This window comes from Streptococcus suis (assembly GCF_019794615.1).
Lineage (GTDB): Bacteria > Bacillota > Bacilli > Lactobacillales > Streptococcaceae > Streptococcus > Streptococcus suis_AI.
This window is the reverse complement of the sequence record NZ_JAIMDU010000016.1, coordinates 1-52,446: the sequence shown is the minus strand read 5'-3', so window position 1 is coordinate 52,446 and position 52,446 is coordinate 1. Positions and strand designations below refer to the sequence as shown.

The 52,446-nt window shown below is 39.7% G+C and carries 49 protein-coding genes and 1 other RNA gene; 6 read left to right on the top strand and 44 right to left on the bottom strand.

The annotated features are described in order from the left end of the window. Nucleotides 1–181: 181 nt before the first annotated feature. The 8 genes from pknB to K6V43_RS05875 all read right to left on the bottom strand — a co-directional run bounded on the left by pknB (nt 182) and on the right by K6V43_RS05875 (nt 10,727). On the bottom strand, nt 182–2,179 hold the full coding sequence (gene pknB, locus K6V43_RS05910; protein ID WP_222382185.1) for a Stk1 family PASTA domain-containing Ser/Thr kinase: 1,998 nt from the start codon (nt 2,177–2,179) through the stop codon (nt 182–184). Next, nucleotides 2,179–2,916: a Stp1/IreP family PP2C-type Ser/Thr phosphatase gene (locus K6V43_RS05905; protein ID WP_024403904.1), complete on the bottom strand. Its 738-nt coding sequence runs from the start codon at nt 2,914–2,916 to the stop codon at nt 2,179–2,181. The genes pknB and K6V43_RS05905 overlap by 1 nt, the downstream gene beginning before the upstream one ends. A 39-nt stretch (nt 2,917–2,955) precedes the next feature. After that, nucleotides 2,956–4,269: a 16S rRNA (cytosine(967)-C(5))-methyltransferase RsmB gene (rsmB, locus tag K6V43_RS05900; protein WP_222382183.1), complete on the bottom strand. Its 1,314-nt coding sequence runs from the start codon at nt 4,267–4,269 to the stop codon at nt 2,956–2,958. Next, entirely contained in the window at nt 4,256–5,194 is a 939-nt protein-coding gene (gene fmt / locus K6V43_RS05895; protein WP_222382181.1) for a methionyl-tRNA formyltransferase, read from the bottom strand. The genes rsmB and fmt overlap by 14 nt, the downstream gene beginning before the upstream one ends. Nucleotides 5,195–5,356: 162 nt before the next feature. After that, nucleotides 5,357–7,747 (bottom strand): primosomal protein N', encoded by a 2,391-nt coding sequence (locus tag K6V43_RS05890; RefSeq protein ID WP_222382178.1) that lies wholly within the window; start codon nt 7,745–7,747, stop codon nt 5,357–5,359. A gap of 192 nt (nt 7,748–7,939) precedes the next feature. After that, entirely contained in the window at nt 7,940–8,254 is a 315-nt protein-coding gene (gene rpoZ / locus K6V43_RS05885; protein WP_024403908.1) for a DNA-directed RNA polymerase subunit omega, read from the bottom strand. 23 nt (nt 8,255–8,277) lie between these two features. Further along, nucleotides 8,278–8,904, bottom strand: coding sequence for a guanylate kinase (gmk, locus tag K6V43_RS05880; protein WP_024403909.1), 627 nt, complete (start codon nt 8,902–8,904; stop codon nt 8,278–8,280). Between the two features lie 209 nt (nt 8,905–9,113). Beyond that, nucleotides 9,114–10,727, bottom strand: coding sequence for a ribonuclease Y (locus K6V43_RS05875; protein WP_024403910.1), 1,614 nt, complete (start codon nt 10,725–10,727; stop codon nt 9,114–9,116). Nucleotides 10,728–10,934: 207 nt separating this feature from the next. On the opposite strand from K6V43_RS05875, the gene K6V43_RS05870 reads away from it, so the two are divergent. Beyond that, the gene (locus K6V43_RS05870) at nt 10,935–11,417 is read left to right on the top strand and encodes an S-ribosylhomocysteine lyase (RefSeq protein ID WP_024391826.1); all 483 of its coding nucleotides are present in this window, start codon (nt 10,935–10,937) and stop codon (nt 11,415–11,417) included. Nucleotides 11,418–11,704: 287 nt separating this feature from the next. Here the strand turns inward: K6V43_RS05870 and K6V43_RS11640 are convergent, their stop codons facing one another. The 5 genes from K6V43_RS11640 to K6V43_RS05845 form a co-directional block, all read right to left on the bottom strand. Further along, a complete protein-coding gene (locus K6V43_RS11640) occupies nt 11,705–13,171 on the bottom strand; it encodes a cell division site-positioning protein MapZ family protein (RefSeq protein ID WP_337250531.1) in 1,467 nt (488 codons plus the stop codon). A 17-nt stretch (nt 13,172–13,188) separates the two neighbouring features. Next, nucleotides 13,189–14,343 carry a THUMP domain-containing class I SAM-dependent RNA methyltransferase gene (locus tag K6V43_RS05860; RefSeq protein ID WP_172103693.1) on the bottom strand — a complete coding sequence of 385 codons (1,155 nt, stop codon included), beginning with the start codon at nt 14,341–14,343 and terminating at the stop codon, nt 13,189–13,191. A gap of 51 nt (nt 14,344–14,394) precedes the next feature. Beyond that, nucleotides 14,395–14,759, bottom strand: an RNA gene (gene rnpB / locus K6V43_RS05855) — RNase P RNA component class B. A gap of 15 nt (nt 14,760–14,774) precedes the next feature. Further along, nucleotides 14,775–15,107, bottom strand: a complete 333-nt coding sequence (gpsB, locus tag K6V43_RS05850; protein WP_024403913.1) for a cell division regulator GpsB — start codon at nt 15,105–15,107, stop codon at nt 14,775–14,777. Nucleotides 15,108–15,178: 71 nt separating this feature from the next. Then, nucleotides 15,179–15,718, bottom strand: a complete 540-nt coding sequence (locus K6V43_RS05845) for an SLOG family protein (RefSeq protein ID WP_024403914.1) — start codon at nt 15,716–15,718, stop codon at nt 15,179–15,181. Between the two features lie 66 nt (nt 15,719–15,784). On the opposite strand from K6V43_RS05845, the gene recU reads away from it, so the two are divergent. From recU to rsmG, 3 genes are read left to right on the top strand one after another with little or no spacing between them, the layout of a single operon-like run. Next, nucleotides 15,785–16,402 carry a Holliday junction resolvase RecU gene (recU, locus tag K6V43_RS05840; protein WP_172018957.1) on the top strand — a complete coding sequence of 206 codons (618 nt, stop codon included), beginning with the start codon at nt 15,785–15,787 and terminating at the stop codon, nt 16,400–16,402. Then, nucleotides 16,383–18,614: a penicillin-binding protein PBP1A gene (gene pbp1a, locus K6V43_RS05835; protein ID WP_024403916.1), complete on the top strand. Its 2,232-nt coding sequence runs from the start codon at nt 16,383–16,385 to the stop codon at nt 18,612–18,614. Before recU ends, pbp1a begins: the two co-directional genes overlap by 20 nt. 57 nt (nt 18,615–18,671) lie before the next feature. Further along, a complete protein-coding gene (gene rsmG, locus K6V43_RS05830; RefSeq protein WP_024403917.1) occupies nt 18,672–19,385 on the top strand; it encodes a 16S rRNA (guanine(527)-N(7))-methyltransferase RsmG in 714 nt (237 codons plus the stop codon). A gap of 41 nt (nt 19,386–19,426) precedes the next feature. On the opposite strand, the gene K6V43_RS05825 is transcribed toward rsmG, so the two are convergent. The 11 genes from K6V43_RS05825 to K6V43_RS05775 form a co-directional block, all read right to left on the bottom strand. After that, nucleotides 19,427–19,630 carry a cold-shock protein gene (locus tag K6V43_RS05825; protein ID WP_024391817.1) on the bottom strand — a complete coding sequence of 68 codons (204 nt, stop codon included), beginning with the start codon at nt 19,628–19,630 and terminating at the stop codon, nt 19,427–19,429. A gap of 159 nt (nt 19,631–19,789) precedes the next feature. Beyond that, the gene (locus tag K6V43_RS05820; protein ID WP_222382174.1) at nt 19,790–20,623 is read right to left on the bottom strand and encodes an energy-coupling factor transporter transmembrane component T; all 834 of its coding nucleotides are present in this window, start codon (nt 20,621–20,623) and stop codon (nt 19,790–19,792) included. Continuing rightward, the gene (locus tag K6V43_RS05815; RefSeq protein WP_222382172.1) at nt 20,623–22,293 is read right to left on the bottom strand and encodes an ABC transporter ATP-binding protein; all 1,671 of its coding nucleotides are present in this window, start codon (nt 22,291–22,293) and stop codon (nt 20,623–20,625) included. Before K6V43_RS05815 ends, K6V43_RS05820 begins: the two co-directional genes overlap by 1 nt. A gap of 143 nt (nt 22,294–22,436) precedes the next feature. Further along, nucleotides 22,437–23,420 (bottom strand): oxygen-dependent tRNA uridine(34) hydroxylase TrhO, encoded by a 984-nt coding sequence (gene trhO / locus K6V43_RS05810; protein ID WP_172039525.1) that lies wholly within the window; start codon nt 23,418–23,420, stop codon nt 22,437–22,439. A gap of 193 nt (nt 23,421–23,613) precedes the next feature. Then, nucleotides 23,614–24,159, bottom strand: coding sequence for an ECF-type riboflavin transporter substrate-binding protein (locus tag K6V43_RS05805; protein WP_024397599.1), 546 nt, complete (start codon nt 24,157–24,159; stop codon nt 23,614–23,616). A gap of 27 nt (nt 24,160–24,186) precedes the next feature. Then, entirely contained in the window at nt 24,187–25,035 is an 849-nt protein-coding gene (locus K6V43_RS05800) for an SAM-dependent chlorinase/fluorinase (RefSeq protein WP_024391812.1), read from the bottom strand. Between the two features lie 339 nt (nt 25,036–25,374). After that, nucleotides 25,375–26,091 carry a YebC/PmpR family DNA-binding transcriptional regulator gene (locus K6V43_RS05795; RefSeq protein WP_004194195.1) on the bottom strand — a complete coding sequence of 239 codons (717 nt, stop codon included), beginning with the start codon at nt 26,089–26,091 and terminating at the stop codon, nt 25,375–25,377. A 193-nt stretch (nt 26,092–26,284) separates the two neighbouring features. Further along, on the bottom strand, nt 26,285–26,815 hold the full coding sequence (locus K6V43_RS05790; RefSeq protein WP_222382171.1) for a hypothetical protein: 531 nt from the start codon (nt 26,813–26,815) through the stop codon (nt 26,285–26,287). Further along, a complete protein-coding gene (locus K6V43_RS05785; protein ID WP_172053633.1) occupies nt 26,805–27,530 on the bottom strand; it encodes a hypothetical protein in 726 nt (241 codons plus the stop codon). The genes K6V43_RS05790 and K6V43_RS05785 overlap by 11 nt, the downstream gene beginning before the upstream one ends. An 8-nt stretch (nt 27,531–27,538) precedes the next feature. Then, a complete protein-coding gene (locus K6V43_RS05780; RefSeq protein WP_222382169.1) occupies nt 27,539–28,054 on the bottom strand; it encodes a hypothetical protein in 516 nt (171 codons plus the stop codon). A 101-nt stretch (nt 28,055–28,155) separates the two neighbouring features. Next, nucleotides 28,156–28,545 (bottom strand): hypothetical protein, encoded by a 390-nt coding sequence (locus K6V43_RS05775; RefSeq protein ID WP_172053635.1) that lies wholly within the window; start codon nt 28,543–28,545, stop codon nt 28,156–28,158. Nucleotides 28,546–28,685: 140 nt separating this feature from the next. Here K6V43_RS05775 and K6V43_RS05770 point away from each other — a divergent pair, with 140 nt between their 5' ends. Further along, a complete protein-coding gene (locus tag K6V43_RS05770) occupies nt 28,686–29,018 on the top strand; it encodes a helix-turn-helix domain-containing protein (RefSeq protein WP_172053636.1) in 333 nt (110 codons plus the stop codon). Between the two features lie 65 nt (nt 29,019–29,083). Here K6V43_RS05770 and K6V43_RS05765 read toward each other — a convergent pair whose 3' ends face one another. Together K6V43_RS05765 and K6V43_RS05760 are read right to left on the bottom strand one after the other, a co-directional pair. Next, the gene (locus tag K6V43_RS05765; protein ID WP_222382167.1) at nt 29,084–31,252 is read right to left on the bottom strand and encodes a PTS transporter subunit IIBC; all 2,169 of its coding nucleotides are present in this window, start codon (nt 31,250–31,252) and stop codon (nt 29,084–29,086) included. Nucleotides 31,253–31,284: 32 nt separating this feature from the next. Then, nucleotides 31,285–32,076, bottom strand: a complete 792-nt coding sequence (locus K6V43_RS05760) for an endonuclease/exonuclease/phosphatase family protein (RefSeq protein ID WP_024391810.1) — start codon at nt 32,074–32,076, stop codon at nt 31,285–31,287. Between the two features lie 196 nt (nt 32,077–32,272). Here K6V43_RS05760 and K6V43_RS05755 point away from each other — a divergent pair, with 196 nt between their 5' ends. Beyond that, a complete protein-coding gene (locus K6V43_RS05755) occupies nt 32,273–32,980 on the top strand; it encodes a UTRA domain-containing protein (RefSeq protein ID WP_024391809.1) in 708 nt (235 codons plus the stop codon). 249 nt (nt 32,981–33,229) lie between these two features. Here the strand turns inward: K6V43_RS05755 and glgP are convergent, their stop codons facing one another. The 18 genes from glgP to K6V43_RS05665 form a co-directional block, all read right to left on the bottom strand. Continuing rightward, nucleotides 33,230–35,494 carry a glycogen/starch/alpha-glucan family phosphorylase gene (glgP, locus tag K6V43_RS05750; protein ID WP_222382189.1) on the bottom strand — a complete coding sequence of 755 codons (2,265 nt, stop codon included), beginning with the start codon at nt 35,492–35,494 and terminating at the stop codon, nt 33,230–33,232. Next, nucleotides 35,487–36,995 carry a 4-alpha-glucanotransferase gene (gene malQ, locus K6V43_RS05745; RefSeq protein WP_024404218.1) on the bottom strand — a complete coding sequence of 503 codons (1,509 nt, stop codon included), beginning with the start codon at nt 36,993–36,995 and terminating at the stop codon, nt 35,487–35,489. Before malQ ends, glgP begins: the two co-directional genes overlap by 8 nt. Before the next feature lie 184 nt (nt 36,996–37,179). Further along, nucleotides 37,180–39,279, bottom strand: coding sequence for an ATP-dependent Clp protease ATP-binding subunit (locus K6V43_RS05740; RefSeq protein ID WP_222382165.1), 2,100 nt, complete (start codon nt 39,277–39,279; stop codon nt 37,180–37,182). A gap of 520 nt (nt 39,280–39,799) precedes the next feature. Then, nucleotides 39,800–40,210: a peptide deformylase gene (locus tag K6V43_RS05735; protein ID WP_105126813.1), complete on the bottom strand. Its 411-nt coding sequence runs from the start codon at nt 40,208–40,210 to the stop codon at nt 39,800–39,802. Between the two features lie 29 nt (nt 40,211–40,239). Further along, entirely contained in the window at nt 40,240–41,412 is a 1,173-nt protein-coding gene (locus tag K6V43_RS05730; protein WP_222382163.1) for a peptidoglycan bridge formation glycyltransferase FemA/FemB family protein, read from the bottom strand. Continuing rightward, nucleotides 41,412–42,638 carry a peptidoglycan bridge formation glycyltransferase FemA/FemB family protein gene (locus tag K6V43_RS05725; protein WP_222382162.1) on the bottom strand — a complete coding sequence of 409 codons (1,227 nt, stop codon included), beginning with the start codon at nt 42,636–42,638 and terminating at the stop codon, nt 41,412–41,414. Before K6V43_RS05725 ends, K6V43_RS05730 begins: the two co-directional genes overlap by 1 nt. A 293-nt stretch (nt 42,639–42,931) precedes the next feature. Next, nucleotides 42,932–43,660 (bottom strand): MerR family transcriptional regulator, encoded by a 729-nt coding sequence (locus K6V43_RS05720; RefSeq protein ID WP_222382161.1) that lies wholly within the window; start codon nt 43,658–43,660, stop codon nt 42,932–42,934. Between the two features lie 60 nt (nt 43,661–43,720). Then, on the bottom strand, nt 43,721–44,152 hold the full coding sequence (locus tag K6V43_RS05715) for a UPF0158 family protein (protein ID WP_261311787.1): 432 nt from the start codon (nt 44,150–44,152) through the stop codon (nt 43,721–43,723). 12 nt (nt 44,153–44,164) lie between these two features. Further along, nucleotides 44,165–45,820 carry an SWIM zinc finger family protein gene (locus K6V43_RS05710; protein WP_222382160.1) on the bottom strand — a complete coding sequence of 552 codons (1,656 nt, stop codon included), beginning with the start codon at nt 45,818–45,820 and terminating at the stop codon, nt 44,165–44,167. A gap of 98 nt (nt 45,821–45,918) precedes the next feature. Further along, nucleotides 45,919–47,007, bottom strand: coding sequence for a nucleotidyltransferase (locus tag K6V43_RS05705; protein WP_222382159.1), 1,089 nt, complete (start codon nt 47,005–47,007; stop codon nt 45,919–45,921). Then, entirely contained in the window at nt 47,004–47,750 is a 747-nt protein-coding gene (locus K6V43_RS05700; RefSeq protein WP_222382158.1) for a class I SAM-dependent methyltransferase, read from the bottom strand. The genes K6V43_RS05705 and K6V43_RS05700 overlap by 4 nt, the downstream gene beginning before the upstream one ends. Before the next feature lie 352 nt (nt 47,751–48,102). Next, complete coding sequence (gene rsfS / locus K6V43_RS05695) at nt 48,103–48,462, bottom strand: ribosome silencing factor (RefSeq protein ID WP_024391797.1); 360 nt, start codon at nt 48,460–48,462, stop codon at nt 48,103–48,105. Between the two features lies 1 nt (nt 48,463). Then, complete coding sequence (locus K6V43_RS05690) at nt 48,464–48,973, bottom strand: cysteine hydrolase family protein (RefSeq protein ID WP_222382157.1); 510 nt, start codon at nt 48,971–48,973, stop codon at nt 48,464–48,466. 1 nt (nt 48,974) lies between these two features. Then, on the bottom strand, nt 48,975–49,562 hold the full coding sequence (yqeK, locus tag K6V43_RS05685; protein WP_222382156.1) for a bis(5'-nucleosyl)-tetraphosphatase (symmetrical) YqeK: 588 nt from the start codon (nt 49,560–49,562) through the stop codon (nt 48,975–48,977). Beyond that, the gene (locus K6V43_RS05680) at nt 49,559–50,191 is read right to left on the bottom strand and encodes a nicotinate-nucleotide adenylyltransferase (protein WP_024391794.1); all 633 of its coding nucleotides are present in this window, start codon (nt 50,189–50,191) and stop codon (nt 49,559–49,561) included. The genes yqeK and K6V43_RS05680 overlap by 4 nt, the downstream gene beginning before the upstream one ends. Before the next feature lie 12 nt (nt 50,192–50,203). Beyond that, entirely contained in the window at nt 50,204–50,515 is a 312-nt protein-coding gene (gene yhbY / locus K6V43_RS05675) for a ribosome assembly RNA-binding protein YhbY (protein ID WP_105126805.1), read from the bottom strand. A gap of 56 nt (nt 50,516–50,571) precedes the next feature. Then, nucleotides 50,572–51,678, bottom strand: coding sequence for a ribosome biogenesis GTPase YqeH (yqeH, locus tag K6V43_RS05670; RefSeq protein WP_222382155.1), 1,107 nt, complete (start codon nt 51,676–51,678; stop codon nt 50,572–50,574). After that, nucleotides 51,679–52,206: a YqeG family HAD IIIA-type phosphatase gene (locus tag K6V43_RS05665; RefSeq protein WP_337250530.1), complete on the bottom strand. Its 528-nt coding sequence runs from the start codon at nt 52,204–52,206 to the stop codon at nt 51,679–51,681. Between the last annotated feature and the right edge of the window lie 240 nt (nt 52,207–52,446).

The window sequence follows — 52,446 nt, the reverse complement described above, 5'->3', positions numbered from 1 at the left end:
ATTTGCCATGGAAGGAAAAAATTAAAAGAGCATGTAAATAGAAAAAGGTTCCAGAGTCGACAGGACTTTGGAGCCTTTTTCAATATACTTTGTTATTGGGCGCTTACGAATTTCGTAAGCGCCAACTATTATTTTGTTGAATAAAAAAAGGCAAGTCAAATTGACTCGACTTACCTTGCATTTATTCATTAGTACTAGTCGTTGTACTACTTGAGCTTTCTGTTGTATCGGAAGAAGTAGAAGAGGAACTTGCACTGGTACTGGAACCAGTACTTGACGTTGCAACTGAAACGTATAAAGTAACAGCTCCATCAATAACAGTTCCAGCCTCAGGATATTGTCCAATCACAATATCGCTCGTAGAAGTTGTATAACTACGATCTTCTTGTTTCTCAATTGTAGTTACACCTAAAGATTGTAGCTGATTTCGAGCTTCAGAGTATGTATATCCTGCGGAAACAAGATCTGGCATAACAATTTCCTTACCCTTTGAGACCGTCATATTTATAACTGATCCTTTTTCCAATTCTACTTTCGGTAGAGGATCTGTTCTAATAACATTCCCTTGACTAACACTCATGCTGTATTCTTCTGAAATTGTTCCAACAATAAATCCTGCAGCTTCAAGAAGTTGTTTAGCTGTATCTTGTGATTTCCCAGTTACATCTGGTACAGATTGTGGTTGAGTCCCTTTCGAAACAATGATTGTTACAGTGCTTCCTTTTTCTTTTGAACTATTTGCCACAGGATCTGTCTTAATAACGTAGCCATCATCAACTGAATCGCTATACTCTTCTTTTTGAGTCACTTTAAAACCAAGTACTTCTAATTCTGCTTGTGCTGTATCTGCATCATTGCCACTAACATCTGGCACAGTAACCATTGCTACGCTTGCAACAACAATATCTACCTTACTACCCACTCTTCGTGAGGCAGTTGCTTCAGGAGTAGTTCTTATCACAGAACCTTCTTTTACTTCAGTCGATGCCTCTTCAGTGATATTTCCAACAACTAATCCAGAAACTTCTATTTTCTCTTTTGCAACATCCAACGTTTCTCCAACCACATTAGGAACTTGGACAGTAGCAGGTGTGTTATAGATTAGGAAAGCTAATGCAGCAATCGTTAATACTATTACCCCAATCAAAACTTTATAGCGTGTCCGAACCCCTCTTCTCGGTTTAAATGCTTGTTTAGAGGTAGATTTAGAAATAGGTTTCAAGTCTGTTTTAGTTTCAGATTTTATATGCTCTTCTTGGACTTTCGTATCAACGTTTGCTTGAGAAAGTTTTGGCAATGTCTTTGTATCGACTCGATTACCTTCTAAAATTACTCGTTGTTCATTCCTTCTATCCACGGAAAGTGAAGATGCTAGATCTGCATACATTTCTGCAACAGATTTATACCGTTCAGTAAGCTTCTTTGCAGTTGCTTTTAAGACAATATTTTCTAAAGCTTGTGGTACATTTGCATTTTCTTCCCTTACAGAGGGTAGAGGTTTTTGGAAATGTTGCAAAGCAATTGTTACTGCGCTATCACCATCATATGGAATTCTCCCAGTTAACATTTCAAAGAGAATAATCCCCATTGCATAGATATCACTTTGAATCGTTGCTTTTCCCCCACGAGCTTGTTCAGGGGAAAGATAGTGAACAGATCCAAGCATTGAATTGGTTTGCGTAAGACTAGTTTCCGCAAACGCAACAGCAATACCGAAGTCTGTAACCTTTGCTACACCGTCTTTTGTTAACAGTACGTTTTGAGGTTTTAAATCTCTATGTACAATACCGCGAGTATGCGCCATTCGCATCGCCAAGAGTATCTGCCCCATTATACGCACAGCAACATCATTAGCCAGCGGTGCATTTTCTTTTATGTAGCGCTTTAAATCAAGACCATCAACATATTCCATCGCCAAATATTGCTGTCCGTCTTCTTCACCAATATCTGAAATACGAACAATATTTGGATGATCCAAATCTGCCATAGCTCGCGCTTCTCTTTGAAAACGCTGAACAGCAATTTGATCCGTTTGATAGTTGGTTCGAAGTACCTTCACAGCAACTTCTTCCCCATCCAAAATCAAATCTCTAGCAAGGTAGACATCCGCCATCCCTCCACGACCAATTTGCCGTATAATTCGATACCGACCGGCAAATATTTTACCGATTTGAATCATTAGTGCGCCTCCTCCGTTATATGCAGAAGTGCAACTGTAATATTATCTAAACCACCAGCGTTATTTGCAAAACGAATCAATGTTTCAGCCTTACTTTCGAGGGAGACATCACTCAGTACGATATCGCGAATATCATCAACCGATACCATGTTTGTCAACCCATCACTATTTATGATAACAAAATCTCCCACCTCAAGAGTCTTCAAGGCAATATCTGGCTCAATCGGATCTGCTTGCCCAATAGATTGAGTAACAATATTCTTTTGTGGATGGCGCTGTGCCTCTTCTTCAGTTAGTTGACCTGCTCTTACCAAAGCACCAACCAAGGAATGATCATTTGTGAGACGAGAATACTCCCCATCATGAATCAATCCAACGCGAGAATCACCAACATGGGCATAAATCATTTGATTCTCAATAATGACAACTGCCTCTAAAGTTGTCCCCATCCCTTTATATTCTTCCGTCTGTCCCAATTCATGGATTTTTTTATTTTCTTGATCAATGACCTCAACCATCCATTCCCGAACATCATTCAACGTTGATAATTGAGTGTCAACCCAAGCAATTCCAAGATCAGTTGCTGTCATTTCACTAGCCACATGTCCCGCACGGTGACCCCCCATCCCATCTGCTAATACGATTAAATCAATACCAGCTCTATTGGTATAGCGGTTCACATAATCTTGGTTATTTGAACGTTTGAGTCCAACATCTGTTAATAATGCAATTTCCATATTTATTCTACCGTTGCGAAGCAACTTCCTCCTCTTATTCTAGGATTTTCGTCTAAATTGACTAATGAAAAATCCATCAGTTTCAAATAGTTCTGGTGTAATTAACAAACAGCCATCCACCATAATATCAGTTAGATAATGTTCTAACCTTACCTGCTCAAAATTCGGATGATCGGCTAAAAACTCTCGAACAACCTCTAGGTTTTCTTTAGCAATAATCGTACAAGTACTATAGGTTATTATACCACCTATTTTCAGGGTTTGGCAAACACTGTCTAATATTTGCAATTGAATACTTTTCAATGAATCAAAATCCATTACTGCTTTATTGTAACGAATATCTGGCTTACGACGGATAAGCCCTATTCCGGAACAAGGGGCATCCACCAATATTTTATCAAAGCTATCGGGACCAAATGTTTCATGAACTTGACTTGCATCTAATCGCATAGTCTCTATTTTCTCAGCCAATCCCAATCGATGAGCATTTTCTTCAATTAACGCCAACTTATGATCATAAAGGTCCAAGGCAGTAACTTTACCAGTTGTAAGATAACTCGCTATATGACAGGTTTTTCCACCCGGAGCCGCACAGGCATCCAAGATGATTTCATCTCCTTGAATATCCAAAGTCGGAGCTACCAATTGACTGGTTTCATCTTGAATCGTTAAAAGCCCGTCTTTAAAATAATCTGTCCCTGCAAAGTGTCCATGAGATTTTACCAGACCAACAGGCGATAATTTTGAAACATCCGCACCTAATTCTCTTGCTAAACGATTTACTTGTTTACTATCTGTCACGCGCACACTAGCTTTGTTTCGAGTGTGCAGACTTTGAAAAATCTTCTCTGCGCGGTCCTCACCGTATTCCGTAATGAAGGTTTGGACCAGCCAAACAGGTACAGAATATTGAATAGATAACCGTTTATTTTTTCGCTTGATATCAGATGGACTTGGCAACGAAGTTTGACTGATTTTACGAAGAACTGCATTAACAAACTTGTCTGCACCTCGGCCTCTTTTTGCGATTTGTACAGCCTCATTGACAACTGCGTGAATAGGCAGTTTATCCAAATAGAGTAGCTGATACAGACTCAACATGAGTAGATAGTAAACCCATGTATCTAATTTTTCTCTATCCTCAATAAAATGTGCCAAATACCACTCTAGGGTCATTTTACGAGAAACCGTCCCATAAACCAACTCGGTCGCCAATCCCTTGTCCTGTACTGATAAACGAGAAGATTCTAGAGCCTTATTGAGAGCGATGTTCGAGTAGGCCCCTTGATCAAAGACTTGTTCCAATACGGACAAGGCTAGACTTCTTGCTGTTTCATGTTTATTGATCACCAAATTGATCTCCTACTGCAATATCTCGACCTGCACCATTTAAAAAGTCTGCAATGGTCATTTTTGGCTTACCAGCTGGCTGGACGGTTTTCAGAGAAAGGGCGCCCTGACCTGTCGCAATAATCAACTCTTTCCTACTTCGAGCAATAACCCGACCGACTGGTCCTTCACCTTCTGCTTCTACAGCTTCTTGAATTTTAAACCGTTCCCCTTGCCAATAGGTGTGGGCAATAGGCCATGGGTACATACCTCTAATCTGATTAAATAGTTGACGAGCTGTCTTATTCCAATCCAGAACCTCTTCCTCTGGCTGAATATTTGGTGAGAAGGTTGCCTGATCTGGATTTTGAGCGACTGGTTTCAAGTCACCAGCAATATAGCCTGGTAAGGTTTGTAATAATAAATCCCGACCAACAACAGCCAACTTTTCAAACAAGGTGCCGACATTGTCGCTTTCTTCAATAGCAATACTATCGCTGGAAATCATGTCACCGGCATCCATTTCCTTGACCATTTCCATGATGGTTACGCCGACATGTTCATCACCGTTAATCAAGGCGTAATGGATAGGGGCACCACCACGGTATTTAGGAAGAAGAGAAGCGTGAACGTTGACTGCAAAGCTAACAGAATTCAACAATTTGGTCGGTAGGAATTGCCCAAAAGCTGCCGTCACAATCCCATCTGCTCCTAAATTCATCAGCTCATCCATTTCTTGGCTTCCAGATAGCTTCTCTGGTTGATAGACTGGTAAATTGTATTCCAAGGCTACTTCTTTCACAGGTGTCATTTGAATGACTTTTTTTCGTCCAACAGCTCGGTCTGGCTGGGTTACAACAGCAAGTATTTCATAATTATTATCCGCTAATAATCCCTTTAAGACAGTAGCCGAAAACACTGGTGTTCCCATAAAAATCAACTTTGTCATGCTTCCTTTCTCATCTCCCTTTCATTCGTACTAATTTTTGATTATACTATCTCCTAATTATACCATTTATACTTATTTTTTCCTTAATTCAAGGTTTATTTAAATTAATAACGCACTATGAAAATAAATTTGGAATAAAAAAATGCAAGGTCAATCGTGACCTCACATCATATTCTGCGGTTCATTGTCAATAATCAACCGCAAATCTTGATTTTCTCTCTCCTGTGTCCAATCCAAAATCTGGTTCAAGACTTCTTCCAAACGGTCTTCATGCCGGTATTTCAAGATAATCTGGTAGTGGTAAAGATTATGGGTTCTGGCAATAGGCTTGGGCGTTGGTCCCAAGATTTGAATTGTATCCGTTAAGTGTTGACGGAGAAAGGCTACAGTTTCATAGGCTTTTTTCACGACAAATTCTTCTGACTTGTGAGACAAGGTTAAGCCAACCGTAAAATAGTAAGGTGGATAGCCAAGATTTTTCCGAATGCCCATCTCATAACGATAGAAACCTTCATAATCCTGCTCTTTGGCAAAAGAAATGGCATAATGATTGGGGTTGTATGTCTGAATCAGGACCTCCCCTTCCTTGTCAGCCCGACCGGCCCGACCAGCTACCTGAGTTAGCAACTGGAAGGTCCGCTCAGAAGACCGAAAATCAGGCAAATTGAGGGCCGTATCAGCATTGAGCACCCCAACCAGCGTCACATTTGGAAAATCCAAGCCTTTGGCAATCATCTGGGTTCCCAGAAGAATATCCGCTTCTCCTCGACCAAACCGTTCGAGCAATTCCTCATGAGCACCTTTTTTCTTGGTAGTATCCACATCCATACGCAAAATTCTAGCTTCTGGCAAGAGCTCCTGCAATTCATCGTAGGCCTTTTGCGTACCGGTCCCATAATAACGAATGGAACGACTTTGGCAGTTTGGACAGGTCTGAGGAATCCCCTTTTGAAAACCGCAGTAGTGGCAATTCATCGTCTTTGTGTCCATGTGGAGCGTTAGAGAAATATCACAGTTGGGACACTGGTCAACGCTACCGCAATCACGGCACATAACAAAAGAAGAATAACCTCGACGGTTCAACATAAGAACGACCTGTTCCTTACGAGCCAGCTTTTCTTTCATCTTATCAATCAAAACAGGGGTAAAGGTACTGGACTCCTGCTGACCAATGTAATCTCGAAAATCCACAACTTCCACTTCTGGAATACGAGCCAAGGGATTGGCCCTCTGGTTAAGAGTCAGCCTTCCATAAACTCCTCGACTAGCTCGAGCCCGTGTTTCAAGGCTTGGCGTAGCAGAACCCAAAACCAAGGTGGCTCGATTATAATCAGCCCGTAACTTTGCCACATCACGCGCATGGTAGCGTGGATTACTGTCCTGCTTGTAGGTCGCCTCATGCTCCTCATCAATGATGATAACGCCCAAGTTTGTCAATGGTGCAAAAATAGCCGAACGTGCCCCAACAACCACTTGGGCATTCCCCGTCTCAATCTTTCTCCACTCGTCATACTTCTCTCCATCAGACAAGCCCGAATGCAAAATAGCAACCTGCTGACCAAAACGAGAAATAAAACGGTTGGTCATCTGAGGGGTCAAGGAAATTTCAGGTACCAGCATAATAGCCGTTTTCCCCATTTTTAAAACCCTATCAATAACCTGGAGATATACTTCCGTCTTCCCAGAGCCAGTCACTCCTTGAAGCAAAAAGGTCTGACTTTCCTGACCGATAGAGGCCACAATCTCCCGAACCGCAATCGCCTGCTCTGGATTCAAATCCAAGGCCTGCGTTTTTTCCACCTTATCAAAAACTCCCTGAGTCCGCGACACTTCCTCTTCCCAGATTTCTATATAGCCCTTTTCTTGGAAATAGCGGAGCGTATCAGCTGAATAGTCCGATTTTAGATTTGAAAGGAGCTGGTCTTCCGAGTGTTCCAGAAGAAATTCCCTTAATTGCTGGCGTTTTTTGGCCCGATTGCTAATGTCTGCTTCTCGTAATCTCTCTAGACAAACTCGATACCATTTTTCTTTCTTAATTTGTTTCTTATCCTTGGCTACATAGTCTACCAAGATTTTTCCTGACTGGGCCAGACGCATGATTTTTCCTTGCTCTGTCACGTCCAAGTCAGAAAAACGAATCTGTTCCTTATCACCAAACAGACTAAGCTGATCTGCCATTTCCAAACCAAGCCCTGGACGAAGCAATTTGTCATAGGTTGAATTGAGCAAGCTGGGCAACATGGATTTTAAGAGGGTAATTTTATAGGAGAAGACCGACTTCCTCATCTGGTCCGCCAACCAAAATTGCTCTTGATTGAGAACAGGACTATAGTCCAAAACCTCGGCAAGCTCTTTTAAGTCTTGTAAGCTATTTTCGTTATCTTCATCAATCAAGTCAACCACAATCCCTTGAATCAGCCGATTTCCCTTACCAAAGGGTACATGGACACGCACGCCAACCTTGAGCCCCTCTTCCAACTCAGCTGGAACTCGATAGGAATAAGCTTGATCTGTCTGCATCAAAGGGACGTCTACAATAATCTGTGCTAACATACCATCTCCATTTATTTTACCTTCTAATACCACGACTAATGCGAACAAGGTTCACTTTATGAATAAACTCCAACTATTAGTTGGAGCAAATATTAAAAGATAAACTAAATGACCTACCTCCTTTCTATCAACATGTCTATCAATCTGAAAGTGAAAAGAAACCCGGATGGCATTCCCAACCGAGTCTTGTTTCTAAATCTTTTCGCCTTCTTCTTTTTCTTTAGCAATTTGCTCTTTGATTTTACGCTCTTCTTCTTCAGCAATTCGTTTTGCTTCTTCAGCACGACGACGGACCGCCTCACGTTTTGCTTCTGGGTCTGGGTGAATGACAACATTACCAGATTCAATCTCTTCCAAGGCACGAAGGGTAGATTTAACTGAGGTAAACTCCTGGGTTGCTTTCGCTCCCGCTTCCAATTCATGGGCCCGTTTAGCCTCAAGAATAACCAAAGAATACTTAGATGGCACCTTGTCTAACAAGGTATCAATAGACGGTTTTAACATCATAATGCGATTCTCTTCTCTTTCTATTATCGTTCTGCTATTTGCTCGCGAATCATTTCATCATAGCGACCAATTACTCGATCTACACGAAAATGTTCTGCTTCAATAATCCGCTTGACACGTTCAGCCGCCAATGGTACTTCGTCATTGACAACTGCATAATCATACTCGCGCATCAAGGCGATTTCTTCTTTTGCACGCTCAATTCGTTGACGGATTATCTCTTCACTATCCGTTCCCCGACCAATCAAGCGATCTTGTAATTCCTCTAAATCAGGTGGCGTCAAGAAAATGAACACCCCATCTGGAACCTTTTTCTTCACTTGGAGGGCACCTTGAACTTCAATTTCTAAAAAGACATCTATTCCCTTATCAAGAGTTTCATTGACGTATGTTAAAGGTGTACCATAATAATTACCGACATACTCAGCGTATTCTAACATTTGGCCTTGACGAATTAAATCTTCAAATTCTTCTCGGCTACGGAAGAAATAATCAACGCCATCCACCTCTCCAGGTCGTTGAGGACGTGTCGTCATGGAAACAGAATATTCAAACTTATTATCGGAGCTTTCAAAAATTTCCTTTCGAACAGTCCCTTTTCCAACACCCGATGGTCCAGAAAAGACAATGAGTAACCCTCGCTCTTGCATGACATCTCCTTTTAAATCTTTCATTCTAGTGTAACAAAATTTAGTCCTAATTTCAACTGCTTTTAAATGTGAATCATACATTTTCGACATTCATTTTCAATGTAGTCATAAAAATTAGAAAAGAGCCTATTTGATTCACCTTCAATTATCGGAACTTATCCAATACTGATGGTATCTCACCCAGACTCTTTTACATTCATTTTCAAATTTTATTTTGCAATATCTGTTGCTCGCGTTTCACGAATGACTGTTATCTTTATATTTCCAGGATAATCCAAATTGTTTTCAATTTTCTCACGGATATCGTGCGCCAAAATGGTGATCTTATCATCACTAACCTTATTTGGATGCACAATAATACGAATCTCACGACCAGCTTGAATGGCATAAGATTGTTTGATCCCATCAAAACTATTTGCGATTTCTTCCAAATCTTGAAGTCGTTTAATGTAAGCCTCCATTGATTCGCGACGTGAACCCGGACGGGCTGCGCTCAAAGCGTCAGCCGCAGCGACAATAACTGCAATCGTACTTGTCGCTTCAACATCACCGTGGTGACTTGCAATTGCGTTAACAACAACGGGATGTTCCTTGTATTTTTTAGCTAATTCTGTTCCGATTTCGACATGGCTTCCATCAACTTCTCGATCAATCGCTTTTCCAACATCATGTAAGAATCCAGCCCGGCGAGCCAAATTCACATTTTCACCTAATTCAGCTGCAAGCACGCCTGCCAATTTTGCAACTTCGATTGAATGTCGAAGAACATTTTGACCGTAAGACGTACGGAAATGAAGTCGACCCATGATTTTTATCAAATCTGGATGTAGATTTGGAGCACCTACTTCATAAGCAGCCGCTTCCCCATATTCACGGATGCGATTGTCCATTTCAATACGGTGTTTTTCTACTAATTCTTCAATCCGAGCCGGATGAATACGACCATCTTGCAACAATGTCTCCATTGTCATTCGAGCGATTTCCCGACGTATTGGATCAAATCCTGAAAGAACAACCACTTCCGGAGTATCGTCGATAATCACATCAATCCCTGTTAGACTTTCAAATGTACGAATATTTCGACCTTCTCGACCAATGATACGTCCTTTCATTGCATCATCTGGCAAATGGACAGATGTAATCGTCTGTTCCGCAACATATTCACCAGAAATACGCTGCATAGCTTGAGCTAATAGGTCTTTCGCCATCTTATCAGAACGCTCTTTTACTTCACGCTCTGCTTCTTTAATACGCGTAGCAATTTCATGAGATAACTTATCACGCGTATCTGCTAAGATAATCTCCTTCGCCTCATCTTGGCTTAAGGCAGCTACCCGTTCTAACTCTAGTGCTTTTTGCTCCTCTAACTTTGCAACTTCTTGCTCACGCTCATCTATGTGCTTAGATTTATCAGTCAGACTCTGTTCTTTTTTCTCCAAAGTCTTTTCTTTGTTGGTTAAATTGTCGTCTTTACGATCCAAATTACTCGCTCGTTCAGTTAAACGAGACTCAATTTGTTTTAATTCATGACGCTCTGATTTAAATTCTTCTGCAATTTCTTCACGATACTTGCGTGCCTCTTCCTTTGCTTCTAAAAGCAATTCTTTTTTCAAAGTTTTACGATCACGTTCTGCAGTTTGTAAGATGGCTTCAGCTTGATCTTCGGCACGGCCTCGAACATTACTTGCTTCTTGTTCCGCGTTCAAAAGTGTCAATTCTGCAGCCTCTTTTGCAGTTTTCATCTTCAAAGAAATGGCAAAGTAACCAATTACTAAACCAATGAGAGCAGAAACAAGAGTCACTACAACTGTAATGATTTCCATATTCTACCTCTTTCAGCTATATTATTTTGCTTCTTTTCATCAGTTGTCAAAACGAAATGATTTATTGATTTCTAACAGCATCCTAACATAGACTTAATATTCGATTTTCACAAAATCTGTTTCTATTTTACCATATTTGAAACGATTTCACAATTCCAAAATCATAAATATGGTATAATGAATTTATCACTATTTATGGAGGAAACGATGAAAAAAGATGTTGTTGTTGAAAGTTTTGAATTAGACCATACGATTGTTAAAGCGCCATATATTCGCTTAATTTCCGAAGAAGTTGGACCAAAAGGAGATATCATTACCAACTTTGATATTCGTCTGATTCAACCGAATGAAAACGCAATGGATACCGCTGGTTTGCATACTATTGAACATCTCTTGGCAAAGTTGATTCGCCAACGTATTGACGGGCTCATCGACTGTTCTCCATTCGGTTGCCGAACTGGGTTCCATATGATTATGTGGGGGAAACAAGACCCGACTCAAATCGCTCAGGTCATCAAATCAAGTTTAGAGGAAATTGCTGAAGGAATTACTTGGGAAGATGTTCCAGGGACAACAATTGAGTCATGCGGAAACTACAAAGACCACAGTCTCCACTCTGCAAAAGAATGGGCAAAATTAATTTTATCTCAAGGAATCTCTACTGATGCCTTTGAGAGAAACATCATCTAATCAAAAAGGTTTACAACCTATTCCATCGAATCTGGTTGTAAACCTTTTTGTATTATTCATTATTTTACTCAATGAAAATCAACCGATATTGTAGCCAGACTTTGAGTTTGAATTACAAATCGTGGAGACTTGCATCTTCAAATTTTTACCTCATTTACTAGTTACTAGACTCGGGCTGAAGCAACTACAACTTGTTCCATTTCCCACTTCAGTCCTTACGTTGAGAGTTTTTATACAAAAACTGTGAATTAGCGCTTGACAACAGATAATATTGATTTTCAAAAGCGTTAGTAATCTAAAGCATCAGAATTACCGGAAGCATTCCCAACAAAATAACCTGTTTTACAGTTAATCGAGAACAGGTAGGTACCGTCTGGCTTAAACATATTATAATAGCCATTACCATTGATAATATTCACTTTTTCCAAAATGTACTGATTGCCCGTGATGTAGCCTCGTTGTTGTGAAATGGCTACAATATTTTCTAAAGTTCCCGGAGTAAAATTCCAAGCCTCATTATTTGCATCATCAATCATCGCTTGATTGTACGGAACTCGACTACGATCGCGTTGCAAGGTAACTCCAGCTGGAATTGGAATCCCATAATCTGAAGTTGTAACAGTTGAAGCTTCTGTTGAACCTCCCACTGAAGTCGTACCGGTTGTAGTTTCAGTCGTTCCTTCTGAAGTAGTGTTACTTTGGCTTGTATCTGCCATTTCACTACTTGCCACACCACTCGCTTCTGTCCCTACAGTAGATGAAGCAACTTCTTGCTGTGAACGTCCAAAATTGACAACTGAAGCTAATAGTGCATCTACTGAACTAATTCCTGTTGTTGTTGCAGAGAGTGTCTCTCCTGCTTTTACAGTTGCTGTTGTATCAATTTCACCATCTACTACAACGTCTTTATCGAATTGAGCATTGGTCGCTTGGATAGCTGTAATCGCCTTCTCAAATGCATCGTATTGCTCTTTTGCTTTCTTATAGCTATCAGAGCTTTTATCTAGCTTATCTAGTAACGCTTTTAGCTCAGTCAACTTACCAAATTCTGAATTCTTCAATTTTGTCAAACTACTGTCAGTAAAGAAGCTAGCATAGAGTTGCTCAAAAGCAGTAACATTTGCATCTGTTGATGATGAGGTCGAGGTTTGACTTGTACTTGTAGAAGTAGCATCCGTATTCGATGATGATTGATTGGCGGAATTCATCCAAACTAAAGCAGTCCCTAACACACCAACAAATAATAAACCAGCTGCTGACCAAAAATAAATTTTCTTTCTATCTCTTTTTGCCTCCTCAGCTTGTCCCCAATCATCATTCTCGAATTCAAGATGAGAAACATTCGTACTTACTGTGTCAACCGGTGCAGGCGTTCCCGCAACAATTGTCTCATCTAGAGCAATCGCTTCTTGGTCAGAAATTTCTTCTTCACTAGAATCATTCGTGACTACTGGAGTAACTATCGAATTATCGTTCACTTTAGAAGTGAGTCTCTCATCTGCTTCAGCCACCTCATTCTCAATCGATTCAAATACTGGTAGAGGGCTCACTTTTGTTTCAAATTTCTGAGACTCAATCTCATCTCTATGCTGCTTAATATAGCGATCCAAAAGGCTATCATCTTCTGTGACCCCAGACTCAATTTCCTTTTGTTTTTTTACAGCTTGACCAATCGTCAAATCTTTTGCTGTCTCAAAATCAAGAACCTCTTCTTCAATTAGTCCTGAATCTTTAAAATTATTTTTTTCGTCCACTGTAACCTCCTCACATTTCATCGAACTTCCCGTTTAATACGCTGACCAAAAAATTGATAAAGGTCAACTTTTAAGGTACCATTATACAATTTCCGTTTCTTATCCGCTTGCTGTCCAAAACGGGTTTCAAACAACTCATCACTAGTTAGAATAAACTTAGACCATGTTTTGAGTGGCTCAAAAGTCTGCCCCATTTCACGATACAGGGTAACAATGGCTTCATCATCCAACAAACGTTCTCCGTATGGTGGATTAGAAATAATGACACCATTAATTTTATCTGTACGCAAGTCTTGCACACGCATTTGCTTGAAAACGATATCTTGCTCAACTCCTGCCGCAAATGCATTCTTTTTCGCGATTTCAATCATACGAGCATCAATATCTGAACCAGCAATATCTAACACCAAGTCTGTTTTGATAGAAGCTTGCGCATCTTTGCGTAATGCAGCCACCAATTGCTCCTCAATCCATGGCCATTCCTCAAAGGCAAATGAACGCTTTAATCCCGGTGCTATGTTTTTCGCTAACATAGCTGCTTCAATGCAAAATGTTCCAGAACCACAGGTCGGATCAATCAAAGGCTTATCTGGATACCAGTTCGATAATTGTAAAATAGCAGCCGCCATATTTTCTTTAATAGGAGCCCCACCTTTTTCAACACGGTACCCGCGTTTGAATAAACTAGAACCTGTTGTATCAATCATGACTGTTGCTACATCTTTCAAAATAGATACTTCGATTTTAAACTCTGCTCCGACCTCCTGTAGAGGCACTCCTTCTGGACGGGAGAAATGTTTTTGCAATTTTTTTACTACGGCTTTCTTTGAGATTGCCTGTACACTAGGTTCATTATGTAATTTAGATTTGACACACTTTGCCTTTGAAATTGGAAATTTACAGCCAAGCGGTAAATAGTTTTCCCAGTCTAAATGAAAAACGCCTTGAAATAATTCTTCAAAAGTTTTAGCTGGAAATTGCCCAACAACTATTTTTATTCTATCCGCCGAACGTAGCCAAATATTGGTTTCAATTATCGACTTCACATCTCCTTGGAAACGTACACGACCATTTTCCACTTGACATTCATAGCCAAGGTTACGAATTTCACGACCAACTACAGCTTCCAAACCTGCTGCGGCTGTCGCAATCAATTCAAATTGTTTTTTCATTTTTTCCTCTATAATAAAAGCTAGCAAAGCTAGCTACCTATTTATGCAATTTTCTGTAAGCCATGTTTTGTTCCAGTGGTACTAGGTACTACCACCTTCGATAATCATCTGTCTACTGTCTAAACAGTCAGGATTTCTGTTCGTTTCCATCCATCCCATGCCCCGACCAAAATTTGGGTTGCTAACTTGTGGGGTTTACCGCGTTCCATTTTTTACGTTTCCATAAAAACTTCGTCACTGTGGCACTTTCAGATCTACTCTAGCATATCAAAAGACTTAGCTATTTTAATCGCCGTAACGTCAAAAAACGTCCCTAGGCTTATTTGTTCGCCTAGCACAAACACTACTGGCATCACAGCCAGTGCTAGCATGGACTTTCCTCATGATAGTTTCCTAGCACGCGATTATCCAAAAATTGCAGTTCCCATTCCTCAATCTTGTACGATTTGCTTACCAAAAACTTCCTTCTCTAGTCGATTCAGACGGCGAAGAATATCAAAATTGGTTGCTGAAGATGGACGTTCCGTACGTAGAACATCCGTAGTCCCCTCAGACGGACTAGCTACAGTTCGTGAATTGTTTGCTACTTGTGCTTTCAAGCGAGCAATCTCACCTTTTAACTCTTTGATAATTGCCTCGTAAGCATCGTAATCCTTCATAATATCATCAAGAAAGTCATTTACTTCATCTTGATCATATCCACGAAAACCAATTTTAAAATCTTGCTCAAAAATTTCTTTTGTCGTCAATTTTATGCTTGCCATCTCTCTCTCCCTTACCATTAAACGTCACTCAATCTATTATATTAAAAAAAACATGGAAAAAGCAAGTCAAATCACTCAAAATCTGAAAAATTTTCAGCCACCTCATTTAACTCATCGAAGGTCAGTTTTCTAACAGTATACCCTTCTTCTTTTAAGACTTGATGATAAAGATATTTCAAGTTAGTTTCATTGTCACTATCATAAAATAAATAAATTCCATCTGTATGATCAATCAAAAAACGATTATAATATTGAAATTGTGCTGGGGATTGATAGAAAGGATAAATATATTTTACGAAATCGGCTGTTTTAAAATGTGAAAGTTTTAATTGATTGGCATCATTCCAGTTTTCTCCATGATTTTCAAACAGGAAAATACAAGCTATTTTACAGGTGTATCCTTCCGATTGAAGCTCTCTAAGTGTTTCTAACGTCCAAAATTCAAATCCCAAGTTTCCTGTAAAGATGAACCATTCTACTCCATCCTCTAAATACTGAGTCATGCTCTTTTTTATCGCTGTTTTAATGATGGGTATTCGAGGATCCTTATCATTGAAAATTCCTAAATCTGTGTGCCTATATCCACTTATCAGTAGGCTATTAGTGTGCATTCCTTGTACTCTTTTCTTCAATTATGGTATAATATGCTGATATTTATTTTATCAAGAAGGAGTTCTATGGTCAATTATCCCCATCAACTCGGAAAAAAAATCACTAGAACTAGCTCAAAATCGCAACACCAGATTGACTTTGCTAACCGCGGTATGTCTTTTGAATCAGCTATTAATGATAGTAATGAATACTATCTAGCGCATGGTTTAGCTGTTATTCACAAAAAGCCAACACCTGTTCAAATTGTCAAAGTTGATTACCCCAAACGAAGTCGAGCTAAGATTGTAGAAGCTTATTTCCGTCAAGCATCCACGACAGACTACTCCGGAGTTTTTAAAGGACACTACATAGATTTTGAAGCAAAAGAGACGCGTCAAAAAACTGCAATGCCCATGAAAAACTTCCATGCTCACCAAATCAAACACATGAAACAAGTCGTTGATCAAGGTGGTATATGCTTTGTCCTTCTTCACTTTTCATCATTGAAAGAAACCTATCTATTGCCTGCCGTTCATTTGATTCGTTTCTATCAGTTGGACAACGGAAGTAAATCAATGCCTTTGACCTACATCCGACAATATGGATTTGATATTAAGATGGGAACACTTCCGTCCCTTCCCTATCTCTCAGTGATTGAAAAAAATTTATTAGGTGGTGACTCTTTTGAAAACAACAAGCTTTAAAAAATATTTACTCACATTTGTAAATATTTTGCTCGCTTTAGCCCTTTTACTAAGTATTGCTGGCGCAATTTTAATTGGATCATACATTATGAGTGCTCCAAAGTTAACAGAGGAAGCATTAACTGCAACTGTATCTAGTAAAATTTACGACAAGAACGGTCAGTTAATCGCCGATCTAGGAACCGAAAAACGGTCAAACGCTAAGACTGAAGAAATCCCAACTGATCTGGCTAATGCGATTGTAGCCATAGAGGATCAACGATTCTATAATCATAGGGGTGTTGACGTTATTCGTATTGCTGGATCTTTATTAAATAACCTCTCAGGTGGTAATCTTCAAGGGGGGTCTACGCTTGATCAACAGTTTATAAAATTAACCTATTTTTCAACTTCTGCAGAAGATCAAAATATCAAGCGTAAGGTTCAAGAAGCTTGGCTTGCTCTACAATTAGAAAAAACAAAGACAAAACAAGAAATTCTAACCTATTATGTGAATAAAGTATACATGTCTAACGGAACTTATGGCATGAAAACAGCTGCTGAAACTTTTTACGGTAAAGAATTAAAAGACCTCAGTTTAGCTCAGCTTGCCCTATTAGCTGGTATGCCTCAGGCACCAAACCAATATGACCCATATTCTCACCCTGAGGATGCTCAAAAAAGACGTGATTTGGTTCTCTCTGAAATGTTAGACGAGAAGTATATTGATAGTACACAGTATGAACAAGCTATCCTAACTCCTGTAACTGACGGGCTCCAGCCATTATCAAGCGACGCTGCTTATCCAGCTTATATGGACAACTATCTTAAACAAGTAATTGAAGAAGTTGAAAAGAATACTGGTTATAATCTTCTCACAACAGGAATGGATATTTATACCAATGTCGACCCTGCCGCACAACAGCAGCTATGGAATATTTATAATACGGATATGTATGTCAACTATCCGGATGAATTACTACAAGTTGCCTCAACTGTGATTGACGTATCAAATGGTAAAGTCGTTGCCCAACTTGGTGGTAGAAACCAAGCAACAAACGTTTCGTTTGGTACTAACCAAGCAGTCGAGACAAACCGAGATTTCGGATCAACCATGAAACCAATCACAGATTATGCTCCTGCGTTTGAACATGGCGTATATACTTCTACAGCTGACATTATTGTAGACGAACCATATAACTACCCTGGAACTACTACACCACTCAACAACTGGGATAAGCAGTACTTTGGTAGTCTCACCGTTAAAGCTGCTATTAAATATTCACGTAACGTTACAGCTGTAAAAGCATTGGAAGCAACCGGACTAGAAAATTCTCTTAAATTTTTGAACTCTGTTGGTATCAATTACCCTGAAATCCATTATTCTAATGCCATTTCAAGTAATACTTCTGATACTAGTCAAGAATACGGTGCAAGTAGTGAAAAAATGGCTGCTGCCTATGCTGCATTTGCGAACGGCGGCACCTATTTCGCTCCACAATATGTGAATAAGATTGTATTTACCGATGGAACCGTAAAAGAATTTACACCAAGTGGCACTCGTGTAATGTCCGAAGAGACTGCATACTTAATGACTGATATGATGAAGTCAGTGATGGAAGTTGGATATGGTCTATATGCCTCAGTTAGCGGAATTCCGATGGCTGGTAAAACAGGAACATCGAACTACACAGATAGTGAAACTGAACAGATTATTGCTGCAAATCCAGAAGCAGCCTACAACGTTATGGTGGTACCCGATGAGAACTTTGTTGGCTACTCTAGCCAATACGCTATGGCTGTATGGACTGGATATACAAACCGAATGACACCTATTTTAGATAATAGCATGCGCATTGCCTCAGATGTATATCACAACATGATGACCTTTATGCATTCCGATTATACTGCAACAGATTGGGAAGTTCCTAGTGGAGTCGTTAATTTTGGTGGAAATTACTATTTACGAAATAGCACTTCTTTGCAAAATGCTTATAGTAATTATTACAATAGTCTTACACCATCTTCATCAAGCAGATCATCATCTAGTAATTCTTCGACATCAGCTTCAACAACGACTACAAACCAAACAACAACTGAGTCATCAACTTCAGAATCAACAACTCAAACTAGCTCAACTCAAACAGAAACTTCAACTGAAAGTTCATCAGCGACTACCGAAACCTCATCAACACAACAAAATAATGGTAACACTGAAAATACAAACCAATAAGAGATTCCCAGATTCTTCTGGGTTTTTCTTTTCTCAAAAATGTGATAAGATAGGAATATGAAACCTGAATTATTTTATAAAACCTTGGCAGACCAAGGCATTCAATTAACTGACCAACAAAAACAACAATTTCATCGCTACTTTCAACTGTTGGTGGAATGGAATGAGAAAATTAACTTGACAGCTATTACAGAGGAAAGTGACGTCTATCTAAAACACTTCTATGATTCTATCGCACCAATCCTTCAAGGTCATATTCAAAATGAGCCAGTTCAGCTCTTGGATATTGGAGCTGGAGCTGGATTCCCTAGCCTACCAATGAAAATTATCTACCCTCAAATAGAGGTTACCATCATCGATTCTCTTAATAAACGAATCAACTTTTTACAAGCTCTTTCAGAAGAACTAGGACTTGAAGGCGTTCATTTTTACCATGGTCGTGCGGAAGACTATGCACACGACAAGCATTTTCGAGCACAATTTGATTTGGTAACCGCACGCGCTGTCGCTCGTATGCAAATCTTGTCCGAGCTGACAATTCCATATCTTAAACTAAACGGAAAATTAATCGCGCTTAAAGCCTCCAGTGCGGAAGATGAATTAACTCAAGCCAAAAACGCTCTGAATCTTCTTTTTGCAAAAGTGATTGAAAACCATGATTACACCCTTCCAAACGGTGACCCACGAACATTGACCATTGTTGAAAAGAAAAAGGAAACTCCAAACAAGTTTCCACGCAAAGCTGGTATGCCAAATAAAAGACCCCTTTAAACATAAGAAAAGCGAGTTTCACTAAGAAACCCGCTCTTTTATTATCCAATTTTTGTAATATTGGTTGCTTGAAGACCACGTTGGCCTTGCTCCACTTCAAATGTCACTTTTTGACCATCTTCCAAAGATTTGAAACCATTAGACTGAATTTCAGAAAAGTGTGCAAATACATCTGGTCCATTTTCTTGTGAAATAAAACCAAATCCTTTTTCTGCATTAAACCATTTAACTGTACCTTGTACCATTTTTGTTACCTCTTTTTATTTATTTGTAAAACGAATCAAGAGGAAAAACAAAAGATGAAACTGATACTTAAACTCTAAACTTATTTACATTCTCTACTTTAACAGGATAATCATCATCTGTCAACGATAAAGGTTGATCATTTCATAAACTTTATCATTTCACTTCCACGGATTATAAAATCTCCCCTGATTTACAATAAAGAGGGTAATGGTAATGACTATGAGGAGGAAAATGATAATTAATACGATGTAATCCATTTGTTTCAGAGGCTGGTAGGTGTACCAGGTTCTCTTTTTATTTTTTCCAAAGCGCCGTAATTCCATGGCAGTTGATATGGTATCAATTCGTTCCAAAGAACTGAAAATCAATGGGATGACAAGTGATAAATTCCCTTTTATCCGATCCACTAATCTCCCTTTTTTAGACAACTCTAGACCCCGTGCCTCTTGAGACATCCGAATCGTATAAAATTCTTCTTGGATATCTGGAATATACCGCATAGTCAGACTTACTGCATAAGCGACTTTATATGAAACCCCAATTTTATTCAAACTTGATGCAAACTGACTGGGATGAGTGGTCATTAAAAAAATCAAGGCAACAGGAACTGTACAAAAATATTTCAATAACAAATTGAGCAGATAAAATAGTTGCTGGCTCGTAATAGAATAAGTCCCAATCCCCGACCACAAAACGGTCTCTGCTCCATATAAAGTCACACCATAAGTAGGGGCAAATAGATACACCATCAACGCGTTCAGCAAGGCGAATACTGTTGTAAACAAGAGAACAAAGGAAACATCCCGATAACGAATGCCCGATAATTTAAACAAGCTAAGGGAGAACAAGGCAATGCATAAAATAAGACGAGTATCGTAGGTAACCATCGCAACGACGGAAACTGCTAGAAAGAACAATAATTTACTGACCGCTGAAAGATTGTAGATAAAACCTTGTCCATTACGATAACCAATTAATGACTGGCGATTCATCAGTTCCTCCTCTCTTCTTGCATATAAAACATCGTCAACTCTAAAGGATTCACTCTCAGACGTTCTGCCAAATGGAATATAGAGGTTTCTTTCAAACTGGCCTGTTCTATCACAGCAACATCTGATAATATTTCTGCTGGACTAGCATCTTCAATAATCTGCCCATCCACCACTACAACTGCTCTGTCTGAATAATCCAGCATAAGTTGCATATCATGGGTAATCATGACAATGGTATGCCCTTTAGCATTTAATTGGTCCAAAAAATCCATCATTTCTCGATAATGTCGCTGATCCTGCCCGGCTGTCGGCTCATCTAGTAGAATAATTTCCGGATTGAGAACCAAGATAGAAGCAATTGTCACCCTTTTTTTCTGACCATAGGAAAGTGCCGATATAGGCCATTTACGGAATGGGTATAAACCACAAACTTCTAATATATTAAGAACGCGCTGTTCAACTTCTTCCTCATCTACTCCACGCAAACGGAGGCCAAGTGCCACCTCATCAAAAATCATATTTTGACTAATCATCTGGTTAGGATTTTGAAGTACATATCCAATACGCTCCGCACGCTCTTTAATAGAATCATCCTGAATAGATTGACCATGCCAAAGAAGCTCTCCTTCTGGCCGAATAAAGCCACAAAGTGCCTTAGCTAAGGTAGATTTGCCAGCACCATTCTTTCCGACAATTGCCAACCGCTCACCCTTATGGATGGTAAGGTTAATATCTTTTAACACCTGCTTCTCCGGATAGGAAAAATATAGATGGTTTGCTTCTAATAATACTTCCACTGACTCACTTTCAAAATGCAAAGCTGGTAGTTGACCAACAGTCACGGATGCTATATCAACCTCCCATACTGAAGCAAGATGCTCTGCGTCTTCAATTGGATAGCCCAACGCTCGAAGGGTAGAAATATAGAGAGGTTCACGTATCCCATTTTCTTGTAACAAGGAAGTCTTCAATAATTGATCTGGGTTACCGTTAAATAAAATTTGACCATCATTTATCAATACCACCCGATCAACATGACGGTACAAGACATCTTCTAAACGATGTTCAATAATAATCGTTGTGGTGCCTTCTTGTCGATGCAGTCGGTCAATCAAATCAATCGTATCCTGACCTGATTTAGGATCCAAATTAGCAAGTGGTTCATCAAACAATAAAATAGGGCTTTCATCTATTAACACTCCAGCTAAACTGACACGTTGCTTTTGACCTCCAGATAAATCTTGTGGCCGATGGGCTAATAAGTCTGTAAGTGACAGTCTTTCTGCCCAATCCCCTATTTTTTGATACATAATCAGTTGACTTTCCATATCATTTTCAAGGGCAAAGGCAAGATCTTCTGCAACCGACAAGCCAATAAACTGTCCATCTGTATCTTGAAGAACTGTTGATACTAGTAAAGATTTATCATAAACTGATAAATCAAAAGCCTCCTGACCATCCAAAATCAGGCTCCCACTGTGTTCTCCCTTATAAATGTTGGGAATAATGCCATTGAGACACTGCCCTAACGTTGACTTTCCGGAGCCAGAAGGTCCAATGATTAAGACTTTCTCCCCTTGATAAATGGATAGTTGAATATCCTTTAAAGTTGGCTCCTGCTGTGCCTGATATTTAAATGTAAAATCTTTAAATTCAATGATTTTTTTCATAGAACCATTATAACGTAAATTGACTTTGAAAAAAAGGAAGAATCACTAGATTCCACCTTTGTGAAGATGTTCTGTCAATATTTCGCAATCAAAAATGTCATTTATAACAAAAACTGCACTGATTTCTCAATGCAATTTATTTTTTAAGCATTTACAGGCGCCAAACTCTCCCCGATTGCTTCCAATCGTTCTGCCCATTCTTGTCGTGTCAAACCATTTTCAACAATGTAGCGGTTACGCTCATGAGCACGACATTCAGCTGAACAGCCTCGAACATACTTGTGTTCATTCTCTTCCGATGTCAAAATACGACGGTTACAGAATGGATTGCCACAGTTGACATAGCGCTCACATGGTGTGCCATCGAACCAGTCCTTACCAACGACAACTGGGTTAACATGGTTAACATCGACCGCGATACGCTCATCAAAGACATACATCTTACCATCCCACAATTCACCACGAACTTCTGGGTCTTTACCATAGGTTGCGATACCACCGTGGAGCTGGCCGACATCCTTGTAACCTTCACGAACCATCCAGCCTGAGAATTTTTCACAGCGAACACCACCAGTACAGTAAACAACTACACGCTTGTCCATGAATTTCTCTTTGTTATCACGGACCCATTGTGGCAATTCACGGAAGTTGCGGATATCTGGGCGAATCGCACCACGGAAATGCCCAAGGTCGTACTCGTAGTCATTACGTGTATCCAAAACAACTGTATCTTCGTCCAAGAGAGCTTCTTTGAACTCTTTTGGTGATAGGTAGGCACCTGTTGTTACAAGTGGATCAATATCGTTGTCAAAGTCGTTGTCTTCCAAACCAAGGTGAACAATTTCTTTTTTATAACGAACAAACATTTTCTTGAAAGCTTGCTCATTTTCTTCGTCAATCTTAAACCACAAATCGCTGAACAATGGGTTTGCATGAACGTAATCCATGTATTTTTGTGTTGTTTCATAATCACCAGAGACAGTACCGTTGATTCCCTCATCGGCAATCAAGATACGTCCTTTGAGTCCGATAGACTTACAGAAAGCTAGATGCTCAGCAGCATAGGCTTCCGCATTTTCAATTGGGACATATTTATAATAAAGCAATACACGAATGTCTTTTGACATGATTTCTCCTTCTCAATCTTTGCAATAGATGATAAAACTCTGTCATTTCTAATAAATGACTCTCTAAGATTATATCGTGTACCAGTCAATATTACAAAAATCTGAACTGAAACCTGTTTTGATACAACAAAAAACTATATTGATATTTCACATCAAAAAAATGAACTGTTTTGTAACAGCTCATCCTATTTTATTAGTCTTTTGATAGGCTACCAGATTTTACTTGTGTTCTCGCATACACAGCCAATAAAATCGTACCTGCAATCGCAACAGTAACACTATTTGCAATGCCTGCAACTAAGCCTTGTACAAAAACTTTATTAGCAGGTTCGCTATAAATAACAATGTCTAGTACTGGAGCAATGATACCCCAAGAAACAATGTTTGCCACAATCTGGAAGACATTGAACACAAGGATGTCTTTGCCTTCAAAAATTCCTTCTTGGATACGAAGACGACTTTTTGCTACACCCACAACAAGCCCAAATACACCTGAAGCTAAAATCCAAGACCACCATGGACCATACTGAATAGAGTCTTTAAGAGCATGACCAATAAATCCAACAAAGAAACCAACAACAGGACCAAAAAGAACGGACAGAAGAGCCTGAACTGCATATTGAAGCTGGATGCTCGTATTTGGTACAAAGGTTGGAATATTGATTACCAAGCCAATTACAACAAAAAGAGCAGCACCAATACCAGTTGCAACAACAGTTTTAATCGAATTATTTTTCATTATAAGTCTCCTTGTAAAATAAAGTAATTAATTGACAATACGTCTAATTTCAATATGCCAGTTCTGACCGACACCGACATTATAAGCCTTGGCGAACGATCCTTGATTAATTGCAAGTCCAACACGATAAAGTGAGTTGATATAGAGCAAAGGTTGACCAATCCGCACATCCGCAAAGGATTTTCCATAAGTCACTTGATTTTGATAGACCAACATATCGTTGTTGTAAATCGTTACCTCGAATCGATCCCCAAATTCTGGTAAAAGAGTATAAAACTCTTCACGAGTGACCGAGGTCCAAAGAGATCCAAATCGAACATCCAGGATATCAATAGCGCCTTTGACAAAATCCGTTCCAAGTTCTGTGGTAACAGTTGGAATCTCAACAATATGATCTACACTAAGTTCTGGACCAACTTCCTCAAAACTAATATGACCTGAAGCTAACTTTGCCCCCGTATAAGCGTAAACATCTCGTCCATGGAACGTATAGGAATGCTCGGTATTCGCACGACGATTAGCGACTTCTGAGATTTCCCTAACAGCTTTTATCCCAACATGTTTCTTAATAAAAGATAGGGTTCCATTATCTGGTGTGACAATATACTGATTTTTATTAGTTAGGGCAACAACGCTTTTTCTCTTGGAGCCCACACCTGGATCAACAACCGAAACAAAAGTTGTTCCCTCCGGCCAGTATTCCACTGTCTGGAAGAGACGATATGAGCCCTCAAAAATATTGTAGGGGGTAATATCGTGCGTCAGATTGTGAACAACAAGATCTCTTGATTCTTGAAGTGCTACTCCTATCATAGCAGATACTGCGCCGTCAACCAATCCAAAATCTGACTGTAAAACAAGTAAGTTATTTGACATACTTTCTCCTTATATTACTACCGTTCTATGATAACAGAAAAACAATAACCGTTCAAATAGATATTTTTAAAGACCTGTTATAGTCTATCTTTATATCAAATACCTAATTCTATCAATTTTTCTCAAATTCACAAAGAAAACTGCCTACTGGCAGTTCCAATCTCCAACCTTTTAATATAAATGACTGCCCCCGGACTTTTGAGTATAAAGAAAACCAGCTGCCGCTGGTTCTCATTTCCAACCTTCTAGGACGTCCCACGTACAATGAGAATCGTCTGCCGACGATTTCTATTTCCAACCTTTTAATATAAAAAAAGTGCTACTAGCACTTTTTTTATATTAAAACCCATCCACATTCGTGTAGATTTTTTGGACGTCTTCGTCGTCTTCGAGGGCGTCGTAGAGTTTTTCAAATGTTGCGAGGTCATCGCCTTCAAGTGATACTTCTGATTGTGGGATCATTTCAAGTTCAGTAACGTTGAACTCTTGGATTCCTGATTCTTTGAGTGCCACGATGGCCTTGTGCAGATCAGTTGGAGCTGTATAGACAGTGATTGTGCCGTCTTCTGCTTCTACATCATCGACTTCGACATCTGCTTCAAGGAGCAATTCGAAGATGGCATCCGCATCATCACCAGCAAAGACAACCACACCTTTTTTATCAAACATGAATGATACGGAACCAGATGCACCCATGTTTCCACCGTTTTTACCAAAGGCAGAGCGAACATTGGCTGCGGTACGGTTTACGTTTGATGTCAAAGTATCAACGATAATCATAGAACCATTTGGTCCAAAGCCTTCGTAACGACCTTCCACGAAGGTTTCGTCTGTGTTTCCTTTTGCCTTGTCAATGGCCTTGTCAATGATGTGTTTTGGAACCTGCGCTTGCTTAGCACGGTCGATAACAAATTTCAGCGCTGAGTTTGTTTCTGGATCTGGGTCACCCTTTTTCGCTGCTACATAGATTTCAACACCAAATTTGGCGTAAACTTTTGAGTTAGCACCGTCTTTTGCGGTTTTCTTGGCTACAATATTGGCCCATTTACGTCCCATGGGGAACCTCCTACATTTTATAAAATCGCTTTATTATACCATAAATGGCAAGGATTGAGAAGATTTTTAAAACATGACCACAAGTTTAACGGATGGCCATGTTTTCTTTATTGATTACAAAAATAATACTTACTTGTTCATAAATAGGAATAAACTATCAATCACAGAATATCTGTCGAATTCTCTCGCTCGTTTATAATCCTAATTTATCAAAACTATTCAATTCATTTATTGATAGCTCCGAATAATACATTTTCTTCGTTTGTTTTATATTTTCCAAATGTTTTATTCTTTGAGAGTGAGTAAATTTTATCTGTAAACCATTTTCTCTATTGTAATTAACAAAATGTATCTGAGAATCAAGGGCCAACTCTTCTAAATCACTTATTTTTGCCATAATGACACGAATTTTTTGACATTCTTCCTGTTTATCAACGAATACGAATGAAATTGCAGGCTCCATTCCCAATAATTCCGCTGTTGCTTTTAACTTATCAATATTGTTTTTATCAAAACTAAATGATCTACTTTCATTATCAGGGAAATTCCTCCCCTTTACAGAAATCGCCAAACGAATTGAGGTATTTTCTCGAGAAACCGCTATCAAATCCGCGCCAACGTGATCAATTAATGCAACAGACCAGTTCTGTAAACCTAACACATACATAGAAAGTGTTTCAGCAAAATCACCGAATTGTTTTGGGAAACGTAAATCACGAGACATTATTATTCTTTCTTCTCCATTTTTCTAATAAACTAGCTAATTCAAAAAATAGCGTTTCAATATTTTGCTTTGTATGGAATCGAAATTCAAACTTAAATTTTTTTCTTCCATTACGTTTCAATTCTCTTCTAGAAGACAACCAAATTTCTGGATCAAAACCATGTGATAGTGAGAAATTTAATATGTCCTCAAAATTAACAACATCAATATCTCCTGCACGAGAATTTGAATAGATAATTAGTTGATCTTGATAAATTCCTAAAACAGATTTTATACCATAACTATTGTAAAAGGACAAAGCACATTTAAAAGCGTTTTCCTCTCCATATTGCCGATCATGAAATATAGAAACTGCCTCTTTGACATAATCATCCTCAAATTCATTGAAAAGAAATAACACTTCATCTTTCATAGCAATCCTTAATGATGAATAGAAATCACCAACTGTTAAACCACTTTTATACGTCCCATCCGGATTCGAGTATACAAAGGCGTCAAGTTCATCTCTAGTTACCGATACTCGCCCTCGGTTAACTCCTCCTTTTTCACTATATCCTTGTGTAATAGCTGATATTTTCCAAGAATAATTTTTATTCATGTAATAGTTTTCTGCAATTTGAGTACTACTCTCTCCTTGTACCAAGTATCTATAAAGCACCTCTACACGCTCTTCCATATTTGTTTGCAAAAAATTTTTTAATAGACTGAAAGTCATAGCAAAATCTACCTCCCCTTCATTTCACTAACTAATCCATAAATGATAAAACCAATAATTAATAAGGCAATCAAAGGATGTCCCATCCATTTACCGATAACAAACCAAACTATTAAACCTAAAAATAAGCCTCCTAGCAATAATTCTAAAACACTTTCTTTTCCTGCATTCGCTCTAGGTGGTGAGTAGCTTGCATTATCATTGAAATTATTAAATCCAACTTGACTATCAAATCCTGAATGACCTAGAAAATCTAGAAAAGTGATCCCAATGTCATACGTACCGTATGGATAGGTACGAATAAACTGACGAACATCTTCAATAGTCGCACCTTTTGCTCTTCCTCTATTAATACCCCCTTTTTCAGAATATCCTTTACATACAGTTGATATGATCCAATTCTTATTGTTATAGTATCTTTGGGCTATTTGATCCATAGATTCCCCTAGCACCAGATACTCATATAAAATAGTTACTCTTTCCCTCTCGCTAACTTGCTTAAGCTTTTCATATCCATTGTACATTTCATTTGTCTCCCTTATACTTTCCATACGCTGATATAATTACCATTGATTTCAGCCTTGTATCCTGCTTTTTAAGAAAATAACAACTGTGTTAATAAGTACTACTTTACCTTCCACATACTTAGACCATACCTGCCATCAAATTCAGCTTTGTAACCAGCTGCTCTTAATAAAGGAATCGTTTTCTTGCAAATATCTTCCATATCGTCTTTGAAGATTATCCAGCTAACAACTTTTTTGCTCACAGCTAAATTTCTAAAATCTTCTGAATTCCAAAAATCTCCTAAATTAACGTGGTAAACATTGCGTCCTCTAAAAATCTTTGGACTTCCATCAAATTTAAAACTAACATTTTTCTGTGCTAGTTTAAATGCTTTAATTGCATACTTTTTATAAGCTCGACACAATGATTCTCTTTGTGCTGTTGTCATAACTTTAAAATAATGATAGGGTTGATATCTCTTTGCAGTCTTCGCTGACCAAACTAACATATAAATTCTCCTAATATAACTTTTAAAAACTATTATATATAACTTTGTATCTTTTTACAACTACTTTTGCAATTTTATAGCAATTAAAGTAGTTCTAAAACACTAAATAAGCAGATAATATTGTAATAAAGGGAGAAAAAATGAAAAAGAGTAATCTCAAAGCCTTTATTAGCGACAGAATTAGAACATTAAGAATTCAAAAAGGTATCACACAGGAAGAATTAGAAAATATTGCCGATTTACCTCAAAAATATGTATACAAGCTAGAACGTCAACAACCTAATATTAAAATAGATACTTTGGAAAAAGTTCTTGCAGCCCTAGATTGTGACTTAGCAGACTTTTTTGATTTATCATATACTATTGAAGAATCTGAACTAAAGGAACTTTTAATGATTATTAATGAGTTCCCAAACAGAAGACGTTCAGAAATCATTAATTTACTTATTTTACTATTGAAAGAGATGAATTAAGAATTATTCTTGTTCTATAACAAAAGACTAAAAAACCAGCAGATTCAAATTCTGCTGGTTTTTTCTTACAACTCAACTGTCGCAACTTGGCCATCTTGACTGACCTGTCCAAGATTTTCAAGGCTGACAGATTTGATTTCAGCTGTGTTTGTGAAGGCAACGACGATGGTTGTTTCACGTCCTGCTGAGCGAATAGCTTCAAGATCTGCAACAAGGAGCAAGTCTCCTGCTTCAACGCGTTGGCCATCTGTTACCTTAGCTGAGAATGGAGCACCGTTAAGGGCAACCGTATCTATGCCGACGTGCACCAAGACTTCTACACCCTTGTCAGACAAAATACCGACAGCGTGTTTGGTTGGGAAGACACTAGTTACAATACCAGAAACTGGTGCGTAGACATTGCCATTTACAGGCTCAACTGCATACCCATCACCCATCATTTTTTGTGAGAAGACTGGATCGTTCACTTCTGTGATGGCAATGGCTTGCCCTTCAGCAACAGAGTAAACTGTCTCCGTCACACCTTTGAACTGAGTCTCAGGAGCAACTTCTTCTGTCGCAACAATTTCCGTACGAGGAATAGCTACGCCTGATTCTAGCAAGTCTTGAATGTCTGATTTGAGAACATCTGCTTTTGGTCCATAGACTGCTTGAACACCTGAGTCTTTGATAATCAAGCCCATAGCACCAGCCTGTTTCCAAGCATTTTCATCTCCAACTTGTGCCACATCTTTAACACTAACACGAAGACGAGTCATACAAGCATCCACATCAGCGATATTATCACGGCCACCAAGCAAGTTGATGATTTGTACCACTTGTGAACTAGCATCCGCAGTATCTACGTTTGAATTTGAAACCACATCTGTTGTTTCTGTATCATAGTTGCCATTGCGTCCAGCTGTTGCTAGGTTGAATTTCTTAATCATAAAGTTAGCAATGAAGTACATACCAACCGCAAAGAGGGCTGTTACCCAGATGAAGTTAATAACATCCATACCGATACCGGCTTTAATCGCCATCGGTGTACGTGTAAGGAATTCGATATTACCAAATGAGTGCATACGCAAGTTGACAACGTCAGCCATGGCAAAAGCCGCACCTTGTACAAAAGCATAAACGACATAGAGAGGCATTGCTGCAAACATGAACATAAACTCAATTGGTTCTGTTACACCTGTCAAGAATACTGCAAGTGCTGAAGAAATAAACATACCTTTGTACTTATGTTTTTTATCTTCATCCACATTACGGTACATAGCGTAAGTCAATCCCATCAAAATCCCTGATGAACCAATCATTTGACCAACTTTGAAACGGGCTGGAGTGATGTTAGCAAGAAGATCATTGTATTGAGTCATATCGCCAGCATCTTTCAGATTAATCAAGTCTGTAACCCAAGCCAACCAAAGAGGATCTTGTCCAAATACTTGCGTACCCGCTTGTGCACCTGTCAAGATGTCATAAGTACCACCAAGTGATGTATAGTTCATCGGAATAGTCAACATATGGTGAAGACCAAATGGAAGAAGCAAACGTTCCAAGGTACCATAAACGAATGGTGCTAAGATTGGTGCTGTATCCTGTGAACTTGCAATCCATTTACCGAAGCTGTTGATTCCTGTTTGAACAACTGGCCAGAAAATCGCTAAACAGAGTGCCACCAAAATTGAACGATAAATAACAACAAATGGTACAAAACGTTTTCCATTAAAGAATGTTAATACATCTGGTAATTTACGATAGTTGTAGTATTTATTATATGCTGTAGCACCCACAAAACCAGCAATAATACCAACGAAAACACCCATATTAAGAGCTGGTTGTCCTAAGATGTTTACAAAGTAACCTGAAACAGGAATTTCAGTACCAAAAACAGTTGTTACTGTTGCAGCAGCATCAGCGAGCATATCCGTAGTCACACCGAAAAAGTGACCTGTAATCAAGTTAATCAATATGAAGGCTAGACCTGCCGAGAATGCACCGCCAGCTTTTTCTTTAGCCCAGCTACCACCGATTGCTAAAGCAAAAAGCAAGTGCAAATTCCCAATAATACCCCAACCAATTTGGGCAATAATATTCCCAATACGAATCAATAGTTCTGACTCTGGACTAATCAATGGGATAGAGTTCCCAATAGAAACCATGAGACCTGCTGCAGGCATAACTGCAATCACGACCATCAAACACTTACCGAATTTTTGCCAAAATTCGAAACTAAGAAATTTTTTCATTTTTTCTCCTTTATTTTTCGGCCTTACGCCATTTATACACTAAATTCAACTTCCACACCAAAATGGTCTGAAATGATAGGACGGTTATGTCCATTAAAGATAACCTTACTAGATAAAACTGTTTTTTCTTGGTTGAAAAAAACATAGTCTAACCGTTTCTCTTGGCTATGACCTGCCCAACCATCAATTGCTTTTTCAGCAGTTATTCCTTTATCTTTTTCTAGCGCTAACTCGTAGGTATCATGGAGCCCAAGATTCTTGATTGCATCGTAGGCATCCCGGTCTGAGATTGCATCAGTATTAAAATCCCCCATCAGAATTTTAAACCGCTGATGACCCGTACGTTCGACAATTGTTCGAATATTGTCCAACTGGTCCTCTTCTTCACTACCTGGTAAATTAATATGACACGAATAGATATCAATTAACTGGTCTTGATAGAAAACTGTCAACCCCATAATTTTTCGAGATAAGATTGAATCAATACTTTTATTTTGACTGCAATAAAATGAATCAGCCTCATAGACAGGAAGCTTTGTCAAAAAGGCAATCCCTTCCTCATAACGATCATAGCCAATGTGAGAATGACTCCAATGATAGGAATAATCAAACTGCCCAAGATTTCTTAATTTTTCTAATAAAATCAAGCCATAATTATCCGTCTTCAATTCTCTTGTGACGAATTTAGAAGCTATAAGCTGATTAACCTCCTGAAGAGCAATGACATCATAGGCCTTTTCGGCAATTGTTTGAGCTAGAATATCTAGTTTTTCATCCTGGTTTTCTTCTAACCAAGCATGGACATTTACTGTCAGTAATTTCATGACTCTCCTTTCCTAAATAATACGTAACCGTTTTCTTTATATCCATAGTATAGCGTAAACGTTTGCATTAGTCAATAGCTTTTCCGTAATATTTTAAACTTTTACGTAAAACTTAATGAAGGTATTAAAAATACAGCTGTATTTCCCTTTTCTAAGCCTTTTATGATACACTAATGAATAGAAAGATGGAAATACAATGAGTAAATATAAGAAAGTTTATCAAGATATCAAGAAAAAGATAGAAGATCAAGTCTGGTCAACAGGACAAGCATTACCAACTGAGAATGAATTGATGGAGATCTACTCTTACTCTAAAGACACCATTCGAAAGGCTCTGTCCCTTCTTGAAATGGATGGCTACATTCAAAAAAAACAAGGGAAATCTTCAATTGTAATCGAACACGGGTTAATGAAGGAACAGTATCTTTCTGAAATTAAGACCGCTGGAGAATTGAACAAACGTTCTAAACACCAGATTCAAACAGAACTTACCTCACTATATATTGTTCAGGGGCAAGATGATTTAATGTCTACCTTTGAAGTTGATGATAAAGTAGATTTTTATAGAGTGAGTCGGGTAAGAACGATAGATGGTGAGCGTTTGGAATATGAAATTTCCTATTTTGACCGTAGAGTCGTCCCTTATCTCAGTAAAGAAATTGCTGAAAGCTCTATCTATCGCTATTTAGAGAAAGAATTAAAGTTAACAATCTCTCATTCTCGACGGGAAATTTCTTTCCGCTTTGCGAATGAAGAAGAAAAGCAATTAATGGACCTAGCCGACTTTGAGATGGTGGTCGTGGTTACCAGCGTTACCTATCTCTCAAACGGTCAAGCCTTTCAATATGGAACAATTAGCTACCGTCCAGACAAAGTAAGCTTTGTCTCAATGGCAAAACGGTAAAAGGAACTAGCATTCTAGCTCCTTTTTTTGTGCAATTATTAAAAACTAATCAGTACTTTCTCGAAAAAAAGAATGTCTCTTTTTCGAAACATTCTTTCTTTTCATTAATATAATATAAGGAGGGCTCAAAAGTAGTTTTGAAAATCAAAGCTGTCAGGTCCAAAGCAGTTTGATTTTCATATCAAGGAATAGGTTGATCTGATAAATTGTTGGAGTGGTTCAATCAACCTTCCTTTTTGCCAATTTAAATTAGTTACTGTGCCAAATATCTTCGTTGTACTGTTCAATCGTACGGTCTGAAGAGAAGAATCCAGCTTTAGCGATGTTATGAACAACTTTCTTGTTCCATGAATCTTGATCTTCGTAATCTGCAAAGACTTGTTCTTTTACTTCGATGTATTCAGCCAAGTCAATCAAGGTCATGAACCAGTCTTTCGAAATCAATTCATGGTGCAAGCGTGCAAGACGCTCTTCATTACCGAGGGCAAGCACTTCATCGCTGACGATAAAGTCTACCGCACGTTTGATGTTGGCATCGCCATTGTAGTAGTCTGCAGATACGTAACCAGCCTTGTCGTACAAGTCGATAATAGTATCTGAGTCCTTACCAAATATGTAAATATTGTCCATGCCAACCAACTCTGCAATCTCAACGTTGGCACCGTCCATAGTACCAAGTGTCAAAGCACCGTTGAGCATGAATTTCATGTTACCAGTACCTGATGCTTCTTTAGAAGCCAATGAGATTTGCTCAGAAATATCTGTCGCAGGGATGAGTTTTTCAGCAACAGTTACATTGTAGTTTTCAACCAAATGAACATTGAGGTATTTATTTACTTCTGGATCATTATTGATCAACTCTGACAAGCAAAGAATCAAATGAATGATGTCTTGAGCGATAATATAAGCTGGGGCTGCTTTACCACCGAAGATAACAGTGATTTTACGTTTTGGAAGGTTACCATTCTTGATTTCAAGGTATTTATGGATAACATACAAGGCATTCATTTGTTGGCGTTTGTACTCGTGGAAACGTTTGATTTGTGTATCAATAATAGAATTTTCATCCAGTTCGATACCTTTGTTGTCTTTAAGGTAACGTTTCAAAGCCAATTTATTATTGAATTTGATTTCAGCCAACTTAGCATGAACTTCCTTGTCATCAGCAAATGCAAGCAATTTTTCAAGTTTCGTCGCATCTGTCAAATACTCATCACCAATCAATTCTTTGATGTAATCAGCAAGGTCTTGGTTCGCAAATTCCAACCAACGACGGAAAGTAATACCGTTTGTTTTATTGTTGAATTTTTCTGGGTAAAGCTCGTAGAAAGCTTTCAATTCAGAGTTTTTAAGAATTTCTGTATGGAGCGCAGCTACACCGTTCACTGAGTTAGAGAAGTGGATATCCATGTGAGCCATGTGTACACGACCTGATTCATCAATGATTTGGACTGCTGGGTCTTTGATTTCTGCACGAATAAGGGCATCCAATTCTTTGATGATATCAACCAAGTGTGGCACCACTTCTTCAAGGAACTCAAGTGGCCATTTTTCAAGTGCTTCCGCCAAGATAGTGTGGTTTGTGTAACCAGTCATATTCTTAACGATGGCAACTGCTTCCGCAAATTCAATACCATGTTTTTCAGTCAAAAGACGAATCAACTCAGGAATCACCATTGATGGGTGAGTATCATTGATTTGAACATACGCGTATTCAGCCAAATCATGCAAGTTTGAACCACGTTCAATAGCTTCATCAATCAAAAGCTGAGCAGCGTTTGATACCATAAAGTATTGTTGGTAGATACGGAGCAATTCACCATTCTTGTCTGAATCATCTGGGTACAAGAAGAGGGTCAAGTTTTCTTTGATGTCTGTCTTGTCAAATGAGATACCATCTGTAATCAAGTCATAGTTGACAGACTCAATGTCAAACAAGTTAAGGTAGTTCTTGGTTTCTTTTTTATAGCCAAGAATGTCAAGACGGTCCAATTTTGATTTCAAAGTGAAGTTTTTGAATGGAACATCATAGCTAATAGTTGTTGGAATCAACCAAGAATCATTTTCAATCCAGAAGTTTGGCTCTGCATCTTGTTGGTTGTCCTTGAAGACTTGTTTGAAGAGACCGCAGTGGTAGTTGAGACCAACACCCTCACCGTTGATACCAAGTGTTGACATAGAATCCACAAAACATGATGCCAAACGACCAAGACCACCGTTACCAAGTGATGGTTCTGGCTCCACATCTTCAACTTGGGCCAAAGACTTGCCAGCTGCTGCCAATTCTGCCTGAATGTCCTTGTAGACACCCAAGTTGATCAAGTTGTTTGACAAGAGTTTACCGATAAGGAACTCTGCTGAGATGTAGTAAACCTTGCGTTTACCTGTGTTTTTTGGTTTTGTAGCTGCAGCTTCTTTTACATAGTTTAACAATTGAAGATAGATTTCTTCGTTTGTTAAATCAGCTAATTTTTTCGAAGTATTTGTTTCTGCAAATGTTGTAAAGTTAATCATGATTTTCATTTCCTCGTTGATATAGTGTTGTCATTTTGACTAAGAAGTCTTTGCGTTCCTGGGTTAAATCTTCAGCTTTCATTCGCCATTCCCAGTTACCTCCGACAGTTGAAGGCATGTTCATGCGGCTTTCTTCGCCCAAGTCAAGAACATCTTGCATGGTCGCAATAGCTGTGTCGCTGACAGTGGCAAAGAGTGTTCGAAGCATGGCTTGGGTCACTGGTTCAATCGGCTTTCTGTTGGTATAGGCATCTACAAACTCCTGTTGTTCAGGCTCTAGATTGTTATACCAACCATTGACCACCTCGTTATCGTGTGTGCCTGTGTAGGCGACTGAGTTTGGTACGCAACGGTGTGGGATGTCAATGCTTCTCCCTGTCACATCGAAGAAGCCAAATTCTAGAATCTTCATTCCTGGATAGCCACAATCTGCAAGCAACTTACGAGCCTTAGCATCGATATTTCCTAGGTCCTCTGCGATAATTGGCAAGTCGCCAAGGGTTTCTTTGACCGCCTTGAAGAGATTGTAGCCTGGACCTGGCTCCCAAGTACCAACCTTGGCAACTTTAGCATCTCCAGCTACCTGCCAGTAATCTGAGAAGCCTTTGAAGTGGTCAATTCTCAAGACATCATAGAGTTTGAAACTCTCGTGAATGCGGTAGATCCACCAGTTGTAGCCAGTCTTTTCATGTTGCTCCCAATCGTAGAGTGGGTTGCCCCAAAGCTGGCCATCTGCTGAGAAGTTATCTGCTGGCACACCTGCCACATAAAGCGGCTTGCGCTCGCTATCTAATTTGAAGAGCTGTGGCTTGGTCCAAACTTCCACACTATCAGCAGAAACATAAATTGGCATGTCTCCGATAATCTTAATGTGGTTTTGATTGGCATATTCTTTTAGCTGTTTCCACTGGCTAAAGAAGAAATATTGAGTGACTTTAAAGTAATCAATTTGGTCTGCCAATTCCAAGCGATATTTCTCAAGGGCTTCTTCATTTCGAGCAATAACTTTCTTGTCATCCCACTCTTGTAGGGCCTTGTTTCCAAAGTGTTCTTTAATAGCCATGAATTCCGCATAGTCATTTAACCATGACGAATTGGCTTTTTCAAACTCTTGAAAGGCTGCTTTACGCTTGTCATCGCTCAAGAAGTTTTTAACGGCTCTTTCCAAAATCGGACGGCGAGCCTCATAGATCAAGGCGTAGTCTACTTTTTCTGGATTGTCCCCAAATTTCACATCTTGGTAGTCAAAGTTGGCCAATAAATCTTCTTCTGCCAACAAATCAAAATCAATTAAATGGGTATTTCCTGCAATGGCAGAAAATGATTGATAAGGTGAATCTCCGTAACTTGTCGTTGTGAGAGGAAGGAGCTGCCAGTAGGTCTGCTTGGTTTCGACCAAGAAATCTACAAAGTCATAGGCAGGCTTTCCAAAAGTACCGATACCAAACTTACCTGGAAGTGAGGTAATATGCATTAATATCCCGCTGGTACGATTTGTCATAAAAACGTTTTCCTTTCTGTCGATTACGTATACTAGTTTAACGCAAACGTTTGCATCTGTCAAGCATTTTCTAAAAAAAGTTTCTACACCTCTCAAAAACCCCTGTTTTATCACATTTGTTAGCGAGTAACAAAAAAAGAAAATTGGAATTTTTAATGCCAATTTTCTCTATTTTTTATATTTTTTAAGCAAAGCTTTGCTCTTGGATTTGGATGGTTCCATTTACCACATCAGCTTCTAAATTTTTAGCTTCAATATGATCCAAATAGAAGTCTGTAACCTTATCCCGAATTTGGCTTTCGATTACACGACGAAGTGGACGGGCTCCCATAGCCTGATCATAGCCTTCTTCCATCAAGAACTCTTTGGCTGCCTCAGTCACTTCTAAGTGAATACCTTTTTTAGCTAAGGTCTTATTGACCTGGGCTAACATCAAATCGACGATAGCCTTGAGGTCTTCTTTGCCCAAGTGTTTGAATTCGATAACTGCGTTGAAACGGTTAAGGAACTCCGGACGGAAGAATGGTGCGATGCGGTCCATGATATCTTGATTTTCTTCAGTTTCTGGCATTCCATAACCAAAACCAGCATTTGAAGTCGCGATGACAAGGGTATTTTTGAAGTTGACCTGGTTGCCCTGTCCGTCTGTCAAATGACCATCATCTAGCACTTGCAAAAGGAGAGTAATCACTTGTGGATCTGCTTTTTCAATCTCATCCAAGAGGACAATCGAGTATGGATTGCGGCGGACACGCTCGGTAAGAGTATGGGAATTGTCATCATAACCAACATAACCAGCTGTGGTACCGATTAATTTGGAAACGGCTGTCCGATCGCTGTATTCAGACATATCCAAACGAATAATGGCATCCTTGTTACCAAACAAGTCTAGCGCTAACTGTTTTGCCAACTCTGTCTTACCCACACCTGTCGGACCGACAAAGAGGAAGGAACCAATCGGACGGTTGCCATCATCAAAACCTGCACGATTCCGACGAATGGCACGAGATACTGCTTCCACCGCATCGTCTTGACCGATAACGTTAGCTGCCAGACGATTTTTCAATTCCTTGAGTCGTTCAATGTCAGAAGCTCCCATTTGTGAGACTGGGATGCCTGTCATTCGCTCAACCGCCTGAGCCACATCATTAACGGTCGCCACCACTTTCTGTTGCTCCGTGTGGTTGTCAATTTGTTCTTGGAGCTTGTCGATGCGGACTTTTTCATTGAGTGCTGTTTCGTAATCTTCTTTTTCAGCTGCTTGACTTTGCAAAGCTTTAGCCTGTTCAATCTCTGCCTCCAAAGCCTGGATATCTGTAACAGGATGTTGTGCAGCTAAGTGAGCAGCGGTCACATCAATCAAGTCAATGGCCTTGTCTGGCAAGCTACGTTGTGGAATATATTGGACGGAATAATCAACCGCAGCTCTCAAAACCTCATCTGGCAATTCAATATTGTGGTGGGCTTCATAAAGCGGCTTGATCCCTTTCAAAATCTGGTAGGTATCTTCTGCGGATGGAGCATTGACCTTGACTTCGTTGAAACGACGAGCCAGAGCAGCATTCTTGTGAATAGTATTGCGGTATTCGTCCTGTGTAGTCGCACCAATAACGGTCAACTCCCCACGTGACAGGGCTGGTTTGAGAATATCTGCTAAGCCCTTGGAACCTGAGTCTCCACCAGTGCTACCAGCTCCCAAAATCTGATGAATTTCATCAAAGAAGAGAATGATATTACCAGCTCTTTTGACTTCATCCACAAGATTCTGCACATTTTCCTCAAAAGCCCCACGGTACTGAGTTCCAGCTTCCAAGCCTGAAATGTCAATGGAGATGATTTCCTTGTTCTTAATGGCTGCTGGCACATCACCATTAACTATAGCTTGTGCCAAACCTTCTACTACCGCAGTTTTACCAACACCCGCATCACCAACTAGGACGGGGTTATTCTTAGTCCGACGTGCCAAAATTTCAGAGGTTTCTTGGATTTCCTTATTTCGTCCAATGACTGGATCCAACTTACCTTCACGCGCATCTTGTGTCAAATTGCGACCAAGTTTTGCAAGAATCCCATCTGACTTTATCTGACCTTTAACCTGTGTTTGAGCCACTTCTTCTGTCTGTGGCAGGCGACCAGTCTGACGATAAATGGCAAATTCCTCTGGTGTCACTTCACGACCATTGATAGAATAGCGACGTCGTTCTGTACTGTAACCGCCCATGTTACCCATGAGTTGATTGAAAATATCGTCCATATTGTTAAAATTATTGAAATTGTTGTTCATAGTAGTTACCTCGTTTAAGTTTTAATTTTTTTGACTTTTACTGACTTTTGTTTTAAAAAAATTGATTTAGTCTTTTAGTTTGCTTTTAGTACTAGGCAACGAGCTGAAGGCAGTACTGGAGTACGGCAAAGCGAGTTAACGCAGTAATAAAAGATAAACTAAATGACGCTAATAGGGGATAATCCTGTTTTTCATCCTAACCTCCTTAGAAGTTTGTCTTTTACTGATCAATAGGTTCAAGAGTAAGTCAAACCCTTCTCGTTTGACCTAAACTGACCTTTTGTTCAAAGAATTTATAAGGACCTTAACCTTACGAATCTTATTTTACATCATTAGTCAGTAAAAGTCAATAGTTTTATTTGACCTTTTTTGACTTTTTGATATAGTCTTTTAGTTTCCTTTTAGTACTAGGCAACGAGCCGCAGGCATAACTGGAGTTAGGCAAGGTGAGTTAACGACGTAATAAAAGATAAACTAAGTGACGATAAAAAAATCTACCTGACGGTAGATTTAGTAGCTACTAGATGATAATCCCTTCCAAATGATCTAGTTCATGCTGAACAATCTGGGCTTGGAAGTCAGTCAGTTTCAAGCTCCGCTTTTTCCAAGAAGCATCAAAAAACTCTACTTCAATTTCCTGATAGCGAGTGGTCGGGCGAATACCTACTAGCGACAGGCAGCCTTCCTCTGTCTGATAGGGATTGGTCTTGCTGATGAGAACAGGATTGTACATGACCAGATTGGTGAAGCCCATGTTGACGATGATTATCCGCTTTTTGACTCCAATCATGTTGGCCGCCATGCCCACGCAGGCGTGAGCGTTGGCTACCAAAGTATCCTGTAAATCTTGACCTACCTGCACATCTAGCTGAGTCGCAGGCTCAGACTTCTGCTGCAGGAAGAAAATATCTTTCATAATAGGTTGAATCATGGGAACCTCTTTCGATAAAGTATATAGTATTATTTTACTATTTTTTTGATAATTTGAATTATTTTATGCTTTATCGGATGAGGATAATAACGAAAAGTACCAGCTTTTCTCAAAATATAGCCATTAAAGTTCTGTTTAAATCGAAGAACACCATCTGAGCTGTCGAATATCCCTTGAATACCAAGGAAATTATAACGCTTAAGATTTCGTTTTATTGCACGTTGCATCGCCTCATATTGAAGTAAGAAAGGTGCAGATAGGCTTTGAAACTCTGAATATGAGCCACCAAAAAGATAAGTTGCCTCATTCACATCATAAATTATCAGTGCACATGCCAAAAAAATAGGAGCTGTCTGAGTTTGATTTAAAATATTTTGAACCGCCTCCTGTTTTTTCAACAATTTCTGCACTTGCTGTGCATACTGTTTTGAATTTCTATCACTTGTTTCTATTTCCTTTTCAATTTGCTTTAGACTGGCTTTCGGGTCAAGTTCTGCAACTAAAAAATCTGCCTGTGTACCAAAACTTTCAAAAAGACTGTTATAGTAACCACTATCTCTATCTTCAAAGCCTTGTCTAGCTCCAGTTTCCTCAATTATTTTTTTGAAATCTGAAAGCTCCTTATGATTGATGCTACGAATCCTGATACCGTAACTTTCTGAATTTTTTATGTTTCGTTTACTATTTTTATTGTAGGATTGCAATAACGACGTTGTTGAATACCCTTGCAAATCCTTCACATAATGCCAAACAGGCTCTCCATTTGGATAACCTGTTTGTAAGCCATCATGTTTAAATCCAACTTGCACCAGCTTCTCAATTAGTTGAGTCTCTGCTTCACTCATTGGATTCCCTACACTATCAAAGACTTGATAGGTTTGGGAAGGCTTGACCACCAATTCAAGTACGCCTTCACGCTTCGCATAGTTTTTTAAAGATTGATAAAATTCCTCTAAATAAGCATGATTGGTAACCAGCGGTCCAGAATTCAATTCCATATACAAACCACCAGCCATCTTCTTACAGAAAAGCAACGAAGAAATAACGATCTCTAATTGTGAATTTTTAAAACCAACATAGCGAACATCGTATCCTCGCTTGGATAGTAATCCAGCCATTTCAATGGATTGAAAAAATGATTTTTCATTTACTTGTTGACAATGCTTTAAAAATTCTTCTTTAGTTATTTGACAAAAAGTCATTATTTTTTCTTCCTTAATTTTTTTCTAATTTCCAGTAAAACTTGAAAAATCTTATATAATATTGGCGAAACAATAAGGTCGAATTCCCCAATATACTCTTCTACTACTGGATTCAAATGTGATTTAAAGTGATAAAGGCCTCCGTCTAAAGTTGGCTCTATTCCTCCTAAATTTTGCCATTTCACACCTCGTTCGAAAGCATACTTTGCTGTCTCCACCCATGTTAGTAAAGCAGGCTGATAATGTTTAAACTTTTCATCCATACCAGCATAGATATTTTCAGATGTTCCTGCAAAATTTATTGTCAAAGTACCAGCCAATGGAACTAGCTTACTCCCGTTACGAGTCAGAGAATTTATCATTTCTAATTCTGTATTTATTCTTCGGATTTCCTTTTTATAATTTTCAATCTTCGATTGTCTTGTAGTGGAGGTAAACGTCATGGCCTCTTTTACTAATTTTTCTTCAAGATAAGATAACTGTTCATATCTCTCTGCTATATCCAAATAGGCAACTACAATATAAGAATTTTCTGGATAGGCATTCATTATTTTTTGATAATACTCTCTCCCCCGCAAGCGAATAGATTTGCGCTCCTCAGTCTTTTTTAATAGCTCTGAAAAATCTCTTAACAATTCCTCACGACCAATTCGAATCTCAATACCTTTATTACGCGCCGACCGAATATTTTGTCGAACTCGTTTATTTAGTGATTCCTCTGAGAAGGATTCGCTATATAATACTGCATGACAAGTAGGTTGGATTGTAGCCGACATGGTCTGCACTCGACCAGACCAAATACCTCCCAAATCAACAATCCTATCTTTGACGGCAAGTACATTTAATTCTTCTTCCCTATCTCCTGTTATAGTTTTACTAGATAGTCGAATAAATGGATCAAATTTTATAACAACACTGCGTTCTCGGAGGGCAAATTCTTTTATGGACTTAAATACAAATGACACTAATTCAGCATCTTCATAATCCATTACAGGACCTCTTGGTATATAAATCATCGTAAAACCAAATGGTACTACCAACCTTCTGATAAGAAGAGAAGCAACTGCCACTAATTTCCCATCATTAAAAAAGCCTAGTCTCTCATTTCGCCACTCACTTTTTACGGTTGCCCACTGACTACTCTGCAACAGGTTAGCCTGTGGTGATTGCTTTACAAATGAATCATGTTCCTCAGTAGAAATGCCTATTTTATAAGTGTAAAACATTAATTATTCCCCTTGTTCATAATTACTTTTAACGCTAATTAGGAAGGGCTTGCCCGTAGTGTCAAGCCCTGCTATACTAGTATAGCAATCGATTTTGTCAAGTATTTTTACTCAAGCATAAAAAAATAATAATGTTTTATTTGTGCTACGAAATCACTTGCGCATATATATAATAGTTTTATTTTGCTTCTAATATTTAAAATTTAGCAATGTACCTCCAAGTCATAATTGAATTGATATGTACATAGCCAAGATGAACATAAAAAGCCTAGTTCTCACTAGACTTTCCTTATTTATTCTTGGCAATAAATCGCAATGGCTTGACTGACAAAGGATGCTGTGCCTGGTCCACCTGCTCGGTCGATGTTGGCTGAAAATCGCTCGTCCTCAACATACATAAGACCTAGATTTTGCAAGATTTCCTTTGTGCAGGTGTAGAAATTTTCCGTGATATAGGCCTGCAAGTTCGCTACCTGAGCCTGCACATCTGGATGATCGGCTTCCAAGCTCTGCATTTTTCCAAAAACCTCAAAAATAGCCTGCATCTCTTGGGCAAACACCCGGTCTTTGCTAGCATCGTAGCGCTCTTCAAACTCGGCATAGGCCGCGGTATTCCCCCACCGCTCCTTTGCTTCCGCCTTGTAGGCTTCTAGTTGACTGCTGTCAAATGCGTGAAAATCCATGACTTCTCCTCCTTTTTCTGTAAGCAATCTGACGTGATTGATGATGCGATCCAGCCGTTCCCTTTTGAGCTCTAAAAGGCTGATATGGTCCCGCAAGACCTGCTGACGATTGACTTCTGTCACGTCCAGAAGCTGCTGAATGTCTTTGAGAGGAAAATCTAATTCACGAAATAAGAGAATTTCTTGCAGACGAGCCAAATTCTCCTGATTATAGTAGCGATAACCATTTTCAGCCACAAATGCTGGTTTGAGCAAACCAATCTGGTCATAGTGGTGCAAGGTCCTCACCGTCAATCCTGTCAACCGACTGACCTGCTTAACTGTCCAATTTTCGTTCATAGAAATCTCCTCTCTATGCCCAGTATAAGGGATAACGTAAGGTGAGAGTCAAGAGAAATATTAGATTTTCTTCAACCGGTTATCCACAATAGCAATCTTATTTTCCTGGCACCATTCCAGTACAAGTTCTTTGTAACATTGTGTTTCAAAGGCATACCATTCTTCCAAACGGTCATATCTCTCTAACTCATTCTTAAAACGTCTAAAAGCCCCTCGCCCTCGAATAGCTCGAGATAGACGGCCAGACAAGTCTCCATCAGTCAAATCAGTAACATAGAGTTTCATAAATGTGTAAGGGTAGAAGTCAAAATAAGTCGGTAGACCAACAAACCTTTCAGCCACATCCTCCTCAATCTCTTCTTCTAAACCTTCACGGGCTTCAGGTCCCGTCTCCTCAACAGACAGATAGACCAATTCGTCTAAGTGACTATCATAATAGTACCTATCACCTTGACTAATCATCTGCAACGAATCAACTACATCTTGTAGCAAAACTGCAATATCTTACCACCTCACCGCATCTAATTCCTCTATCATGGCTTTGCGTCGCGGATACTGGACTTTCCACAAAGCACGAAGACTTTCACTCACCGCTTCTCCATCAGGTAAATCTGCAATTTTTACTAAATACCCTGCTAACTGACGATAGCGACTTCGACTACTAGCTGCCTCCATCTGCTGACAGACCGCTTGAGCGTAGGCATCTCGTAATCGCTCAGGCAATTTCTCTGATAAATAGTCCTCGAAGCAATCCAAATTTTCTAAGAACCAGTAACTTTCTGTAATGCGGTCCAATAATTCCTGCGGTCGGTCTGCCAATTGCAATAACCTCAACTGTTGTGACTGGAAACGACGATCCTCTAGCAAATCATCTAAGTAGCTCTGCCATTCCTCTTTAGAAACAAAGTCCTGTAACTCCTCTATCAGCTTCAAATCAGTATCACCTGCTGAAAAAATCATCTCCAGCAGTTCTTCTCTCACCTTGTCATATTGCCCCTGAGACCGATAGATGTCCCGTAACTGCTGGCTATAATCTGACACCAGTCCCCTATACTGGGCATCCAACTGCTTACTTTCCTGCAAGAGGTGAACTGCACGGTCTAGTTGCTGATTTTCCACAGCCTGGGCAATAGCCAGTTTACGGAGACCAGCCACCTCCCAATGTTTGGCCTGGAAGTTCAGCAAATCTGCCTCCCTAGACCCCAATTGAACCTGCAATCTGTAGCATAGCAAGGCAATACGATCACGACGGAATTTCCATGACCAAGAGGACATATCTTTTTTTTCTATTATCGCCTGCAAGTCTGCTTGAAAATAGGTCAATTTCTGCTGAAGAAATTGTTCTTCTTGAAACTCCATCTCAACAAATTCCATAAGAAGATCTTCTGCAACCTCATAGCCATTTAGTTTTTCTAAACACCAGTCCAGCAATTCCTGGGCAATCGAATAAGGAGCTACGGTCAATAATTTCTTCCAGTAGCCAGAAAGTCTATACAGCAGACTACCAGTCGTTCCATTGGAATCATCCAACTCCTGCTGGCAAATCTGATGGTAAAAAGTATCTGATACCACTATAAAATTCTCATACTCACTTCTATCAAGTAGTGGTTGGAGATATCGAGCCATAGCCTTTTCCACAGCCAGTTCATAATCTCCAGTCCGCTTATACTCGATATAGCCCAAACGCCTGTCCTCAAAAGGAATCCCCAGGTCTCTGATTTCCTTTTTCACATTTTCCACTTGCTGAGAGGTTAACTGATCTGAAAAACGCAGATGAATTCGATTGACCAGTCCCCTATCTTCTTGAGCTAATTCAAGAACAAAAGCCCGTAGTTGCTCAACTGTCAATTTATCCAGGAGCTGGGCAAGTGACTCATCCTTGCCCTCGACAACTGGCTGGTTCTCCAACTCCGAAATAGCAAATAAGACTGCAGCCATGTGCTTACAGTGGTTCATTTCCTGAGAATAAGGACACTCACACCACATACTGACCAGCTGACCATACTCAAAGTCAATCGCAACCTCATAGACTTGACTACCAATGACATGTGCACAGTAGCCCTCATCTGTCTCTTCAAGCCCTTGAACAGCGTCATCTAAAAACAAACTGCAGCCCCTATCAACAATGTGAGGCTTAAAATAGTCCATCCAATTTTTCATGATTTATTTCCTTTGATTTTTCTACTTAAATTATACAAAAAAAATAGGAAAGTTTTCAAGTCAACTACAAAAACTTCCTATTCTTTGATGAATTCATCTCACTCCACCCTCACCGGCACGCGCCCGTAGGTTTGCTCTGCTATTGCGTCAGCGCCCAGTTGATAGACTGCATCCGCCTGTTGGGTCAGGCTGTCCCAGGGCTCTTTGCCGATCCGCGTCACCAAGCCCACTCGCTCCTTGACGGTCTTGAGATAGGCCTGGCCTCGAGCCGAAAAGCCTAGGACATGGACCGCTTCTGGCAAGGGAGTTTCCACCGCATTGACCAGGATGTAGGTCATCACCCGCCGCACCCGCGCCTTAGTGTAGCGCTTGGTCACAACGGCATCCACTAACTCCTCCACGGTAGCTACGCTCCCAATGGCAGAGCGGATACGACTGGCTAGTTCTTCGTTCACCTGAAAGACCTGACTGAGATCTCGGTGGGTCGCAATCTGATAGCGGAGCAGGGGAAAATAATTTCTCCAGCTTACCTTGGTCGCCTCTTCAAAGAGACTGGCAGACGGTAAAAAGTCACGCACCAAGTCCAACTGGTCGGCACCCTTTCGGATAGCCGTCGCCGAGGCGTAGGTCGTTTCCACCTCTTCCGAATGAAAACCAGCCCCCTGCCGCTGAACTGGACCGAGCTGAATACCTGTCCCAGCCACCGCCTTAGCATAAGCCAAGGCCAGAATATGGTTTGGCGTATCACCTGTAAAGGTAAGCCCAGCAAACTCCTGCCACATGGCCTGGGTCTTCTGTGGATAAGAGAGATTGTCTGGTAAGTTTTTCACAAAATTTTCCATTTCTTCCGACTTATCCACATAAATGTCTGCGATTTTCTGATAATCCAGCATTTCTTCCGTACCGAAAACCAGTTTTTCCACACCTAGCTTGTGTAAAATGCTAATTGCTCCCTTAGCAAAATGGTCAGCCGACTGGACCGACACCAAGAAGGGCATCTCAACAACAAGATCTGCCCCGTGTTCCAAAGCCATCTGAGCCCGTATCCACTTATCCACGATGGCTGGCTCACCCCGTTGCATAAAATTGCCAGACATAACCACAATTTTCAAGCCTTCCGCCTGGTCCAGCAAGTATTTATGCCCCGTGTGAAAAGGATTGTATTCTGCAATAATCCCTGAAATCATGCCTTAACCGCCTTGAAAAACCACCGCTGACTGGTTTCTGTTGGAGCTTCGTCTTCAAAGTCCGCAAAGACTTCCACAGAGGCAAAGCCAACTTGTTTCAAACATTCCACATAGGAATCAATCGGATAGGTCCGCTCTTCATGAACTTCATCCCGACGGATAAATCGCTCCTCTTGACTGTCCTCATCTTTGACAAAAAAGGTCAATTCGTGAACAATGGAATGCTCATGCTCCCCTTCATAAGTGTCCCAGACAAAGGCAAAATCCTCATAATTTTCATGGTAGCTATAGCCTGCAAACACTTCCTCCATTTGATAAATAGAGTGAACGTCAAAAAGGAAGGTCCCTCCTGGATTGAGAACAGAATGAACGCCTTCAAAGACCCGCAAAACAGCTTCTTGGTCAGCCATGTAGCAAAGACTATCTGAGTAACAAGTCACAGCATCAAAATCTCCAACACCTTCCAGAGCCATCATATCTGCTTGGGCTAGTTCCATCATGACACCAGCAGCTTCTGCTTTTTTCTGGGCCAATTCCAACATTTCATAGGACAGGTCAAGCCCTGTCACCTCATACCCCTTTTGAGCAAAGCGAACAGCCTGAATCCCCGTCCCACAGGCCAATTCTAAAATTGTCTTGGTATCTTGTGGCAAGTTCCGTAAGCTAAAATCTGTCCATTTATCATACAAGCTGTCATCCATGATTTCATCATAGACCGCCGCAAAGGTTTCATAAGTTGCCATATTTTCCCATTTTTCCTTTCATAAAAAGGGAGCAGGAAAGAACTCCTCAAATCAAAAGAGTTCGTATTCCTGCCCCCGCACAGTTGATTAGGTCAGATTTGGAGTGGGAAGCACGAACAAAGCTGCCAATCAACCACTGCGCTGAGATGTTGACTCAAGTTTCGAATAGTGCACCCAAATCAAAATCTGTTTTCATATTTATTCAAGAAGTCCAGCACTTCTACTCAACTAAACTCAAACTCTCTATGGTCACTTTCGAGTTTCAAGGTGACCAGCTGAAACGCTTCCTTACTTTATTTTAGGTCAGGTACGAATAGCTCACCGGACTTTTCATATCCGCCAAACTGTTTCACTATTCCTCGTCTAAAAAGTCTGCGACTTCCAAGAAGCTACCTTCGTGCCATAATTTTTCAAGGTTGTAGAGGTCTCGCATTTCTTCAGAAAAAATATGCACCACAACACTACCGAGATCCAAAAGGACCCAGCCACCAGTGCTATCACCTTCGACACGGCCGCCTTTAATACCGGCTTCTGCAACCTTTTCACGGATATTTTCCGCAATAGCATCCAACTGGCGACTATTCATTGAACTGGCAATTACAAAATAATCTGTCAAGCTAGTCACACCCTGAACATCAACCACAACAAGGTCTTCAGCTCGCTTATCATCAGCAGCCTGGACTACAACTTTTACTAAATCTAGTTCTTTCATTTTATCCTCTAATAATATTTTCTAATGTATCTACTTGAGCAAATCGGCCATCCCAAATCATTTGATACTGATCAATCAAATTTTTAGGCGACAGATTTCCCGTAAAACCTGTCGTCGTTCCGTCCTGAATCACAGCTACCTTGTAGCCTAGTTCAAAGGCTACTTTAATCGTCGTATCAACACAAAAATTGGTTGCCATCCCCATAATGATGAGCTTGTTTATCTTTTGTTTTTGCAAGTAAGAATGAAGCCCTGTCTCTTTGAAAGCACTATTGAAAGTTTTATCGAAAATCATTTCATTTTCTAAGGGTGCAACCAAAGGATGAATTTCCAAATCAGGCGTATCTTTGACCAATTCTTGATCGTGATGGCGAATATAGATAACCTCGATCCCTGATTGTCGAACCAGTGCAAGACTATCTTGCCAAAGCTGGAGCCTTTCTTCAATAGCAAATGGCTTACCCTCCACTACCAAATTCTGAATATCAATGACTAATAGTGCTGACTTCATCTTACCTTCCTAATTCTCCGACATAAGCATTATACGTTTCCAAGGTCTGTGGATAAATGGGAATCCCCTTCTTAGCTAAGTAAGAAATCGTTTGGGCAGTTTCAAAGGCTACAGCCTTGTCCAAAGACTCTTTTGCAATCCGTCGTGCCTCTTCCACCCCAGGAAAATCCCGATTGGGTTCGATATAGTCCGCTACATAGAGCACTTTATCCAGTAAGGTCATTTCTCGCGCACCAACTGTATGCCGTTGAATGGCTTGTAAAATCTCCTCATCTTCCAAACCAAAATCTTCTGCGATTTTATAGGCTCCTACTACACCGTGCCAGATATTATTATCCCAGTTGAGCAAGTCCTTATCCAATTCATACTTGGCAATTAAATCCAGAAAGACTTGGTCATCCTCTTCTTTGGCATAATCATGCAAAAGTGCTGCCAGACTGGCTTTTTTCGGGTCACAGCCATATTGGTCAGCCAATTCAAGAGCTGCCTCTTCCACCCCCAAAACATGTTGAAATCGTTTCGGTTTCATAGCGGCACTTATTTTTTCTAATAAGGCTTCACGATTGAAGTCTAAATCTGAATTGATCATTGATAAAGCCCCTTTTCCTCAATATAATCTAACACCTCGTGTGGGACCATGAAGTTTGGTACTCGACCTTGTTTAATAAAATCACGCACCATGCTAGAAGAAATATCCATAAGTGGCACATCTACCCAGATAACAGGATAGGAAGTCCCAGCTTTATAACGTGGACGTTGTACGCCAACAAACTGAACCATAGTAACGAGTTCATCAATCTTATGCCATTTTGGAAGATAATCCACCATATCCGCACCAATGATAAAATAATAGTCTGTGTCTGGATTTTTTTCCTTCAACAATTTCATAGTGTCATAGGTATAGCTGACACCCCGGCGCTCCAATTCGATAGTTTCTATACCCAACCCCTCAATGCCTGCAATAGCCATCTTGAGCATGGAATAGCGATGATACTCATCAATTGTTTCTTTTTTATCTACATGTGGTGGAATGAATTCAGGCATCAGCAACACTTCATCCAGTTGCAATTGCTGGCGCACCTGATCAGCTACAATCAAATGAGCATTGTGGACAGGGTTGAAATTCCCACCTAAAATTCCAACTTGTTTGCGATTGGTTTCTTTCTTTTCAACCTCTAATTCAACCTTGGTAAAGGGTGTTAAGAGTTCAATAGCCATAGGCTCTCCTTCTTAGATTTCTTTAACCTTTTTAGAAATTTTTCTGTTCTCTTTCTTGCTAGATTGTTTAAATAAAATCAAGATACGACCAATTTTTTGAACTGTATCGACCCCAATTTCATCTTCCAGTATCTCTGCTACCTCGTGAATATTTTCGTCTGTATTTTGTAATAAGGTAACCTTTATCAACTCACGTGCATCAAGCGCTTGACGAACACTGGTTTTAATCTGGTCATTGAGACCATTTTTCCCAATCTGAATAATGGGTTTGAGACTGTGTGCCTGACTGTTCAAATAGGCACGTTGTTTTGAAGTTAATGACATCTATTTTTCCTATGTTTCTATATTTATTGGCTAACAAATGTAACCAGTTCACACATCTAAATAATCGCCTTGCGAATCACCACATCCACACCCTTAGGTGCCCAAGCGGCAATCTTGGCCTTTTCATTGACACGAATCCAACCAAGACCTGAGAAGACCACATCCGTCTTTTCGTTGATGGTAAATTCATGACGGACCAACTCTGGAAACTCTTTTAGTTCCTTACTGGTTGGCGGAACTAACAAAGTCCCCGCATGTTTCTGGTAAAAATCACTAGCACCTTGTAACTTGGTCCGATGGAGTTGAAGTTCATTGTCAAAAAACGCTGTGAAACCTTGGCGTTCGCCGAACACAAAGTCAAATCGTCCCAGACCAGCCAAAAACAAGGTTTGTTCTGGATTGAGCTGGTAAGTCTTTGGCTTGATTTCCTTCCGAGGGCTAATATATTTGAGATTTTTTGCAGTCAAGTAATGTGCCATCTGATGACGGTGAATAATCCCTGGCGTATCGTAAATGAAAGAACCATCATCCAGAGGAATCTCAATCTTATCTAAAGTTGTCCCTGGGAATCGTGAAGTTGTGATAACATCCTTGTCCCCTGTGATTTCTTGGATAATAGCATTGATCAAGGTTGATTTTCCGACGTTGGTCACACCGACTACATAGACATCCCGACCTTTGCGGTATTGTTCTATCTTTTCAATCAAATCCTTGATAGCCTGCTTGTTTTGGGCAGAAGTCAGGACCACATCGACTGGTCGCATCCCGATTTCATGCGCCCGTTCGGTCAACCACTGGGTAACCTTACCTGTCTTGACAGACTTGGGTAAAATGTCCTGCTTGTTGCCGACCAAAAGCACATCATTTCCTGAAATAAAGCGAGGCAAACCAGGTATGATTGACCCATTAAAATCAAAAATATCTATGACATTGACCACCAAGGCATCACTTTCTCCCACACTATGGAGAAGTTTCAAGAAATCATCATCGGAGATATTGACATCGGAGATTTCATTGTAATGACGCAAACGGAAACATCGTTGGCAGTATAATTGACCAGTTTCTAAACCTTTTTCTAGGGCCGATTGAGGAGTAAATCCTGCAACATCTTTATCTGTCGTCTGAATTTGAGCACCACAACCAATACAAAATAATTCTTCCACTTACATCTCCCTCTTATAGTCTATCGCTCCGTAAGTAGCGATGATTTTTTTCATGGTCCGTCGTTCGCGCCAACGGTTAATCTGTGTATTAATAGAATCTGTCCGAATCAAGGGCTTGACTAAGACCGACTTAAGTCCAGCTCGCTTAGCCGCACGAATGTCTGTCATCAACTGATCGCCAATCATGACCACTTCATGTGGCTGGACATTAAAGCGTTTCAGTGCACGGTTAATCCCTAAGGTGAAAGGCTTGAGAGCGAAGGCTTCAAATTCAATCCCAAATTTTTCAACTGCCCGTTTGACACGCTCATATTTATTGTTGGAAACAACTACTACAGGAATTCCCGCATCACGTAAGTCATGTAACCATTGACGCATTTCTGGCGTTCCATCAGGATTATTCCAGGCAATTAAAGTATTATCCAAATCAACAAACACAACCTTAATTCCATGTTTTTTCAAGCTATCAACTGTCACATCAAAAGCCTTTTCTAAGGCAAAATCTGGCATATAATTCTCTATACTCACAATCGTCTCCAAAGGTTTTTATCAGATAATTATACCATTTTTCTAAGAAAAATGCGAACCGATAATAGAAAACGAATCATTCCCTTTGTTGTATTTTTCAAAACCCGTTCCTTTTTCTGACAAAAATATTTGATTTAACTCTCTTAAACTCAAGAATTTTCCTCCACTGATGGATTGAGATAGCTCGAAAACTGAAAAAAGGGCGCACTGCCCCCTTGGTTTTTGAACTATTTTTTATTT

Bases quoted from the DNA above. Each gene is read 5' to 3' on its own strand.
- pknB (WP_222382185.1), bottom strand. From the start codon at position 2,179: ATGATTCAAATCGGTAAAATATTTGCCGGTCGGTATCGAATTATACGG.
- K6V43_RS05905 (WP_024403904.1), bottom strand. From the start codon at position 2,916: ATGGAAATTGCATTATTAACAGATGTTGGACTCAAACGTTCAAATAAC.
- fmt (WP_222382181.1), bottom strand. From the start codon at position 5,194: ATGACAAAGTTGATTTTTATGGGAACACCAGTGTTTTCGGCTACTGTC.
- K6V43_RS05890 (WP_222382178.1), bottom strand. From the start codon at position 7,747: ATGTTAGCACAGATTATTGTAGACGTCCCTTTGATGCAGACAGATCAA.
- rpoZ (WP_024403908.1), bottom strand. From the start codon at position 8,254: ATGATGTTAAAACCGTCTATTGATACCTTGTTAGACAAGGTGCCATCT.
- gmk (WP_024403909.1), bottom strand. From the start codon at position 8,904: ATGCAAGAGCGAGGGTTACTCATTGTCTTTTCTGGACCATCGGGTGTT.
- K6V43_RS05875 (WP_024403910.1), bottom strand. From the start codon at position 10,727: ATGGAAATCATTACAGTTGTAGTGACTCTTGTTTCTGCTCTCATTGGT.
- K6V43_RS05870 (WP_024391826.1), top strand. From the start codon at position 10,935: ATGAAAAAAGATGTTGTTGTTGAAAGTTTTGAATTAGACCATACGATT.
- K6V43_RS05860 (WP_172103693.1), bottom strand. From the start codon at position 14,343: ATGAAAAAACAATTTGAATTGATTGCGACAGCCGCAGCAGGTTTGGAA.
- gpsB (WP_024403913.1), bottom strand. From the start codon at position 15,107: ATGGCAAGCATAAAATTGACGACAAAAGAAATTTTTGAGCAAGATTTT.
- K6V43_RS05845 (WP_024403914.1), bottom strand. From the start codon at position 15,718: ATGCACACTAATAGCCTACTGATAAGTGGATATAGGCACACAGATTTA.
- recU (WP_172018957.1), top strand. From the start codon at position 15,785: ATGGTCAATTATCCCCATCAACTCGGAAAAAAAATCACTAGAACTAGC.
- rsmG (WP_024403917.1), top strand. From the start codon at position 18,672: ATGAAACCTGAATTATTTTATAAAACCTTGGCAGACCAAGGCATTCAA.
- K6V43_RS05825 (WP_024391817.1), bottom strand. From the start codon at position 19,630: ATGGTACAAGGTACAGTTAAATGGTTTAATGCAGAAAAAGGATTTGGT.
- K6V43_RS05820 (WP_222382174.1), bottom strand. From the start codon at position 20,623: ATGAATCGCCAGTCATTAATTGGTTATCGTAATGGACAAGGTTTTATC.
- K6V43_RS05815 (WP_222382172.1), bottom strand. From the start codon at position 22,293: ATGAAAAAAATCATTGAATTTAAAGATTTTACATTTAAATATCAGGCA.
- trhO (WP_172039525.1), bottom strand. From the start codon at position 23,420: ATGTCAAAAGACATTCGTGTATTGCTTTATTATAAATATGTCCCAATT.
- K6V43_RS05805 (WP_024397599.1), bottom strand. From the start codon at position 24,159: ATGAAAAATAATTCGATTAAAACTGTTGTTGCAACTGGTATTGGTGCT.
- K6V43_RS05800 (WP_024391812.1), bottom strand. From the start codon at position 25,035: ATGTCAAATAACTTACTTGTTTTACAGTCAGATTTTGGATTGGTTGAC.
- K6V43_RS05795 (WP_004194195.1), bottom strand. From the start codon at position 26,091: ATGGGACGTAAATGGGCCAATATTGTAGCCAAGAAAACCGCAAAAGAC.
- K6V43_RS05790 (WP_222382171.1), bottom strand. From the start codon at position 26,815: ATGTCTCGTGATTTACGTTTCCCAAAACAATTCGGTGATTTTGCTGAA.
- K6V43_RS05785 (WP_172053633.1), bottom strand. From the start codon at position 27,530: ATGACTTTCAGTCTATTAAAAAATTTTTTGCAAACAAATATGGAAGAG.
- K6V43_RS05780 (WP_222382169.1), bottom strand. From the start codon at position 28,054: ATGTACAATGGATATGAAAAGCTTAAGCAAGTTAGCGAGAGGGAAAGA.
- K6V43_RS05775 (WP_172053635.1), bottom strand. From the start codon at position 28,545: ATGTTAGTTTGGTCAGCGAAGACTGCAAAGAGATATCAACCCTATCAT.
- K6V43_RS05770 (WP_172053636.1), top strand. From the start codon at position 28,686: ATGAAAAAGAGTAATCTCAAAGCCTTTATTAGCGACAGAATTAGAACA.
- K6V43_RS05765 (WP_222382167.1), bottom strand. From the start codon at position 31,252: ATGAAAAAATTTCTTAGTTTCGAATTTTGGCAAAAATTCGGTAAGTGT.
- K6V43_RS05760 (WP_024391810.1), bottom strand. From the start codon at position 32,076: ATGAAATTACTGACAGTAAATGTCCATGCTTGGTTAGAAGAAAACCAG.
- K6V43_RS05755 (WP_024391809.1), top strand. From the start codon at position 32,273: ATGAGTAAATATAAGAAAGTTTATCAAGATATCAAGAAAAAGATAGAA.
- glgP (WP_222382189.1), bottom strand. From the start codon at position 35,494: ATGATTAACTTTACAACATTTGCAGAAACAAATACTTCGAAAAAATTA.
- malQ (WP_024404218.1), bottom strand. From the start codon at position 36,995: ATGACAAATCGTACCAGCGGGATATTAATGCATATTACCTCACTTCCA.
- K6V43_RS05740 (WP_222382165.1), bottom strand. From the start codon at position 39,279: ATGAACAACAATTTCAATAATTTTAACAATATGGACGATATTTTCAAT.
- K6V43_RS05735 (WP_105126813.1), bottom strand. From the start codon at position 40,210: ATGATTCAACCTATTATGAAAGATATTTTCTTCCTGCAGCAGAAGTCT.
- K6V43_RS05730 (WP_222382163.1), bottom strand. From the start codon at position 41,412: ATGACTTTTTGTCAAATAACTAAAGAAGAATTTTTAAAGCATTGTCAA.
- K6V43_RS05725 (WP_222382162.1), bottom strand. From the start codon at position 42,638: ATGTTTTACACTTATAAAATAGGCATTTCTACTGAGGAACATGATTCA.
- K6V43_RS05720 (WP_222382161.1), bottom strand. From the start codon at position 43,660: ATGAACGAAAATTGGACAGTTAAGCAGGTCAGTCGGTTGACAGGATTG.
- K6V43_RS05710 (WP_222382160.1), bottom strand. From the start codon at position 45,820: ATGAAAAATTGGATGGACTATTTTAAGCCTCACATTGTTGATAGGGGC.
- K6V43_RS05705 (WP_222382159.1), bottom strand. From the start codon at position 47,007: ATGATTTCAGGGATTATTGCAGAATACAATCCTTTTCACACGGGGCAT.
- K6V43_RS05700 (WP_222382158.1), bottom strand. From the start codon at position 47,750: ATGGCAACTTATGAAACCTTTGCGGCGGTCTATGATGAAATCATGGAT.
- rsfS (WP_024391797.1), bottom strand. From the start codon at position 48,462: ATGAAAGAACTAGATTTAGTAAAAGTTGTAGTCCAGGCTGCTGATGAT.
- K6V43_RS05690 (WP_222382157.1), bottom strand. From the start codon at position 48,973: ATGAAGTCAGCACTATTAGTCATTGATATTCAGAATTTGGTAGTGGAG.
- yqeK (WP_222382156.1), bottom strand. From the start codon at position 49,562: ATGATCAATTCAGATTTAGACTTCAATCGTGAAGCCTTATTAGAAAAA.
- K6V43_RS05680 (WP_024391794.1), bottom strand. From the start codon at position 50,191: ATGGCTATTGAACTCTTAACACCCTTTACCAAGGTTGAATTAGAGGTT.
- yhbY (WP_105126805.1), bottom strand. From the start codon at position 50,515: ATGTCATTAACTTCAAAACAACGTGCCTATTTGAACAGTCAGGCACAC.